This window comes from Pseudomonas syringae group sp. 26L6, assembly GCF_032587815.1.
Taxonomy (GTDB): domain Bacteria; phylum Pseudomonadota; class Gammaproteobacteria; order Pseudomonadales; family Pseudomonadaceae; genus Aquipseudomonas; species Aquipseudomonas amygdali.
In genome coordinates, this window is record NZ_JAWHPJ010000018.1 from 704,106 (window position 1) to 750,365 (window position 46,260).

At 59.1% G+C, this 46,260-nt stretch carries 39 protein-coding genes and 2 pseudogenes (1 of these 41 cut by a window edge); 29 read left to right on the forward strand and 12 right to left on the reverse strand.

Annotated features, from left to right (window positions below):
* Together RYA97_RS10735 and RYA97_RS10740 are read right to left on the reverse strand one after the other, a co-directional pair.
* Positions 1-695, reverse strand: partial view of a TIM barrel protein gene (locus tag RYA97_RS10735; protein WP_005746422.1) — the 5' portion only. The gene continues 94 nt to the left of window position 1, outside the view; the window shows 695 of its 789 coding nt (coding positions 1-695); the start codon lies at positions 693-695; the stop codon falls past the left edge of the window.
* Positions 692-1,714: a Gfo/Idh/MocA family oxidoreductase gene (locus RYA97_RS10740; protein ID WP_016980673.1), complete on the reverse strand. Its 1,023-nt coding sequence runs from the start codon at positions 1,712-1,714 to the stop codon at positions 692-694. The genes RYA97_RS10735 and RYA97_RS10740 overlap by 4 nt, the downstream gene beginning before the upstream one ends.
* 193 nt (positions 1,715-1,907) lie before the next feature.
* Here RYA97_RS10740 and RYA97_RS10745 point away from each other — a divergent pair, with 193 nt between their 5' ends.
* Complete coding sequence (locus RYA97_RS10745; protein WP_005777006.1) at positions 1,908-3,902, forward strand: sigma-54 interaction domain-containing protein; 1,995 nt, start codon at positions 1,908-1,910, stop codon at positions 3,900-3,902.
* A gap of 6 nt (positions 3,903-3,908) precedes the next feature.
* On the opposite strand, the pseudogene RYA97_RS10750 reads toward RYA97_RS10745, so the two are convergent.
* Positions 3,909-4,999 (reverse strand): annotated as a pseudogene (locus tag RYA97_RS10750) (LacI family DNA-binding transcriptional regulator).
* A gap of 121 nt (positions 5,000-5,120) precedes the next feature.
* Between RYA97_RS10750 and RYA97_RS10755 the strand changes: the two are divergent.
* From RYA97_RS10755 to RYA97_RS10805, 11 genes are all read left to right on the forward strand, one after another.
* Complete coding sequence (locus RYA97_RS10755; protein WP_117140749.1) at positions 5,121-6,212, forward strand: fatty acid desaturase family protein; 1,092 nt, start codon at positions 5,121-5,123, stop codon at positions 6,210-6,212.
* A gap of 36 nt (positions 6,213-6,248) precedes the next feature.
* Complete coding sequence (locus tag RYA97_RS10760) at positions 6,249-6,569, forward strand: MocE family 2Fe-2S type ferredoxin (RefSeq protein WP_003376651.1); 321 nt, start codon at positions 6,249-6,251, stop codon at positions 6,567-6,569.
* 18 nt (positions 6,570-6,587) lie between these two features.
* Complete coding sequence (locus RYA97_RS10765; protein WP_117140751.1) at positions 6,588-7,820, forward strand: NAD(P)/FAD-dependent oxidoreductase; 1,233 nt, start codon at positions 6,588-6,590, stop codon at positions 7,818-7,820.
* Between the two features lies 1 nt (position 7,821).
* Complete coding sequence (locus RYA97_RS10770; protein ID WP_117140753.1) at positions 7,822-8,658, forward strand: sugar phosphate isomerase/epimerase family protein; 837 nt, start codon at positions 7,822-7,824, stop codon at positions 8,656-8,658.
* Positions 8,659-9,089: 431 nt separating this feature from the next.
* Positions 9,090-9,758 (forward strand): DUF3313 domain-containing protein, encoded by a 669-nt coding sequence (locus RYA97_RS10775; protein WP_005746429.1) that lies wholly within the window; start codon positions 9,090-9,092, stop codon positions 9,756-9,758.
* A 533-nt stretch (positions 9,759-10,291) separates the two neighbouring features.
* Positions 10,292-12,742, forward strand: a complete 2,451-nt coding sequence (locus tag RYA97_RS10780; RefSeq protein ID WP_316892252.1) for a TonB-dependent receptor — start codon at positions 10,292-10,294, stop codon at positions 12,740-12,742.
* A 41-nt stretch (positions 12,743-12,783) separates the two neighbouring features.
* The gene (locus RYA97_RS10785) at positions 12,784-13,758 is read left to right on the forward strand and encodes an amino acid ABC transporter permease (protein WP_002553360.1); all 975 of its coding nucleotides are present in this window, start codon (positions 12,784-12,786) and stop codon (positions 13,756-13,758) included.
* Positions 13,751-14,536 (forward strand): amino acid ABC transporter ATP-binding protein, encoded by a 786-nt coding sequence (locus RYA97_RS10790; protein WP_004665212.1) that lies wholly within the window; start codon positions 13,751-13,753, stop codon positions 14,534-14,536. The genes RYA97_RS10785 and RYA97_RS10790 overlap by 8 nt, the downstream gene beginning before the upstream one ends.
* Before the next feature lie 28 nt (positions 14,537-14,564).
* On the forward strand, positions 14,565-15,494 hold the full coding sequence (locus RYA97_RS10795; protein ID WP_005733125.1) for an ABC transporter substrate-binding protein: 930 nt from the start codon (positions 14,565-14,567) through the stop codon (positions 15,492-15,494).
* Between the two features lie 22 nt (positions 15,495-15,516).
* Positions 15,517-17,100 (forward strand): flavin monoamine oxidase family protein, encoded by a 1,584-nt coding sequence (locus RYA97_RS10800; protein WP_005746432.1) that lies wholly within the window; start codon positions 15,517-15,519, stop codon positions 17,098-17,100.
* 40 nt (positions 17,101-17,140) lie between these two features.
* Entirely contained in the window at positions 17,141-17,575 is a 435-nt protein-coding gene (locus RYA97_RS10805) for a RidA family protein (protein WP_005733123.1), read from the forward strand.
* A 45-nt stretch (positions 17,576-17,620) separates the two neighbouring features.
* Here the strand turns inward: RYA97_RS10805 and RYA97_RS10810 are convergent, their stop codons facing one another.
* From RYA97_RS10810 to xylA, 6 genes are all read right to left on the reverse strand, one after another.
* Complete coding sequence (locus tag RYA97_RS10810; protein ID WP_234696685.1) at positions 17,621-18,760, reverse strand: type III effector; 1,140 nt, start codon at positions 18,758-18,760, stop codon at positions 17,621-17,623.
* A gap of 143 nt (positions 18,761-18,903) precedes the next feature.
* Positions 18,904-19,296, reverse strand: a complete 393-nt coding sequence (locus RYA97_RS10815; protein ID WP_225231678.1) for a CesT family type III secretion system chaperone — start codon at positions 19,294-19,296, stop codon at positions 18,904-18,906.
* A gap of 143 nt (positions 19,297-19,439) precedes the next feature.
* Entirely contained in the window at positions 19,440-20,576 is a 1,137-nt protein-coding gene (locus RYA97_RS10820; RefSeq protein WP_004667661.1) for a sugar ABC transporter permease, read from the reverse strand.
* Positions 20,577-22,133: a D-xylose ABC transporter ATP-binding protein gene (gene xylG, locus RYA97_RS10825; RefSeq protein ID WP_005777020.1), complete on the reverse strand. Its 1,557-nt coding sequence runs from the start codon at positions 22,131-22,133 to the stop codon at positions 20,577-20,579.
* A gap of 93 nt (positions 22,134-22,226) precedes the next feature.
* The gene (gene xylF / locus RYA97_RS10830) at positions 22,227-23,228 is read right to left on the reverse strand and encodes a D-xylose ABC transporter substrate-binding protein (protein WP_316892255.1); all 1,002 of its coding nucleotides are present in this window, start codon (positions 23,226-23,228) and stop codon (positions 22,227-22,229) included.
* A gap of 139 nt (positions 23,229-23,367) precedes the next feature.
* Entirely contained in the window at positions 23,368-24,684 is a 1,317-nt protein-coding gene (gene xylA / locus RYA97_RS10835) for a xylose isomerase (protein WP_005746438.1), read from the reverse strand.
* Positions 24,685-24,866: 182 nt separating this feature from the next.
* Here xylA and RYA97_RS10840 point away from each other — a divergent pair, with 182 nt between their 5' ends.
* Positions 24,867-26,066 (forward strand): XylR family transcriptional regulator, encoded by a 1,200-nt coding sequence (locus tag RYA97_RS10840; protein ID WP_316892257.1) that lies wholly within the window; start codon positions 24,867-24,869, stop codon positions 26,064-26,066.
* A 5-nt stretch (positions 26,067-26,071) separates the two neighbouring features.
* Here RYA97_RS10840 and RYA97_RS10845 read toward each other — a convergent pair whose 3' ends face one another.
* Positions 26,072-26,839, reverse strand: a complete 768-nt coding sequence (locus RYA97_RS10845) for a C1 family peptidase (protein WP_002553372.1) — start codon at positions 26,837-26,839, stop codon at positions 26,072-26,074.
* A gap of 401 nt (positions 26,840-27,240) precedes the next feature.
* Between RYA97_RS10845 and RYA97_RS10850 the strand changes: the two genes are divergently transcribed.
* Positions 27,241-27,693 (forward strand): DUF3237 family protein, encoded by a 453-nt coding sequence (locus RYA97_RS10850; protein WP_058402371.1) that lies wholly within the window; start codon positions 27,241-27,243, stop codon positions 27,691-27,693.
* A 321-nt stretch (positions 27,694-28,014) separates the two neighbouring features.
* On the opposite strand, the gene RYA97_RS10855 is transcribed toward RYA97_RS10850, so the two are convergent.
* Positions 28,015-28,446, reverse strand: a complete 432-nt coding sequence (locus RYA97_RS10855) for a VirK family protein (protein WP_005746443.1) — start codon at positions 28,444-28,446, stop codon at positions 28,015-28,017.
* 258 nt (positions 28,447-28,704) lie between these two features.
* Here RYA97_RS10855 and RYA97_RS26495 point away from each other — a divergent pair.
* From RYA97_RS26495 to RYA97_RS10880, 6 genes and pseudogenes are all read left to right on the forward strand, one after another.
* Positions 28,705-29,130: pseudogene (locus RYA97_RS26495) on the forward strand (MCP four helix bundle domain-containing protein); the annotation flags it as partial.
* Positions 29,113-30,282 carry a methyl-accepting chemotaxis protein gene (locus RYA97_RS10860; protein WP_371217801.1) on the forward strand — a complete coding sequence of 390 codons (1,170 nt, stop codon included), beginning with the start codon at positions 29,113-29,115 and terminating at the stop codon, positions 30,280-30,282. The pseudogene RYA97_RS26495 and the gene RYA97_RS10860, both read left to right, overlap by 18 nt.
* 216 nt (positions 30,283-30,498) lie before the next feature.
* Entirely contained in the window at positions 30,499-31,503 is a 1,005-nt protein-coding gene (locus RYA97_RS10865; RefSeq protein ID WP_005746445.1) for a sugar ABC transporter substrate-binding protein, read from the forward strand.
* A gap of 15 nt (positions 31,504-31,518) precedes the next feature.
* A complete protein-coding gene (locus RYA97_RS10870) occupies positions 31,519-33,090 on the forward strand; it encodes a sugar ABC transporter ATP-binding protein (protein WP_316892259.1) in 1,572 nt (523 codons plus the stop codon).
* Positions 33,077-34,081 carry an ABC transporter permease gene (locus RYA97_RS10875; RefSeq protein WP_044323252.1) on the forward strand — a complete coding sequence of 335 codons (1,005 nt, stop codon included), beginning with the start codon at positions 33,077-33,079 and terminating at the stop codon, positions 34,079-34,081. The genes RYA97_RS10870 and RYA97_RS10875 overlap by 14 nt, the downstream gene beginning before the upstream one ends.
* Entirely contained in the window at positions 34,078-35,064 is a 987-nt protein-coding gene (locus RYA97_RS10880; RefSeq protein ID WP_316892260.1) for an ABC transporter permease, read from the forward strand. Before RYA97_RS10875 ends, RYA97_RS10880 begins: the two co-directional genes overlap by 4 nt.
* A 9-nt stretch (positions 35,065-35,073) precedes the next feature.
* On the opposite strand, the gene RYA97_RS10885 is transcribed toward RYA97_RS10880, so the two are convergent.
* Positions 35,074-36,312 (reverse strand): acyl-CoA dehydrogenase family protein, encoded by a 1,239-nt coding sequence (locus RYA97_RS10885; RefSeq protein ID WP_005746449.1) that lies wholly within the window; start codon positions 36,310-36,312, stop codon positions 35,074-35,076.
* Between the two features lie 280 nt (positions 36,313-36,592).
* Here RYA97_RS10885 and RYA97_RS10890 point away from each other — a divergent pair, with 280 nt between their 5' ends.
* The 9 genes from RYA97_RS10890 to RYA97_RS10930 all read left to right on the forward strand — a co-directional run bounded on the left by RYA97_RS10890 (position 36,593) and on the right by RYA97_RS10930 (position 45,891).
* The gene (locus RYA97_RS10890; RefSeq protein WP_005746450.1) at positions 36,593-37,693 is read left to right on the forward strand and encodes an AMP-binding protein; all 1,101 of its coding nucleotides are present in this window, start codon (positions 36,593-36,595) and stop codon (positions 37,691-37,693) included.
* Positions 37,694-37,698: 5 nt separating this feature from the next.
* A complete protein-coding gene (locus RYA97_RS10895) occupies positions 37,699-38,493 on the forward strand; it encodes an ABC transporter ATP-binding protein (RefSeq protein ID WP_029240831.1) in 795 nt (264 codons plus the stop codon).
* 3 nt (positions 38,494-38,496) lie between these two features.
* On the forward strand, positions 38,497-39,378 hold the full coding sequence (locus tag RYA97_RS10900; RefSeq protein WP_005733105.1) for a branched-chain amino acid ABC transporter permease: 882 nt from the start codon (positions 38,497-38,499) through the stop codon (positions 39,376-39,378).
* A 21-nt stretch (positions 39,379-39,399) separates the two neighbouring features.
* Positions 39,400-40,467, forward strand: coding sequence for a branched-chain amino acid ABC transporter permease (locus RYA97_RS10905; RefSeq protein ID WP_004665249.1), 1,068 nt, complete (start codon positions 39,400-39,402; stop codon positions 40,465-40,467).
* 47 nt (positions 40,468-40,514) lie between these two features.
* Positions 40,515-41,846, forward strand: a complete 1,332-nt coding sequence (locus RYA97_RS10910) for an ABC transporter substrate-binding protein (RefSeq protein WP_005756204.1) — start codon at positions 40,515-40,517, stop codon at positions 41,844-41,846.
* Positions 41,847-41,851: 5 nt separating this feature from the next.
* On the forward strand, positions 41,852-42,631 hold the full coding sequence (locus RYA97_RS10915) for an ABC transporter ATP-binding protein (RefSeq protein ID WP_316892262.1): 780 nt from the start codon (positions 41,852-41,854) through the stop codon (positions 42,629-42,631).
* 184 nt (positions 42,632-42,815) lie between these two features.
* Positions 42,816-44,030, forward strand: coding sequence for an SfnB family sulfur acquisition oxidoreductase (locus RYA97_RS10920; RefSeq protein WP_162882921.1), 1,215 nt, complete (start codon positions 42,816-42,818; stop codon positions 44,028-44,030).
* A 15-nt stretch (positions 44,031-44,045) separates the two neighbouring features.
* On the forward strand, positions 44,046-44,486 hold the full coding sequence (locus tag RYA97_RS10925) for an acyl-CoA dehydrogenase family protein (protein ID WP_005733099.1): 441 nt from the start codon (positions 44,046-44,048) through the stop codon (positions 44,484-44,486).
* 4 nt (positions 44,487-44,490) lie between these two features.
* Positions 44,491-45,891, forward strand: coding sequence for an LLM class flavin-dependent oxidoreductase (locus RYA97_RS10930; RefSeq protein ID WP_004665253.1), 1,401 nt, complete (start codon positions 44,491-44,493; stop codon positions 45,889-45,891).
* Positions 45,892-46,260: the final 369 nt, after the last annotated feature.

Below are 46,260 nucleotides of genomic sequence, written 5' to 3' on the forward strand. Positions count from 1 at the left end.
ATATCGAACAACGCTCTGGCAATGGCGGGATAATGAATTTCACCCGTACCAGGCTCTTGGCGACCTGGGACGTCGGCGACCTGGATTTCTCCTATAGCGCTGCCTGAGCGCTGGACGAGTTCGATCAGGTTTCCTTCGCCGATTTGCGCGTGATAAAGGTCCAGGTTCATTTTCAGGTGCGGGCTGCCCACGGCTTCGATCAGGGCCAATGTGTCTTCAGCGCGAGCGAACGGGGTGCCGGGGTGGTCGACCTCGGTATTCAGGTTTTCCAGCAAGAATACCCGGCCTGCCTCTTCGCCAAGGCGAGCGAGTTTTTCCAGCGTTTTGCAGGCACTCAGCCACATGCGTCCATTGACATGAGCCACCGGATTGACGGGCAGACCTTTGTCGTCAAGGCCCGTGCCATGCAGGTTCAGGCTCGGGCAATTGAGCCGGGCGGCAACCGCGAGGGATTCGCGTGCGCTGTCCAGCAGGTGCTGGATTGCGTCGGCATCGGTCAGATTGCCGTGGGTGTAGCCGGTCATGGAGGTGAAATTCGCCCCTGTGGCAGCCAGTGCTGCGATGTCCTTATTGGCCCAGCTCCATATTTCGGCGCTGAAGCCCAGCTCGTGAATACGCCTGACACGCTCGGTGAAGGGTAAATCCAGGAACACCATCTCGGCGCTGACCGCTAATGTGAAAGGTATGGAGCTCATGCGTCGACTCCTCGTGACACTGCTACCGGTCGGCCTTGCTGGAACGACTCGATGCAGGCGCGGGCAATGGCCAGCGCCGCTCGGGCATCTTCGCCACTGGCCAGGGGGGTGGCCCCGGTACGCAGGCAGTCGGCAAAATGATTGAGTTCGGCGATGTAGGCGTCACGCAGCAGGTCGGTGTCCAATCGTTGGGAGTCGGCCTGTATGCCATTGGCCAGATAACGGGTCAGATCAGATTCACTGACGTTGCCCATAGTCAACATGCCGGCACTGCCGAAGACCTCGCCCCGGACGTCGTAACCGTAGACCGCCTGAAAGCTGGCTTCAGCGGTGGCAATGGCACCGTTGTCGAAACGGATCATCACCACCGCTGTGTCCAGAAACCCATTGTTCTTGTAATCCGGTGCAATCAGCGCATCAGCCATAACGAACACGCTGACTGCCTCGGCACCGGGGTTCAGGTAGCGCAGGGTATCGAAGTCATGAATCAGCGTTTCAAGAAAGATCACCCATTGCGGCGAGGCTGCCGGATTGTTCAGCGCAGGATCTCGGGTTAACGAGCGCAACAGTTGCGGTGTACCTATACGCCCCTCAACCACGTTCAGATGAGCCGTACGAAAGCTTTTGGCGAAGCGACGGTTGAAACCGACTTGCAAGGGCACGCCGGCATCGGCGGCCGCAGCGATAGCGCGGTCGGCTTCCTCGAGAGTGATCGCCATGGGTTTCTCGCAAAAAACGCCCTTGCCGGCCCGCGCCGCGCTGATGACCAATTCTGCGTGGCTGCGCGCGGGGGCAGCGATCAGCACGCCATCCAGGTCTGGGTCGTCCAGCAATTGCTGAGGGTCGGTGTAAACCCGATCTACCCCTAACTCTGCGGCCAGACGCGACGCCTGGCCCGGAGTGGGGTCGGCGATGGCTGCAAGGCAGGCACCGGGAATATGGTGGGCGGCGGTCTGGCCGTGGAAGCTGCCCATGCGACCGGCGCCAATCAGACCAAGGCGGAGAATTTTTTTGCTCATGAAATAACCCTTTTTAATTGTTGTTCGATTATTTTCCGGCCGTAAGCGCGCCGGGCAAAGGGGGGAGAGCAAAGGCCATGCCATAACTTAAGCTATTGATTTTAAACGTTTATTAAAAATTTCCAGTCAAAAGGTGTTCATTTTAATGACATGTCTATACTGACATGTTGAATATATGAACATGGATACATCAATGTCCTCACAGTCTGCGACCTTCAGCGTGCAAGACCTCGGATACCTCACCGCATTGGGGACTGTGGCACTCAACAGCGGTCCCATACCCGAACTGGAGCAGGCCTGGCGGGCGCGCCTGAGTGGCGTTGACGAGCGCCCGGCGACGGTCAGGAAGGTTATTTGGGATTCCTGGGGACGCAGCATCGCAGGCGGCGTGAACCCTGAAGACAGCGACTACCGGTTTGTCGACCCTCAACACCTTGCGGCTACTCTGGCGGCCAATCGGGTTTTGATTGCCGCAGCAGCTCAAGTGATGCGCGGCTTGCTTGCCTATAACCCGAGAGGCCATATCAACCTCACCGATGCTGAGGGCACCACACTGTATTTTTGCGGGCTGGATCTGACGCCGGTGGGTACGCGTTTGCTGGAGTCGGTGCAGGGCACCAACTGCACCGGGCTGGCCCTGGCTGAAGATTCCCTGGTGTATGTACTGGCAGAGGAAAACTTCGGTACAGGCCTTCGTCAGCGGCGAATGCATTGCGCTGCGGCGCCCATCCGCAATGCCCAAGGCAAGACCCTGGCGATGCTGACCCTGACCGCAGAACCTGGCTGGTTCCATTTTCATACGCTCGGCACTGTCCAGGCAGCGGCCGAGGCCGTCTCGCGGCAAATGGCCTTGCAGGCGCTGCTGGAAGAACAGCAAACCGTGCTCGAAGTGCTCAACGAAGGTTTGGTGGTACTGGACGAACGAGGCTGTATAAAAGCGCTCAATCGCTATGCCCGGCAGCTTTTTCGGGTCGGCCTGGATTTGCTGGGCAGCCCGTTCCAGCGTCTGGGACGCAGTGATTTGAACGGACAGATTCTGGCGCGTATCGGTGAAGGGCTGCGGGACCTGGACTGCACCTTTGAACTGCATGATTTCAGCCAGTTGTCCTGTCTGGTTTCGGTATGCCCACTGGAGCAGGGCGGGCGCGTGGTGTCGCTGCGAGAAAATCGGCGCATTCGGGAGATCACCCGGCGAATTATCGGCACTCAGGCCCGTTACACGTTCGAGACCATTCAGGGCCGTTCACGGGCGATTGCAGATGCCGTGCATTTCGGGCGGATCGCCAGTCGCAGCGATTCCACCACCTTGATTCTTGGCGAAAGCGGCACCGGCAAGGAGTTGTTCGCCCAGGCGATCCATAATGCGAGTGACCGCAATAGCGGGCCTTTTGTAGCGGTCAACTGTGGCGCGATTCCCCGGGACCTGGTGCAAAGCGAGCTGTTCGGCCATGTCGAGGGCGCATTCACGGGTTCGGCTAAAGGCGGGTCGGCGGGCAAGTTCGAACTGGCCGATGGCGGCACGATCTTTCTTGATGAGATCGGCGACATGTCCTTCGACGCGCAGGTCAGCCTGTTACGGGTGTTGCAAGAGGGCGAAGTAACCCGGGTCGGGGCGAAAAGCTCGCGACCAGTGGATGTACGCATCATTGCCGCCACTCACCGTAACTTGAGTCAGGCAGTGGCCGAAGGCGCCTTTCGTGAAGATCTGTATTACCGACTCAACGTGCTCAACCTGACCGTACCGCCGCTGCGTATGCGTCGGGAAGACATAGCCTTGCTGGCGCAACATTTTCTTGATCGTTGTGCCCGTTCATTGCGCAAGTCAGTGCTGGGGCTTTCTGCGCAAGCCCTGGAATTGCTGGTGGCTTATAGCTGGCCGGGCAACGTGCGAGAGCTGGAAAACAGCATTGAGCGCGCGACCAATCTGGCCACCGGTGAGCTCGTCCAGCCCGCCGATCTGCCCCTTGAAATCAGGCAGCGCAGCGGCCCCGCGGTGCCGGGCCGGCTGCCAGTGCCTTTGGCGGCCCATGACCTTGGCACCCACGAAATGCACGCGATTATTGCGGCGCTCGAAAGCACCCGAGGCAACATTCGCCTCGCGGCTCGACAGCTGAACGTTTCCCGCGGCGGGCTGTACAACAAAATGAGTCGATTCGGCTTGAACGCCGCCGATTTTCGAGGGCTCTGACGCCGGTCAGGCGTCGGTATTCTCCGAGGTCACGATCTGTAGCGGTACATACACCCGGTGCCTGAGCGGATCGAAGCTGTTGACGGTCTGCAACTCGATCAGCAGATTTACCAGTGCTTCGGCAATTTGAAGAGGCTGGGAGTCGATCACCACGTCAACCAGCCCGTTCGCGAGTGCGAGGCGCGACAGTTCGGTGGACTCCTGCAAAATGCAGCACAGCGCTGGACGTCTGGGCAGTTGCGCGAGGGCACTGATGATGCCGTCGCCACCACCGCCCACCACGCACAGCCCGCGCAGATCGTCATGATTGCCCAGCAATTCCAGGCTCGCCTCTTCGGTGATATCACAGTTGTCGAGGTTGATCAGCGGCACCAGAGGACGTAACCCCGGCGCATGCTCTGCCAAGTAACTGTGTAGCCCTTCAACCCGCGCCTGATGACCGAGAAAGCGATGGCCGCCGAGCAGAATGCCGATGCTGCCTTTGCGAGCACCGCAGGTACGTGCCAGCAGCCAGCCCATGGTGCGTCCGACCTGATAATTGTCCTGACCGACGTAAGGCTCATCGGCCTTCTCATGAATGTCTGAAAGCAGCGCTATCACCGGGACGCCAGCCTGGCGAATCTGTTCAAGAGCAGCGTTGATCAGCGGGTGGGCGAAGCTGACCACCGCCAGGCCGTCACATTGCACTGCCAGTTGTTCGAGTTGGGCAACGATGGCGGCCGGGCTGCGATCAGTCACGTATTCGAACTGGCAGGTCAGATTGGCCCCGATACGACGTTGCGCGGCCTGGCCAATGGCCTGAGCGAGGTTGGCATAGAACGCCTGGGCGGTGTTCAGCAACAGAATGCCGAAACGGTAAGTGGGACGTTGCTCGACAATGCGCTGCGCAATCAGCCGTGCAGCGAAATAACCCACTGCTTCCGCGGCCTTCAGCACCTGCTCGGCGGTAGCGGGGTTTACCGGAGCGCGGGCGTTGAGCACGCGATCGACAGTCGCGACACTCAAGCCTGCCTGCGCGGCGACAGTCGCGATGGTGGGGCGCTTATTGTTATTCATGACATGCCCTTGAAGCGGCTTGATAGAAAACTATCAAGCACCGCAGATGCTCGATGATAGCTTGATAGTGAATGTATTCAAGGCCTTGAGAGGGGGGTGGGTGCTCTCTATATTTTCTTACGCAAAGTTCCTGAAACTTCACACTTGCGGAGAATAATAACAATGCCTCAAGACACTGCAGCCTGTCAGCGCGACTATAGCCTGACCGGCCCCGAAGCTGCCCGTGCAGCGGAAAAAGGCCTGGTATCTGCCGAGTGGTACCAGTCGCCCATATCCCGTCAACGCATGAAACAATTGATGCAGCGCCGCGACGGCCCGGCCTTGCTCGACACTGCCATTTGGTTGCTGGCGCTGCTGGTCAGCGGTTTTGGCGGCTACTGGTTCTGGGGTTCCTGGGCATGTGTGCCGTTCTTCCTGGCTTATGGCGTTCTTTACGCCACAGCCTCCAACCCGCGCTGGCACGAGACTGGCCACGGCACCGCGTTCAAGACCCGGTGGATGAATGACGGGTTGTACCAGGTGGCCAGTTTCATGTGCATGTTCGAGCCACATGTATGGCGCTGGAGCCATGCGCGGCATCATACCGACACTATCGTGGTAGGTCGCGACCCGGAAATTGTCGAGCCACGGCCGCCGAGCCTTGTGATGATGTTCCTGAGCCTGTTTCAGATTCCCTTGCTGATCAAAACAATGGGCGGCGTGTGCCGACATGCTTTTGCGCACATGAGCGATCAAGAGAAGGATTTCATCCCGTTGTCCGAATGGCCCAGAGTGTTTCTGGCCGCGCGTATCTGGCTCGCCATTTATGCCGGAGTGGTTGCTGCGGCACTGTATCTGCAAAGCTGGTTACCCCTCATGTACGTCGGTTTGCCCATGCTTTATGGCGGCTGGCTGTCTTACCTGTTCGGCCTTACTCAACATGTGGGGCTGGCTGAAGACGTGCTCGATCATCGCAGCAACTGCCGCACTATCTACATGAACCGCGTGCTGCGCTTTCTGTACATGAACATGAACTACCACCTTGAGCACCATATGTACCCGATGGTGCCGTATCACGCGTTGGCGCAACTTCATGAAGAGATCCGCCACGACTGTCCGCCGCCTTATGCCAGCCTCGGCGAAGCCTTCAAGGAAATTATTCCAACCCTCCTGAGGCAGCGCCGCGACCCGACCTATTTCATCAAGCGCCAGGTGTCACATGCTTCAGCGCCTGCCACCGCCGCACGTCCCCAGCCTGAAGCGACCTCCGGCTGACACTTTCCGGTTGTTCCCGAACGAGAGAGAAAAACCATGAACAATCAATGGATTGATGTATGCGCCGTGGGCGAAATTGATGAAGAAGACGTCATTCGCTTCGATCACGGCCCGCATACCTATGCCGTATACCGTTCCGCCGACAACGAATTTTTCGCCACGGCGGGCCTGTGCACCCACGAAAAGATTCACCTCGCCGACGGGCTGGTAATAGATCACGTCATCGAATGCCCTAAACATAACGGCCGCTTCGACTATCGCAATGGCAAAGCCCTGGGAGCACCCGTGTGCGTCAATCTCAAGACCTTTGCCGTACGGGTCGAAGCCGGGCGGGTTTTGCTTGCGGTCAGTGACTGAAAATCAGGAGTGCATGCCATGAATGCTCCATTGATTATCGTTGGCGCGGGTCATGCAGGTGGCCGTGCAGCGCTGACCTTGCGCGATCAGGGTTACGCCGGCCGACTGATACTGATCGGCGCCGAGCCGCACGTGCCGTATGAGCGTCCACCTTTGTCCAAGGGCGTGCTGCGAGGCTCCGTGGACCTGGCCGGTTGCAGTCTGTGTGCGGACACGCGCCTCACTGAGCTGGGTATCGAGCATCTGACCGACAATCCGGTAAAGAGCCTCGACCCGCAGGGTCATCGCCTGCAGTTGGCTGACGGCGATGAGTTGCCTTACAGCCGATTGCTGTTGGCGACCGGGGGCAGGGCGCGTTGCCTGGCACAGATCCCCAGGCACCTGAGCAATGTTTTCTACCTGCGCACCCACGATGAAGCATTGGCGTTGCGGGGTGCCTTGATCCACGGTTCACGCCTGGTGATCATCGGTGCCGGGTTCATTGGCCTTGAAGTTGCGGCGACGGCGCGGGCTCTAGGCTGCCAGGTGACGTTGCTCGAAGCAGGCCCCCGTCTGGCCGGGCGCGTCTTGCCTGAAGAATTATCCCGGGCATTGCTGGATTTGCATCGGCAGCGCGGCGTCGATGTACAACTCAATGTCGTGCTTGAAGGCGTGCAAGGCAATGAGCGCGCCGAGTCAGTGCTGCTGGTCGACGGCCGGAGTGTGCCTTGTGACGCAGTGGTTGTCGGCGTTGGCATGCAGCCGAACATCGAGCTTGCAGTAGCGGCTGGCCTTGCCGTGGGGCAAGGGATTCGTGTCGACGATCGACTGCGCACCAGCGCCCCGGACATCTTCGCCGCCGGTGATGTGTGTGAGTATCGCCTGCACCCCGAGGGGGTGTACCAGCGGCAGGAGACCTGGCGCAACGCCGAAGCGCAGGGGCGCCACAGCGCATTGAATATGCTGGGGTACGATCTTCCGTTCCAGGACGTGCCCGGCTTCTGGTCCGATCAGTACGACTGGAGCGTGCAGACAGTCGGTGTAACCACGCAGCCCCTGCCTTCAGCCAGCCGCGCATTGGCCTGCGGTGGGCGGTTGCTGTTCTACCTGGATGCGCAACAACGACTGCAGGGTGCCTGTGGCCTGGCGCTGGGCAACAGCGTTGCCAAAGATATCAAGCTGTGTGAGCGCCTGATCGTTGCCCGAACGCCGCTGAGCGTCACCATGCTCAACGACCCCGAGTGTTCGCTCAAACAACTGCTGAGGCTCTGACATGGACACATTTCTGGTATTTCAGTCGCTATGGGCCATGCAGGACCATCGTGGCCAGTGTGACCTTCCCATCGAGGCGCAACTGGACAGAATTGCCGCTGCCGGCTTTGACGGGATCACCGACCATTACTGGCATGCCCCCGATGTCATGCGGCTGCATGCCGCCGCAGAGGCCCGTGGCTTACAGATTGAAGGTCAGCTATTCCCACAGACAGTGGCCGATCTGGACAGGGCGCTTGAAGTTGCTTGCCGCTACGGTTGTCATCACCTGACTCTGCAGGCCGATGCACGTCCGCGGACGCTGGCCCAGGCGATTACGTTGATCGAGGGTTGGCAGCGTCTGGCCGAGCAGGTGGACTTTCCGGTTCTGCTGGAAACTCACCGTTACCGCCTTACCAGTGATCTGTTATTTACCCTCGACGTGCTGGCGCAGATGCCGGACCTCAAACTGTTGGCTGATTTGTCCCACTACGTGGTAGGTCGGGAGTTGCCCGAGTCGGCGACGGCCGAGGACGACGAGCACATTCACAGCATCTTGCGCCATAGTTGGGGCTTTCACGGCCGTATAGCCAATAGTGAACAAGTGCAGGTGCCGTTGAGCTTTGCACAACACCGCCCCTGGCTTGAGCGGTTTTCAGCCTGGTGGCGTTACGGTATTGAAGATTGGCTGGCTCGACCGAATAAACCAGCCAGCCTGTCTTTCACGTGCGAGCTGGGCCCACCCCCGTATGCAATCACAGGGAGTGACGGGCGCGAAATTTCAGATCGCTGGAGCGAGGCACTGTTACTCAAGGATCTGATTCGCGGAATCTGGAATGATTGCCGTTCAAGGGGCTGACGGGTTCAGCCCGCTTGATGCGAATAGTAAACTCTTCAAAAGCATACCGATGTGTACATTTTAGGTTGACGACCCATCGCCAACGGTTTAAAACTATACACGTCGGTACAGTTTTGGTGGTCTCGTAGTTCATTGCAGACTGACACATATCCAGAACAGTCCGGCAGCGCCTCGCAGAGCAGTCTGATGATGATCGATTAAATGCCGTGCAACGCGGTACGTCGCGATCATGGATGGCCCTGCATCAGGCAAGAGAGTGCTCCGAGATACAGTGCCCTTGGAAAACGTGCTTCTGGATAAACAGTCCCGGGATATTACCAGTGCCCTTCAAAGGTACTGCCCGTGACGGTGCGTGCCTGATAGTAGTCGGGCTCGGGGATTGACGGTGAGTGCTTGAATTTCAATAACCTGATCACGCTGGAGAGTTCTGCATGCACTACGTTAAAAACATGAAGTTGGCCGGGCTGTTGTTATTGGTTTTTCTGGTCACGGGGTGTGCCAGTCACGAGCCGTCGCCTTATTCAGGAATCGAGTCATCACTTGAAATGCGGCCCAACAAACAGGACAGCTCGGGTCGTATTCCCTTCAAGTACTCGACGTCAGTCAACTGGAACCAATACGATAAAGTAATGCTTGAACCTGTGGTGATCTACTCGGGAGCGGATGCGCAATTTTCAGACCTGGAGCGCAACGAAAAGACCGTCCTGGCCAACGACATGACAGTCAGGTTCTCTGAAGCCCTGGGCAAGCATTTCCGGTTCACCGACACACCTTCACGCGGGACAATGCGCATTCGCCTCACCCTGACCGGGGCCGAGACCACTGTTACCGGGCTGTCTACATTCTCCCGATTCGATATCGGCATGGGGTCATATAACCTCGTTCAGGCCTCCAGAGACCGTGAAGGTACGTTTACCGGGTCCGTCAGCTACGCCGTCGAGATCTACGATGCGTCCACTTCGCAGCTTCTGGAGTCCTATGTCACTCGGCAATATCCAAAGGTTTATGACATAAGCTCGACCTTCGGGCGTTTGTCGGCGGCGCAGGCGGGTATTTCCAGAGGCGCGGATGAGCTGATTGAGTTGTTGCTCTCAAAGTAAAGCAGCCTTGGGAAGCCCGGCCTGATAATCGGGTCTTCCTGTCAGTCAGACACCTGAGAACTGAAAATGCTATTTGTGAATAATAAAATAAATATAAATCAAAAATAATAATATTAGCTTATGACCAAATAGAATTATATTTTCGAAATTGATTCCGTTATGTTTGGTTTCAACAGCCTACCCCTTACCTCGGATGGTACCAATCGTTATCAGGATTCTGCGCATCAGGCCGCCGTCGAGTGCGCCATGACCGAGGGATAAACCATTCCCCTCAAGCAGAATCGTTGGAAGGGAGTTCAACGTATGTTGCCTGTTCAATCCTGCCACTGGCTTTATTCCTCTCGCCCTGCTGTTGACAGGCGCTGCGCGACACTTCTGCCGCCAACCGGCTTCTCACCCCACCGCTAGCTCATCGCGCAGGTTTTACCTGCACAGCCTGAAACGTGCGTACCGCGCTGTCCCGACGACAGCAGGAGCGCCCGACTTTGCGATTTGCATGCATGGCTTCAATGACGGCCATGTCTGGAGTGGATATGAAGCAAGCCTTACACCGTGCCCGAGCGTTGTCTGTTGCGCCGGGTTTCTGCCCGCTGGCGTTGGCGATAGGGAGCGTGTTGCTGTCAGGGGCGATTCAGGCCGAGGAAAAAACCTCCGAGGATGAGCGTCGCACCTTGTCCACCGTAGTAGTCACCGGTAATCGCGGTGCCGAGCAGCGCACCGTGACCAGCAGCCCGGTGCCGATCGATGTGGTCAGTGCCAAACAATTACAGAGTACTGGCAAGCCCGGCCTGATGGAGGCATTGAGCGCGGTCATCCCATCTCTGACACTGCCGGAAAAAACCGGTTGGGACGCCAGCGGCATTGCCCGTGCGCCCAACTTGCGTGGTTTGAGTGCCGCCGAGGTGCTGGTGTTGGTCAATGGCAAACGCCGCCATACCAGCGCGACTCTTAATATCAACGGCATCAACACCGGCGCTGCGCCGGCAGACCTCGATCTGATCCCGATCAGCGCCATTGATCATGTAGAAGTGCTGCGTGACGGTGCCGCGGCTCAATATGGCTCCGATGCCATTGCCGGGGTGATTAACGTCATCCTCAAGGCCGACACCAGCGGCACCTCGGTGACCAACGCCGGGCTCGGTTATGACGGCAAGAAGCAGACCGTGCAGCAAAGCCTCAATAAAGGCTTCGAGATTGGCGACGGCGGTATCGTGCAACTGGCGCTGGATGCCCGCAGCCAGAATGACGACAACAAGGCCAGCGCCAATGGCTACAGCTACGAACAAGCCTACGACCTGGCGGGCAAGTCCACGTATGGCGGTTACGGCACGCCGAAAACCAATCTGCTGACCCTGGGTTACAACGCCGAGCTGCCGATCGATGACAGTTTCAGTCTGTATTCCTTCACCACCTATTCGCATCGCAAGGCCGAGCAGGGGCAGAATTTTCGCCTACCGACCATTACCAATACGATCACCACCGGGCCCAATGGTTATCCGGCGGGATACACACCGACCTGGTACATCGACGAAGACGATTTTCAGGCTGCGTTTGGTGGCAAAGGCACGCTTGGTGAATGGGACTGGGATCTGTCCAGCACGTACGGGCGCAACGAGGCGGAGCAGGGCACCACGCATAACCAGAACCCGTCGCTGGGTGAGGCCACGCCCAACAGCTTCACATCAGGAACGTGGATTTCCACCGAGCTGACCACCAACCTGGATTTCAAGCGCGGCTTTGACATCGGCCTGCAAAAGCCCCTCGACGTGTCCTACGGCCTTGAACATCGACGCGACACGTATGAGGTGCAGGCGGGCGACTATGAATCCTATGCCAACGGCGGTTACTGCATTGCACCGGGCAACTGTGCATCGTCAGGTGCGCAGGTCACCAACGGCATTTCGCCGGATGAAGAAAGCAGCGCCTCGCGCAACAGTGTCGCCAGTTATGTCGACGTAGGCTTCAACCCTGTGCCTGACTGGTATGTCGGCAGCGCACTGCGCTATGAACATTACAACCAAGGTGTGGGCGCGACCCGCAGCGGCAAGCTGACCACACGCTACGACTTCACCCCGCAGTTCGCCGTTCGCGCCACCGTCAGCAATGGCTTTCGTGCGCCATCCCTGGCCAACAGTCTGTTCAGTGCACGTTCGACCACTTACGGCGTGGTGGACGGCGTGTATCAGTCGATCAATTACGGCGTATTGCCGACCGGCTCGGGTGCCGCCAGAGCGTTGGGTGCCGAGGACCTCAAGCCGGAGCGCTCCACCAATTTCAGCCTCGGTTTCACCCTGACGCCTACCGATCAGTTGACCCTGACCGCCGATGCCTACGTGATCAATCTGCGTGACCGCATCACTCTGACCGGCACCCTGCTGGGTGATGAGGTCACTCAGGTGCTGCTCAACAACGGCATCGATTCGACGTCGGGCGGCCAGTATTTCATCAACGGTGCCGACACCCGCACCAAGGGGCTGGATCTGGTCAGCAACTACCGTCAGGACCTTGGGCAGTACGGGTCAGTGAAGTGGACAGCGGCGTTCAACTGGAACCAGACAAAGATCCTTAGCTACAAGGAATCCACCTCTATCCTCGGTACGTCCTATGAGCTGATGGACCGCGAGGCCCGCAATCTGATTACTGGCGTGCAGCCGCGTACCAAACTGATTCTGGGCGGCGACTGGAGCATCGAGCGCTTCAACCTGAACCTGGCGCTGACCCGGTACGGTTCCTACAAAGAGGTCAATTCCTCAGCCAATCGCGATCTGGATCGGGTGTACAGCGCCAAGTGGATCACCGATCTGGACCTCGGCTACAACCTCAGCAAAAACCTCAACGTTGCCATCGGCGCAAAGAACCTGTTCGACATCTATCCAAAGAAACAGGGGGTTCCCAGCAGCACCATGGTCAGCAGTTACGGCACCTATTCGCCCTACGGTTTTACCGGCGGTTACTACTACACCCGGCTGACTTACGCCTTTTAAGGCCAGCACCTGAAAACCCCCATTGAGTGCGAGGAACAAGCATGCCCACTGTCGCCAAACCCTATGACTTCATCGACGAGACCAGCCGTTACCCGCTGCGCCAGAGCCGGGTAGCACAACCACCGATCAAGGCGTTGCAAGTAGTACCCGCCCGGCATCCCGGTCGCTGGGTGGGGTCGATATTCGCTGCACTGGTGCTGGTCGCCATCGTGCATTCGCTGGCGACCAATCCGCGCTGGGAGTGGGGCGTGTTCGGGCAATGGTTCTTCTCGCCGTCAGTGCTGCGCGGCCTGGCCCAGACGTTGCTACTGACACTGCTCAGCACCGTGTTCAGCATCATTCTCGGCACGGCGCTGGCGCTGGCACGCCTGTCGGGCTCACCGCTGCTGGCGGCGCTGGCCTGGGGCTACATCTGGTTTTTTCGCTCGATGCCGGCGCTGCTGGTGTTGATAATTCTCTACAACTTCGCCTACCTGTACGACCACATCGTACTGGGTGTGCCGTTTACCGATCTGGTCTTCGCCGAATGGTCAACGGTCGACGTGCTCAGTCAATTCACCGTGGCGGTCCTGGGCTTGAGCCTGATGCAGGCGGCGTATACCGCAGAAATCATTCGTGGCGGGCTGATCGGTGTCGATGCTGGCCAGCATGAAGCCGCCGCAGCCCTGGGCTTGCCGGCTTCGCGTCGGGTTTTCCGCATCATTCTGCCCCAGGCACTGCGCTCGATCCTGCCTTCGGGCTTCAACGAAATCATCGGCCTGGTCAAAGGCACTTCCATTGTTTACGTGCTGGCCTTGCCAGAGCTGTTTTACACCGTGCAGGTCATCTACAACCGTACCCAGGCGGTGATTCCGCTGCTGATTGTTGCCACCGTCTGGTACCTGATCATCACCACGCTGTTGACCAGCGCGCAGTACTACGTCGAGCGACACTTTGCTCGTGGCACGGCGCGTGTTTTGCCGCCCACGCCCTTGCAGCGAGTGCGCGGCTGGTTGAAGGAGAAGCATCATGAGTGAAGCCTCTGCACCCGTGCGCGCAGGGCGCATTCAGATCCAGGGCGTGGGCAAACGCTTTGGCAGCCAGCAGGTGCTCAAGGACATTGACCTGAGCATTGAACCGGGCAAGGTCACGGTGATTCTCGGGCCGTCCGGCTCGGGCAAGTCCACGCTGTTGCGCACCATCAACCACCTGGAAAAGATCGACAGCGGTTACATCACCATCGACGGCGACTACGTTGGTTATCGGCGCAAGGGTGATCTGCTCTATGAGCTCAAGGAGCGTGAAATCCTCAAGCGGCGCATCGAGGTCGGCTTCGTGTTTCAGAATTTCAACCTGTTCCCGCACCTCACCGCCTGGGAAAACATTGCTGAAGCACCGTTGGCCCATAAACGCTGGAGCAAGGCCGAGGCGCAGGCAAGAGCAGGTGAACTGCTGGCCAGGGTTGGCCTGGCAGACAAGGTGGACGCTTACCCACGCCAGCTTTCCGGGGGCCAGCAACAGCGCGTCGCCATTGCCCGTGCGTTGGCGCTGGACCCCAAGGTGCTGCTGTTTGATGAACCTACCTCAGCCCTCGACCCCGAGCTGGTCGGCGAGGTGCTGGATGTCATCAAAGGGCTCACGCAACTGGGTGTCACGCTGGTGGTAGTGACCCACGAGATCGGTTTTGCCCGGGAAGTGGCGGATCACGTGGTGTTTCTGTGCGATGGCCAGTTGATTGAGCAAGGGCCGCCGGAACAGGTTTTCCACCATCCCCGACACCCTCGCACCGCTGCCTTTCTCGGCAAGGTGCTGTGAATTTCCCGCTTTCAAGGAGTGATTGCTGATGCTAGTGAATACCGCCCGCGTAGCCCTGCTGACGATAGCCGTCAGCGTGGCGCAAAGTGCTTTTGCTTCCACCGCGCAACCGGTCGACCTCAGTCCTGACCGACAACGCATTCATGTACCGCGTAACGAAGCGGCCATTGCGCAGATCCCGGCGGGCTTCAAGTTTGCCCAGCCAGGCAAGTTCACCGTGGCCGTCTCCGGTGTGGCGGGGCCGCCCCTGGCGCTGCTGGCCAATGATGACAAGACCACCATCGGCAGCGAGGCCGACACCGCGCAACTGGTGGCGGACAGCCTGGGCCTGCAATTGAACGTGGTGCAGACCAGTTGGGAGGACTGGCCACTGGGCGTCAGTTCGGGCAAATACGACGCAGTCATCAGTAACGTCACCGTGACCGAAGCGCGCAAGAAACGCTTCGATTTCGCCACCTACCGCCAGGATGTCCTGGGCTTCTATGTCAAGACCAACAGCAAAATCAGCGAGATAAAACAGGCGTCGGACATCGCGGGGCTGAAGATCATCGTCGGCTCCGGCACCAATCAGGAAAAGGTTCTGTTGGCGTGGAACGAGGCTAACGAAAAGGCTGGTATCAAGCCTGCGCTGTTGCAGTATTTCGATGATCAGGCGGCTGCGCAGCTTGCCATTCAGTCGGGGCGCAGTGATGCGCTGTTCGGGCCCAATTCGGTGTATGCCTACTCGGCCGCCATCACCGGAGGCATCAAGCGGGTCGGCACGGTTAACGGCGGCTGGCCATTGCAGGCTGATATCGCAGTGACCACGCGCAAGGACAACGGTCTGGTCAAACCGATTCATACCGCCCTTGAAGGCGCGATTGCCGGCGGGCAGTACGAGCAAGTGTTGCAGCGCTGGGGCCTGGATGTGGAGCGCGTCGACAAGTCGCTGATCAACCCGCCCGGCTTACCGGATTGAGGACTTCAAGGGAGCAAATGATATGGGACTGACACGACGTGAAGCACTTTCCAGCATTGCTGCGGTAGGTGGCGAAAAAGCCGTCAAGGACGCGCTTGCGGTACTGGGGCTGGGGCCTTCATCACACCGGCGGCCAAAACCTCTGAAACTCGGAAACGGGCTGGGGCAGGGCACTCGCGTACTGGTGCTGGGTGCCGGAATCGCCGGGCTGGTGACTGCGCTGGAATTGACGCGGGCAGGGTTTACTGTGCAAGTGCTGGAGGCCCGTGATCGAGTGGGCGGCCGCAACTGGACGTTGCGCAGCGGCGATCAGGTGGACTACAAGGACGGTCGCACGCAGACCGTGGGCTTTGATCCCGGGCTGTATTTCAATGCCGGGCCAGCGCGGATTCCCAGCCAGCACCGCACGCTGCTCGACTATTGCAGCGAGCTGGGGGTGCCGCTTGAAGTGCTGGTCAACAGCAGCCATGGCGCTCAGGTCCGCCCGGACCTGCAACAGCCCGCGTTCACTGTCGGCCAGGCTATCAACGACGCCCGCGGCCACCTCTCGGGTCTACTGGCCACGGCGGTGCAGCGCGATGCTCTGGACGATGTGTTGAGCGGCGAAGAGCGTCAGCGCCTGTTGGCGTTTTTGCAGGTGTATGGCGACCTCTCGCAGGAACTGGCTTATGAGGGCAGCCTGCGTTCTGGACATCAGGAGTCGCTCTCGCATCCGGGGGCATTGCCGACCAGTGCTCAGCCGGTAGGGCTGGAGCGCCTGCTGCATCCCGAGCTGTGGGGCGCGCTGCTGCACACTGAGTTTCCCGAGTTCTCGGCGACCATGTTTCAGCCGGTCGGCGGTATGGACCGCATCACCGACGCCTTTTACCAGCGCCTCACTGAACAGGTGCAACTGGGCGCGCAGGTGCGCCAGATTCGTCAACTGGAAGACGGTGTGGCGGTCACCTATCACGACAGACACAGCGGCCGCGAACAGGTAGTACGCGCCGATTATCTGGTGTCGACCCTGCCGTTGCCGTTGCTGGCCAGGCTGGATACCGACTTCAGTAATCCGGTAAAGGCCGCTTTGCTGAGCACCCGCAACGATCAGGCGACCAAGGTGGCGTGGCAATCCCCGCGCTTCTGGGAAACCGATTACCGCACCTATGGCGGGTTGTCCTGGATCGACCATCCGGCGCGCCTGCTGTGGTACCCGAGCAATGACTTGAACACCCGCGATGGCCTGCTCGTCGCCGGTTACGTGACCGGGGAGGGTGCCGACGTGTTCGGCGCGAAACCGTTCGAGGCGCAATACGCAGCCTCCAGAGAGGCGGTCGAACTGCTGCATCCCGGTTACTCGCATCACTTGCGTAACCCGTTGGCCGTGTCCTGGGAGCAGATTCCTTACAGCGAAGGCCCGTGGCTGCAACGCGAACATTTCCCGGCCGACGCCAGCGCCTTGCTGGATGAACCTCATGGCCGGGTTTACTTCGCTGGCGACGGGCTGGTGCAGAGCGGCGTGGGTATCTGGCAGGAATCAGCCGCCAATTCGGCGCGCCATGTGGTCGGGCAACTGGCCGAGCGGGTCATCCAGCAACGACAGACGGCGGCCCTCACGGCGTCCTGAGCCTTTATTGCAGCATCAACATCCATTGAGGAGTGACACCATGAGCGACAGCATTCAACGTACCAGCGTCGGCGATTTTCCAATCTCGCAAACCGTGACCGTGCCTGCCTCGGCCAGCCTGGTGTTCATCAGCGGCACTTTGCCCGACCTTGCCGACCCACACGCTCCGGCGGGTACGCCTGCCGCCTATGGCAACACTGAAGTGCAGAGCGTTTCGGTGTTCAACAAACTGCGCAATATCCTCCGGCAACAGGACCTTGATCTGGGCGATATCGTGCAGTTGCGGGTGTTTCTGGTGGGGGCCGAGGAAACCGGCGGCAAGCTTGACTTTGCAGGCCTGCAGGCCGGTTACACGCAGTTTTTCGGCACCCCCGAGCAACCCTTGAAACCCGCGCGCACCGCTTTGCAGGTAGTGGCGCTGCCGTTGCCCGGTGCGCTGATCGAAGTGGAAGCGGTAGCGGCCAGGCAGGCTTGAGCACCTTTCCTTCCCGGTAGCCTTTAAAGCGAGGGCTTCGATGGATCAGCCTTTATCGGGCACAACGTTTTCCCAGTGCATCAGTAGATCTTCGCGCAGCATGCCCAATGCCTGTCGTTGGGTCTTCAGGTCTGGTGAGAAAAATGCCGCATCAAATATGATGCCCATTCGCTCCTGGCTCTGCTCTGCTTGCAATTGCGCCTTTTTCGCCTGCTCGGGTTGCATGTCCGAGAAACTGAACACCGGGAGCATATTGCGTGACCAGCTCTCGGGCAAAGGCTGGCCGCTGGCGAGCAAGGCACCGGCATAACACTCAGCCAATTGCTGCGAGCCGCGCATCATTCCGGCTCTGTACAACTCCTGCTCGGTGCGGCTTGACGCAAGCCGGGGATAGATCTGGGCAGCGGCTTTGGCGACTTCACTGATGGCGTCATCGTCGCCGCCGAAGAACGCTTTCAGCAGCGTATCTTCGCCGACAGCACCTTCAATACGTTTCGCCGCAGCGGGCCATGAGTCTCCTGTGGCCAGTTTGAAACCGTGATAGGGGTCTTTGGCCAGAGGGATAGGCAAGAGGCGTTTCGGCGTGGGTAGTTTTTCCGTCAGATGAGTGGTCAGGCCTTCGTTCAAGGCTTTCCAGTGCCGATGATCAATGTGACGACCCCTGAACTCCGGGTGGGTGTAACAGTGTATGAACTCGTGCCCTGCGACCTCGGCCGGGTGACTTTCAAGCGCAATGTTGGGGTTCAGCTTCACCTGACGGGTTTTAACGTTCCACTGACCTGCGACGCCAGGGGGAATGTCGTGAGTGACGTCTGCCTTTGCTTTGAAACAGTTACTGTCTTTGGGAATGTAGGCGCCGTAACGCTCCAGAACCGTTCTGTTTCCCTGATCCAGATCGTTCTGAGAAGAGCGATGCTTTAAACTCATGGCCGCCCATATACTGCCTCCAGGATCTTTTGCAAAATCATCCGGATGCCTTGTCAATCGACATCCTGTCGAGAGCGCAAGGGTTCCTACCATCAGTTTCACAAAAAGCCTGACTGGATCAATCCCCGGCTCTCGCCGAGCGCGTGCGGCTCCATTGTTGTCTGCAGCCGCGCTGCCTGAGTTTTCCTGAGCCGCCTGCGGTTCTCCACCTGACGATGTGCCGGACGCTCGTAGGCGTAGCGACGATGGCGCGTCCATCGGTGGCAGTGATCGCTGACCTTGCGCTGCATCCAGTCGCATTGGCGTGGGGCTTGTGGGGCCCTCGACGGCATGGGAAGCAGCGGCTTGTGCGGTAGGGGAAATCTCGTTCAACGTCGGCTTGTTCAACATGGGCTCTGTCCTCAGCGGTAACGCAGGCGCTGCGCGGTGTTACGCAACTCCTGCGTTGTTTCGGCAAAGTTAGCCAGCAGATTTTCGAATCGGGTCTTGTCCAGTGCGAGAAAGTCATGCTCGTAGGAATACACCAACGTGTTCTCGCCCGGGTTGATGGTCAACGCGCCGCGTCGTAGCCGCAGGCCCGGAAAAGCATGGGCAAGCAGCTTGCGCAAGAGGATGTCGTCCTGAGGGTCGGCACGCAGATCGATGGTCTCTGCCAACATCGTGAGGCTATCGCCGTTTACATGCAGCGTGAGGTTCATTCCTTCCTGCCACTGTACGGCCTGTGTCGCAGAATTTCCGTTGGCCGCCTGACCACGCCTATCAAGCAGCTTTTGTAGAGTGGAGGATGAGTTCATTGCCAGTATCCGTAGAAAACCATATCGACGGTGAGCGGCCGGAACGCACGCTGTGGTTCCCGGTATCTCGATTAACCTGTGGGACCTGTCGAGACCGGAAACTCCAGAATAAAGTGTTCAGCACAACCTCTGACTTCTGCGAATCACCGCCGTCCGGCCCGTGTGCTCACGTCCACCCACACCGCCAGCACGAGGATGCCGCCCTTGACGATCATCTGCCAGTAACTGTCGACGTCGAGCATGGACATGCCGTTATCGAGACTGGTGATGACCAGCGCGCCAAGCAGGGCACCGTAGACAGTGCCCGAGCCACCGCGCATGGAGGTGCCGCCGATAAAGCAGGCGGCAATGGCGTCCAGTTCGCCCATGTTGCCGGCCGAGGGCGAGCCTGCAGCAAGGCGTGCGGTATTGACCAGCCCGGCGAAGGCACACATGACGCCCATGATGCCGAAGATCCACAGTTTTACGGCCTGTACGTTGATGCCGGATAACCGCGTGGCTTCCATGTTGCTGCCCACCGCATAGACGCGCCGTCCGAAAACCGTCTGGCTGGTGACATAACTGAACACACCGAGCAGGACCAGCAACAGCAATACCGGAACGGGGATTCCGTCGTAGCTGTTGAGCACATAGACAAACCCGCCCAACACAGCGCCGATCAATACTACGCGTAACACATCACGGATCATCGAATGTGCCGCCAGCCCGTGCAGGGCTCTGTTGCGCCGTTGTTTCCAGGTCAGGAACAGCGTCAGGGCCAGCAATAGTACGCCAAGCGCTGTACCGACAGAGTGCGGCAAATATCCCTGGCCGACGTAGACCAGCGAAGGCGATACCGGGGCGATGGTCGTGCCGCCGGTAATCCCCAGAAGAATGCCGCGAAAGGCCAGCATACCGCCCAGCCCGACAATGAAGGAGGGAATGCGCAGGTAGGCCGTCATGTAGCCGTTGGCCAGGCCAATCATCAGCCCACATAGCGCAACCACGCTCAGGTTTGCCAGCAGCGGCACGTGGTAAACCACATCCAGAATCGCCGCCAGCCCCCCGAGCAGGCCCAGCAATGACCCCACCGACAGGTCGATCTCGCCACTGATGATCACCAATACCATGCCGCAAGCCAGAATGCCGGTGATGGACATCTGCCGCAGCAGGTTGGAAAGGTTGCGCGGGGTCAGAAACCCTCCATCGGTCTGCCAACTGAAGAACAGCCAGATCACTGCGATGGCAATCACCAGCGCAAGCATTTTGTAGCGGGTGAAGAACTGTTTGACCTGGTTCATCTATGCGGTCTTCCGGGCATTATTGTCAGGGGCATCGGGGTGGCTGAGCGCAGCGGCGAGCACCTGCTCCTGAGTGAGTTCATGGTTGATGAAGTCGCCGCGCAACTGGCCTTCGCCAATCACCAGCACACGGTCGGAGACTCCCAGTACTTCGGCCAGCTCCGAAGAGACCATGATGATTGACACACCTTCGGCCGCCAGCGCGCCCATCAGCTTGTAAATCTCGTACTTGGCACCCACATCGACGCCGCGGGTCGGTTCGTCGAGAATCAGAACGCGCGGGCGGGTCAGCAGCATCTTCGCCAGCACGGCTTTCTGCTGGTTGCCACCGGACAGGCTGGTGATCGGCAGGAACGGGCTGGACGTCTTGAGGTGCATGCGCGAGATTTCCCGGTCGATGCTGCCCAGCTCGGCTTCGGCATCGATGCGGGTCATTTTCGAGTAGGTATCGAGAACCGCGAGGGTGATGTTCTGACCAACGCCCAGGTCCGGAATAATGCCCTGACGCTTACGGTCTTCCGGGACCATGCACAGGCCGGCGCGGATTGATTTGAGCGGCGTGCGCGTGTCGACAGGTTGGCCGTCCAGCCACACTTCACCGGTATATCGGCCCGGGTAGGCACCGAACAGAGCGGACACCAGTTCGGTGCGACCCGCGCCTACCAGCCCGGCAATGCCGAGAATTTCCCCGCGCTTGAGAGCAAACGAAATGTCGTCGACCCGTTTGCGTCCGGGGTTATCGACGTCGTAACAGGTAATGTTTCGCGCCTCGAAAATCACCTCGCCGATCTCATGGGGTTCGGTGGGGTAAAGGTTGCTCATTTCGCGACCGACCATCTGGGTGATGATCTTCGGGATGTCCATGCCCGACATGGCGGTGGTGGCGATGTGCTTACCATCGCGGATCACCGAAATGGTGTCGCACACGGCCGCCACTTCATCGAGTTTGTGCGAAATGTACACGCACGCCACGCCCTTGGCTTTCAGATCACGAATGATGTCCAGCAGCACCTCGATTTCCGAGCGGGTCAGGGCAGAGGACGGCTCGTCGAGGATCAACAGACGAGCTTTCTTGTTCAGTGCCTTGGCGATTTCCACCAGTTGCTGGTAACCGCCGCCGTACTGGGAAACCGGCAGTGCCACGTTCATGTCTGGCACTTTGAGCTCACGCATCAACACTTCGGCGCGATGGATCATGGCCGGGTAGTTCATGCGCCCACCCGGGAGCGTCAGTTCATGACCCATGAAGATGTTTTCGGCCACCGACAGGTCAGGCACCAGCGTGAGTTCCTGATGAATGATGACGATACCGGCTGCTTCCGTTTCGCTGATTGACTGCGCCTTGAGGGGGTTACCATCCCAGAGGATCTCGCCGTCCCAGGTGCCGTAGGGGTAAACCGCTGACAGCACCTTCATCAGCGTGGACTTGCCCGCGCCGTTTTCGCCGCACAGGCCGACGCATTCACCGGGCCGGACCTTTATGTCAATGCCGTTCAGGGCTTTGACGCCGTCAAAGGTTTTGACGATGCCGTTCATTTGCAACAGATAGTCGGACATGGCACAGGCTCACACGGGGATCCAAGGGCGTGCCTGAGCCTGCGCAGCCGTTCTGCACAGGCCCAGGCTTTCTATCGACTGATTATCGATAGCTCACTGGCCGCCCATCTGCGCCTTGGTGTAGAACCCGTCTTTCTCCAGCAGGTCGATGTTGTCCTTGGTCAACGGTGTCGGGGTCAGCAGGATGGTGTCGACTTTCTTGCTGCCATTGTCGTACTGCGCGGTAAAGGCAGGCTTCTCGTTGCGCACCAGTTGCACCGACAGTTTGGCGGCTTCGCTGGCAATCAGCTTCAGCGGCTTGTAGACGGTCATGGTCTGGGTGCCATCAATGACCCGCTTGACCGCCGCCAGGTCCGCATCCTGCCCCGAGATAGGCACTTTGCCGGCCAGTTTCTGTGCGGCCAGCGCCTGAATCGCGCCCCCGGCGGTGGCGTCGTTGGAAGCAACGATGCCATCTATCTTGTTGTTATTTCGGGTCAGGGCATTTTCAACAATGCTCAGGGCTTCAGTGGGGTTCCATTCCTTCACCCACTGTTGGCCGACGATTTTGATATCGCCCTTGTCGATGGCTGGCTGCAGCACCTTCAGCTGACCTTCGCGCAAAATCTTGGCGTTGTTGTCAGTGGGGGCTCCGCCTAGCAAAAAGTAGTTGCCCTTGGGCGCTGCTTTCAGTACGCCGCCGGCCTGCATTTCGCCGACCTTTTCGTTATCGAAGGAGATGTAAGCATCGATGTCGGCGTTGAGGATCAGTCGGTCATAAGACACCACTTTGATCCCGGCCTTCTTGGCTTCGGCAACGGCGTTGGTCAGCACGGTGGCGTTGAACGGCACGATGACAAGCACATCGACGCCGCGAGAGATGAGGTTTTCGATCTGCGATATCTGTTTCTGCTCGTTGGCATCCGCCGACTGTACGTAGACCTTGGCGTCCAGTTTCTCCGCTGCCGCAACGAAGTAATCACGGTCGCGTGACCAGCGTTCCAGACGCAGGTCATCAATGGAAAAACCGATTTTCGGGTGGGCGGAGTCGGCCATGACCGGCAGGGACAGCAAGGCCAGAGCGCTGGCAAGCAGCGTGCGTTTCAGGGTGTTCATAGGGTGCGTCCTTTTATTGTTGTTCGAAAGACACTTCATGATGTGCAGCGTAATGCCGGTGCAACTGTAAAACGCTGTCGGACGCCGCGGGCACAGATTTGTCGTGAGAATGTCACTGCGGCGTCCGTTCAGCCTTGCTTCAGGAGTAGATAAAACGATTGACCACTCCTTCAAGCAATTCCTGCCGACCGCTGACGGCTTGTGGGTTGAGGTCGTTGGCGAACGCATGCTCGGCCAGCGAAGCGAGACTGAAACCTCCGCTCAGTACGGATTGGCCAAACGGCTGCTGCCAGCCTGCGTAGCGCTGGTCCTTGAACTGCTGAAGCTTATCGTTCTGCACCATGGCCGCTGCGCGCTCCAGCGCCAGGGCGAGCACATCCATGGCGGCAACGTGGCCGTGGAACAGGTCGACTTCGTCGAGGCTCTGACGACGGACCTTGGAATCGAAATTGTAGCCGCCATTGGTGAAACCACCGGCCTTGAGAATCTCGTAGGTGGCGAGGGTCATCTCCTCGACGCTGTTGGGGAACTGGTCAGTGTCCCAGCCGTTCTGCGGGTCGCCGCGGTTGGCATCGATGCTGCCAAAGATCCCCAGCGAGACTGCTGTGGCAATTTCGTGGTGGAAGCTGTGTCCGGCCAGGGTCGCGTGGTTGGCTTCGATGTTGACCTTGATCTCTTTTTCCAGACCGTACTGCTGCAGAAAACCGAATACCGTGGCGCTGTCATAATCGTACTGATGCTTGGTGGGCTCCTGCGGCTTGGGCTCGATCAGCAAGTCGCCTTTGAAGCCAATCTTGTGTTTGTGCTCGACCACCATACGCATGAAGCGGCCCAACTGTTCGCGCTCCTGCCTGAGGTCCGTATTGAGCAGGGTTTCGTAGCCTTCACGACCGCCCCACAGGACGTAGTTGGCCCCTTTGAGTCGCTGGGTGGCGTTCATGGCACTGAACACCTGAGTCGCGGCGTAGGCAAATACTTCAGGGTCCGGATTGCTGGCGGCCCCTGCGGCAAAGCGCGGGTTGCTGAAACAGTTAGCGGTGCCCCACAGCAGCTTGATCCCGGTTTGCTCCTGATGACGTTCCAGCTGATCAATCATCTGCGCGAAGTTGTTGCGATACTCCCTGAGCGAGCTGCCTTCCGGTGCCACGTCGGTGTCATGGAAGCTGTAGTAGTCGATGCCGAGTTTGGAGAAAAACTCGAAAGCTGCTTCAGCCTTGCCGATAGCCAGCTCCAGCGGGTCCCCGGAACCTTGCCATGGACGCTTGAAAGTGCCGACACCAAACATGTCGGCGCCCGGCCAGACGAACGTGTGCCAGTAGCAGGCCGCCATGCGCAAATGCTCGCGCATGGGTTTGCCGAGAATCAGTTTGTCGGCATCGTAGTGACGAAAGGCAAGGGGCGAGTCGCTGTCAGGGCCTTCGTAGCGAACCTTGTCGACGGCGGGGAAGTACGGCATCTGCGTTTTCCTTATTGTTCTTGGCGATGCCTCGATACTAGCAACGGCCCCAGGCCTGCTGATTATGAAAATCGTCAACGCGCAGTGCGATTTTGAGTATTGAGATTGGTCCTTTGCGGGCCTAGTCTGTGTAGAGCGACGTAGTGCTTATCGAATCGATATAAAAATCCGGCATAAAAATAATGAAAACCGTACCCCCCGTTCACCGTATCGCACTGTTGTTCAACGGCAGCAAGATCTATGACCGCGGCATCATCAGCGGCATCGGCAACTACCTAAGCAGTACCCGGGTGTCCTGGGATCTGTTTCTGGAGGAAGATTTTCTCTGTCGCCTGAAAGGCATCGAGCGTTGGCAGGGTGACGGGATCATTGCCGACTTCGACGACCCGCTGATTGGCGAGGCGTTGGCTGGCATCAGGCTGCCGGTGGTGGCGGTAGGCGGTTCCTACCAGGATGAGCGCGCCTACCCGAAGGGCATTCCCTATGTCGCGACCGACAACCACGCCTTGATCAAGGCCGCCTACGAGCATTTGATAGTGGCTGGGCTGACCCGCTTTGCCTGCTTCAGTCTGCCTGAGGCTCAGGCCAATCGCTGGGCGCAGGAGCGCGAGCAGGCCTTTCGTCGACTGCTGCAGCGCGATGGCCTGCACGCCGAGGTTTATCGCGGCCTGGGCACCAGTGCACCGCTCTGGGACAGCGCTGTGGAACAGCAGATTGCCTGGCTGCAAAGCCTGCCCAAGCCTATCGGCATCATTGCCGTGACAGATGCCCGCGCCCGTCAGTTGTTGCAGGCCTGCCTGACTGCCGGAATTGCCGTGCCTGAACAAGTGGCGCTGATCGGCATCGACAACGATCCGTTGACCAGAACCCTCACGCGTGTACCGCTGAGCTCGGTGGTTCAAGGCACCGACACAATGGGCCGAACCGCCGCGCGCCTGCTGCACCAGATGTTGCATGGCATGCCGTCTTCCGGCACCCACATTCTGATACCGCCGGACGCTGTCAACGTACAGGCTTCGAGTCTGCACCAACCGTTGGGGGACCCGTATGTCATGCAGGCGTTGCTGTTTATCCGGCAGTACGCGTGCCAAGGCATCAAGACCGCACAGGTAGCCGCGTACGTGGGTGTTTCGCGCTCGTCGCTGGAAGCGCATTTTCGCCGGGTGCGGGGCTGTAGCGTGCATGACGAGATCCTGCGTTTCAAACTGGCCGCTGCCGCACACGGGCTGCAAAACACTGACTGCGCAATTGCCGACATCGCACGCGATTGTGGTTTCCGGTCGGCGCAATACCTGCATACGGTCTTTCGCCGGGAATTTGGTTGCACGCCGCGAGAGTACCTGCAAGGTGTCAATGCGGCAGTGCAATGCCCAGGTGCCTGAGAAGGTCAGGCAGCCACGACCCTTATCGTCCAGAAGTCGGTGGACAGATTTTCATCCAGCAGATAGCTGTAGGGCAGGGTGAAGTAGCCTTCCATGCCCCAGCCAGTGCCCCATGAGTTGCGCAGGATGAAATGCTGGTGGGCATCGTTGTAGCCCACTGCCAACACGCAGTGCCCTCCGAGCATTTTTTCGTGAGGGCCCGGCATCGGGGCATGCCCGGTCTGGGCGACTTTCTTGCTTTCAAAGCTCTCGTAGACGGAAAAACCAATGACAAATGGATAGCCTGCCGCCAGGCAGCCTTTCATCTGGTTGAGGTTTTGCGCAACCTTCTGGTAAGACACTGCTTTGTATTTTCTAGCGTCCTTGTAGCAGGCAGCCGGAGGTTTGACAGCGAACTTTTCAATGTCATAAGGCCACTCTTTTTCAGGGCAATCACCTTGCTCCGCTACACTTTTGATTCCGTGGCGGATCATCGCGCCGCTGTCCGAATCGACGGTATGCTCAATGACCCGTTCGTTGTAGTAGATAAACAACCGCGAGGGCTCGAATGCTGGCGTCAGCTTTTGCTTCATGCGATCAAACTGAATCGCTCCGGCAATACCGTTCGCGGTACAACTGCCCAGTTGGCCCTGGTCGTATACGGGCGGGCAATGGGGGCGCAGATCAACCATGTGTGGGAGCGCCGCCAGCGCCGTTGTGGGGGCCGCATAAAGATGATCGCGATGATCAGGCAGATCGCGAATCCATCCATACTGTTTCACGGTATAGGTCATTTCGTATCTCCTTGTAAGACACTGTCGGAAAAGTTGACAGTCCTCATGTAAACAGGTTTTTGGCAGGCGCGGATTAAACTTCATTTAGTAAGTAGTGAGCTATGAGTTGGCCGAGTGGGCTAATTTGGCCAGTACTGTTAGTTGAGTAATAGGCCATGTGAATCAATTTTTAAATGAACTTGCGGAATAGAATTTCCGCTTTTTTCTGCGCTGGGTGCGAGCCACAGAGATTTATCGAAAGTGGCAAAACGATACTGCTTTACAGACGCTTATCCTAAGCCTCATAAGCGTACCATCTGGTACATTTAAATTGACAGCATGCGATGTCCGGGCTAAAAGATACACCTCGGTACAGTTATGGGCAGGCGCGAGCCACCGCATGCAAGATGAGGGGTAGAGGGATGGAGACGATGCAACTGCATGAAATACTGGCTGCTCACCTGCGTATCGATAAGCCGCAAGCGCTTTGTAACCCTCAACGAGGGCAACGCAGCAGCGGTGAGATACTGGGAGGAGAATTTAACGGCGATCGATTGCAGGGGCAGGTTCTTCCGGGAGGTAGCCTTTTTCTCGTGCCCCAGGATGACAGCCTTGCACGATTCAGCCTGTACTACACCTTGCTGACTGACGACGGAACAAAGATAGATGTCGTCGGAGAAGGGCTCGTGGCCTTCGATGAAACGGACCGCGCGCCATTCGCCGAATCGCGCTGTCGGTGCACATGCAGCAAACAGTTCAGCGTTCCTTCCGGCGCTCATGATTACCTGCAGAGAAACCTGTACGTCGGCAGATTAAATATAAAAGCCGGGGATGACCGCCTGCGTGTCAGTATTTATCAGGTTAACGAGATATAGAGAGCCTTCAAAGAAGCGCGTGGGTGTGAAAGCAAGTGTCAAGTGTGTTATCAAGGTATAAACCTTGTCGCTGACACTTGGCGGGTCGGAGTAATGGCGTTTAAATCATTTTTGCTGGTTATGTATATAACCAGAGACTGGTCAGTCTGACAAGGCGGCTTGCGTGCAGGCTGGGTTCAACCATTCTCAGTTTATCAGTCGGCTTTGAAGTGCTCGAAATTGTCCACCAATAAGCAATTCAAGCGTTACTTTCAAGGGCGTGAGGACGGTCTGTCGCCCACGCCGGATATATGTCTGGTTCATTTGGTTGTGGCGTGACCGTTACTGGCTGGCAAAAAAGCTTAGTCCTTTGCCGATCGCGCATTCATAACTCACCGGATTGCCGACCTGCTGGTAGCCGGGAACACTCAGCGTCGTCATGCTGAATACGGCACTGCCATTAGAGCGTATCTGGTAGCGAATGAACTGCTCGATGGGCTTGTTATCGCGATCGAGGGTGAAGTGGCTGTCCGAGAACGCGAGGGTGCCGTCGGGAGTGATGCGGTAGGCATCGATGCGTTTGCCGCCTTTGGTTTTGGACGGCTCGGCACCCGCGACCGAAGACTTGCATTGCCCAAGATCAATCGCCACAGCGACCGACTCTCCGGTGTTCAACGCCTGGATGATAGCGGGGTAGCTGACCAGCGCGTCGCCAGCGTGAGCAGCACCGGGTAGTGCAAGGGCAAGTAATGCGGCAGCGTAATAATGTTTCATGGCAACTCCAGTAAGTCAGTCTGAAGGTTGAAAAGACCGTCATCTCGTGGTTATCGAGCGTCGCGAAACCTACCATAAGGTTTCCTTGAAGTGGGCCCTGAATAGCAGTGGCACGGCTCTGATTCGACGTTCTTCATTCTTTTTCTCGATCAGCCGATAGAAATGACGGTGCTAATTTATTCGTCAGCCACGGGAAGGGGATTGAACATGCTGAGACAGCTGAAAATAGCCGCGCGGACCTCCGCCTGCTTTGCGTTGATGGTGGTGCTGGTGTTCGGGCTTGGTATTTTTAGCATTCAGCAATTGCACGGTATTCGTGAGCAATCGCTTGAAATCGAAAACGACGCGCTTCCAGGGATTGCGCTGGGTGACGATATTGCCCTTGCGGTCGAGAAAACCCGCACCACCGTGGCCAAAATGCTTGCCACGCATGATCTTGCGCAGGTAGCTCAGGCTCACAACGAGTTCCTTGAAAGAAAGGCTGGTTTTCAAAAGGCCGTAGAGGCCTACGACCCGCTGATCACCGATGATGAAGAGCGCGCGCTCGTAGAGGGTCTGAAGAGCACTTATCAGGGCTACATCGAGCGTGGCGAAAAGGTCTATACACTGATCAACGAGAATCAGGCAGAGGCCGGAAGGGCGCTCGTCTGGGGCGAGATGAAGGCCATGGCGGAAAGTATCGAAGCCGCCCTTGGCAAGCTGGAAAAGATCAATGATGACTCCGAAGCCGAATCCAGCGCTGCAGCGACGTCGGTTTATGAAAACGCCCTGATCGTCACTCAGGGGGTTATGTTTCTGACGGTGTTGCTGACCGTATTGCTCGCCTGGCGCCTGACCAAAAGTCTGGCAGTGCCGATCAGTCAGGCGCTGCACAGCTCGGAAACCATTGCTGCGGGCGACCTGCGCCCCAGCGCAATCAACCGTGAGGGCACTGATGAAGCGGCCCTTTTGCTGCAATCGATGGAGCGCATGCGCGGCAATCTGAGCCAGACCCTGACCCAGGTCGGCGATGCCGCTCACCAATTGGCCTCGGCCACAGAGCAAATGAGTGTGCTGATGGTCAACAGCAACGCTGACCTTGTGGTGCAGAACAGCGAGATAGAAATGGCCGCCACCGCCGTTACCGAGATGAGCCAGGCGGTCGACGAAGTAGCGCGAAATGCGGTGGCCACCTCGGAAGAATCCAAAGCCTCTTCGGTGTCGGCCCGCGAAGGTCAGGAAGAGCTCAATCAAACCGTTCAGTCGATCCTTGAACTGACCCGCAATGTCGGCACCGCGTCGGTCGAGGCGCAGGCGCTGGCAACCCGCACGCTGGATATCACCAAGGTCCTGGATGTTATTCGCGCAGTCTCCGAGCAAACTAACCTGCTGGCCCTCAATGCCGCCATCGAGGCGGCACGGGCTGGCGATGCCGGGCGGGGTTTTGCCGTAGTTGCGGACGAAGTTCGCGCGCTGGCTCATCGCACCAGCGAGTCGACCCGTGAGATCGAGACCATGATCGGGCACATCCAGCAGGGCACCAAAAGCACGCTGGTGGCGCTTGAAGTCAGTACCGAGCAGGCCCAACGTACCAAACAGCAGGCCGAGTCGGCCAACGCCGTGCTGGCCAGTATCGCCAGTTCGGTCATGGTCATCGATGAGCGAAATACGGTGATCGCCAGCGCTTCTGAGGAGCAGGCGCTGGTCGCGCGCGAAGTGGATCGCAACCTGGTACGAATCCGTGACTTGTCGGCGCAGTCGGCAGTGCGCACCGGCCAGACCGGCAGCGCCAGCCAGTCGCTGGCCGAGCTGGCGAATGATCTGACCACCACCCTGAGGCAGTTCAAGCTTAGCTAAGCAGTCAGGCATGACCTTGCTGTTGCCCGGACAACAGCGAATCGACAATGTGTTCGCCGCCTTGGGCCTGAAGCGTCAGCTATCAGCCTAGACGCAATTCGGCGCAATAGCCTGCAAGCCAGGCTCTGCGCCGTTGCCAGCGTAACCGCAGGGCTTTGGGCATGACCTGTGCACTGCTGATCAGGATTGTTTTCCTGAGCCAGCGGAGCCACCCGAATGCCTGATGCCGTCCCGATTTATAAGCCAACCCGCCTGCGTGCAATAGGGCGCGCCATGGCGCTGACCGTGTTGGCCACCAGCCTTGTCGCGACAGCACATGCCGATGACAGCGATGTACCTTCGCTGGCGGGCAAGCGCATCGCGATCAGCATGACCGGTACCAGTCACTACTTCGATATCAAGACGTTTCAGGCGCAGGTGGATGAGGTCAAGCGCCTGGGCGGCACGCCTATAACGCTTGATGCAGGTCGCAACGACAAGAACCTGGTCAATCAACTGCAGACCGTGGTTACGCAAAAACCCGACGCGGTGATTCAGACCCTGGGCACACTCAGCGTTATCGACCCCTGGCTCAAGCGCATCAGCAAGGCGGGGATTCCACTATTCACCATCGATGCACCTTCGCAATACAGCCTCAACAACACCACCTCGGACAATATTGCCACCGGCAAGGCACTGGCCGGGCAACTGATCAAAGACGCGGGTGGCAAGGGCAACGTGCTGGTATTCAACGGCTTTTATGGTGTGCCGGTGTGTGCCATTCGTTACGACCAGCTCAAGTTGGCGCTCAAGGATCATCCGGAACTGAAAATCATCGAGCCGGAGTTGCGTGACGTCATTCCCAACACGGTTCAAGACGCTTACTCGCAAGTCTCGGCACTGCTTAACAAGTACCCCAAAGGCAGTGTTTCGGCGATCTGGGCGGCCTGGGACATTCCCCAGCTGGGTGCCAGCAAGGCACTGATCGACGCCGGAAGAACTGAAATCAAGACCTATGGTGTCGACGGCACCCCGGAAGTGCTTGAACTGATGCGCCGTGAGAACTCGCCGATTGGTGCGGTGGTTGCGCAGCAGCCGGCCCTGATCGGCAAGACCGCGGTGCAGAACGTCGCTCGCTACCTGGCCGGGCAACGCGACCTGCCCAAAGAGACTCAGGTGCCGACCCTGCTGACCACGGCCGCCAACCTGCCCCAAGTGCAAGAACTCAGGGGTGATAACTGACGCAGGAGATCGACCATGAGAGCAGCGATTGCAGACGTTACGAGGGCAACGGCGGCCTTGCACTTGCAGGGCATCAGTAAGCGCTTTGGTGCCACTCAGGCACTGGATGGGGTCAACCTGCGGGTCGAGGCCGGAACGATTCATGGGCTGGTTGGCGAAAACGGCGCAGGCAAGTCAACCCTGATCAAGGTCCTCGCCGGTATTCATCGCGCCGATGCGGGCAGCTTGAGTATTCATGGCCAGCAGTTCGACAGCTTTACTCCGCGCCAGATTGAAGCCGCGGGCGTGCATTTCATTCATCAGGAGCGCTTGCTGCCGGGCAGCTTCAGCGTCGGCGAGGCGTTGTTTTTCGGGCAGGAAATCAAGCGCGGTCTGTTCGTCGATCGACGCGCTCAGGAGCGCGAAGCGGCCCGGTTGCTGGATGATTATTTTGCCATGCGCCTGCCAAGCGGGGCGCTGGTACGCGATCTGGACAGCGCGCAGCGACAGATATTGCAGATCACTCGCGCACTGCTGGCCAGGCCGCAGGTGCTGGTTTTCGACGAGCCGAGTGTGTCACTGGTCAAACAGGAGGTGGACCGGTTGTTGGCGATTGTCCGGCGCTTGCGCGATGACGGTCTGACCATTGTGTACATCTCCCACTACCTGCAGGAAATCGAATCGTTGTGTGATCAGGTCACCGTGCTGCGCAATGGACGCGATGTGGCGGTGGTTGATCCCGCGCTTGTCAGCACCGCGCAGATCGCCCGGCTGATGGTCAATCGTGACGTGGGTGAGCAATATTTCCGGGCGCAGACGCAGCCCGGCCCGCCAGTGCTTCAATTGAACGAGCTGGGGGCAGGGCGCTTTTACAACGGCGTTGACCTGAGCGTGCGAAGTGGCGAAGTGGTGGGCCTGACCGGGCTGGTCGGCTCGGGTGCCAAGGAACTGCTCAAGAGCCTGTTCGGGCTGCTCAAGCCGGATCGTGGCGACGTGCTGTTGAATGGTCAGCCGTTGCGCCTGAAATCCCCTCGTGATGCGGTGCGCAACGGTATCGCGCTGGTCCCCGAAGAGCGCCGCACGCATGGCGTAGCGCCAGCGCTTTCGGTGCTGGAGAACATTACCCTGGCCAGCCTCGGGCGCTTCAGCCGCTGGGGATTGCTCGACGGTGCTGCGCAGTCAAGGGAAAGTCAGCGCCTGATCGGTGAACTGGCGATCAAGACCTCAGGCCATGATGCGGCGGTTCAATTGCTCAGCGGTGGCAACCAGCAAAAAGTCGCCCTGGCCAAGTGGCTGAGTCGACACTCGACGTTGTACCTGCTGGATGAGCCCAGTGTGGGTGTCGACATTGGTGCCAAGGTGGAAATCTACCGGCTGATTGCCCGGCTGGCTGAAGGCGGTGCAGCAGTGCTGGTGCTGTCGTCGGACCTGCCGGAACTGATCGGCATCACCCAGCGCATTGTGGTGCTGCACAGGGGGCGTATTGCGGGCGAATTCGATTCGTCGAGCACCGACAGTGACCAGTTGCTGGCCTGCGCCACCGGTGCCAGCGAAAGCCGTCATGACGGTAAAAATACTCTCCAGGAGACCCGCCATGTCCACGCTTGAAACATCAGTCATTCAGGTCGGCGATCCCTCGCAACGCTGGCTGGTGCGGCTGGCACAGCGCGGTTCGTTGCTGGTATTTCTGGCGATACTGCTGGGCTTTGCGGTCAGCGCGCCCAACTTTCTCAGCATCGGTAACATCAGCAACGTGTTCGCCCAGTCAGCCGTGCTGGGCATATTGGCGCTGGGCCTGACATGTGTGGTCATCGGCGGTGGCTCCAACGTTGTCAGCGGCGGGCTGGACCTCTCGCTGGCGGCCAATCTCGGTCTGTGCGCAGCCGTTTACAGCAGTCTGAACAACGCCGGTTTCGAAGCCTGGCAAGCGATTGGTTTGACGCTCGCCTGTGGTCTGCTGGTTGGCGCGCTCAATGGTCTGGCAGTGGTGTTTTTACGCTTGCCGCCGTTGCTGGCGACACTTGCGAGCATGAATTTGATTGCAGGTCTGGAGCTGGTGCTGACCCAGAACACCGTACTGGCTACCGATTCCGCGCTGCTGGACAGTCTGGCTTCCGGCGTCTGGCTGGGCATTCCGGCGCTGGCGTGGGTGTTGCTGAGTGTTGCAGCGCTGTTGTGGCTGCTGATTCAGCACAGCGCGTTTGGCCTGCGCCTGTATGCCATCGGTGAATACCCGCAAGCGGCAACTGCTGCCGGCCTGAATCTGCAGGGCCATGTGTTCGCCAGCTACCTGATTGCCGGTGGCTGCGCCGCCATTGCGGCGTTCTGCTCTGCTGCATTTTTCAGTGGCAGCACCACCGGCTCCGGCGACATGCTGCTGTCAGTGGTGGCGATTGCCTTTCTCGGTGTGGTGTTCTCGCGGCGCCTGACCGCCAACATTCCTGGCACCTTGCTGGCGACGTTGCTGCTGGGTTTTCTGATCAATGGCTTTCAATTGCTGAACATCTCCAATTTCTGGGTCAATGGCGTTCAAGGCGTGCTGATCCTGCTGGTGGTGGCATTTTCCGGGGCGCTGGGCCGCCGGGAGGGTGAACAATGAATACGCTGACCCTGAACACTTCTTCAACACTGGTGAAATTCCTGCCGCGCCTTTTGCCTGCGGTCCTGCCGCTGTTGGTGCTGATCATCCTGCTGTTTTTCGCCATCAATGCACCGGGATTTCTGAGCTGGGGCAACCTGTCGAGCCTGGTGCTGAATAATTTTGTGTTGCTGGCCATTGTGGCCGTCGGTATGACCTGGGCAGTTGCTGCCGGCGGCATCGATCTGTCGGTGGGAACAGCGCTGGACTTTGCCAGCCTCGGCTTTGTCGTCACGCTCAATGGCGGCCACGGTCTGGGTGCGGCCATCGCGGTGGCCTTGTTGGCAGGCGGCGCGGCGGGCGCGTTCAATGCGACGCTGATCGCCGGGCTGCGTATTTCGCCGTTTCTGGCGACGCTGGGCACCTTGTTTATCGGCACCAGCGTGCAGCAGCTGTTATCCGACGGTGGTCAACCTATCTACATCGCTCAGGGCGCGTTGCCGGGCATCAGCGGTGTACTGATTCTGGGCGTGCCAGTGCCTCTGGTGGTGGTCGGGGTACTGGCAGGGTTTTACGGGCTGGTGCTGGCGCGTGGTCGTTTGGGGCGGGAAATGCTTGCGCTGGGGACGCAGCCGCAGTTGGCGTATTACTCGGGGCTTTCTACCCGGCGCATTGCCGTACAGGTGTTTGTCGCCAGCGCTCTGGCCTGCGCGGTCGCCGGTATCCTGCTCAGCTCCACGGTCAACGCCTATGTGCCGATGTCGGGCAATGCCTACCTGATCAACGCCATTGGCGCGGTGTTCATCGGCACGACGCTGAGTCGCCATGGGCGTGCCAACATTGTCGGGACGTTATTGGGCGTGCTGTTCATCAACGTCATCGCCAATGGTTTGTTGTTGATCGGCTGGAACTTCTATTGGCAGCAGGTGGCGACCGGGGTGCTGATCTTTCTGGTGCTGGCGTTCAGCTTTGCCAGTCGCCACCTGTTGCGTAACGCGGCGTAACCTTACGCCTCAGGCTTTGCCGGTACCGCTGCCGATCTGCCAGACAAAAGGCGGCTCGGTACCATTGATGCGCCAGTCACCGACAATGCGCGCCTTGTAGATCAGCGGATTGTGCGATGCCGCTGTGCGAGCATTACGCCAGTGGCGATCCAGCGCCTTGTTGACGCTGACGCCTGACGCGCCCAGCGCATTGAACAGCTCGGTGGCAGCGCGCAGCACCAGTTCAGACACAATGACCTGCGCCTTGGCCGTCTCGATTTCCGCGGCAATGTTGGCGTCTTTTTCCTGCTGTGGATTATTGCCGAAGCGTGCCACATAAGCGCGTTGCAAAGGCTCGGCAGAACGCAGGGTGGCCGCTTCGGCGGCGTAGACCTGAGAGGAGATCTGCCCGACCACTTGCTGCACCTGTGAGTCCTGGCTGACGCTGCCCGCATTGCCGTGGCTGAAGATGCGCTTGCGGTCGCGCACTTCATGCGCGATGTCGCGTTCGACGGCTCGGCCAATACCTGCCAGCACCGCCAGCAGCACCAGCTGATAGAACGCCGTCTGGTATTTGAAACGCTGCTCGAACGGAATGACATGTGTGGCAGGCAGCGGCACATTGTCGTACACCGAGGTGCCACTGCCGGTGGTGCGCTGGCCAAACCCGTCCCAGTCGTCACTGTGCCGCACGCCTGCGTGCCTGGCATCCACCACCGCAATCACATCGGCTCCAGTGTCGGCGCGCTGGGCGTAGACGTCGATCCAGTCGGCGAAAATGCTGCCGGTGCTGTAAAACTTGGTGCCGTTAAGCACGAAGCCATCGCCTTGAGGGCTGACTTTGGTTATCACATCGCCGATTTTCACTGCCCCTACCTCGGTCCAGCCGTTGCCGACCAGATCCCCAGCCACGAAGCGTGCAAACCATGTGTCACGGTCGGCGCCGGGTGGTGCATTCAAACGGTCTTCGACAAAGGCGAAATGCGCTCGCAAGGCTTGCGGAATGTTCGAGTCGGCTTCGGCCAGTTCTATCAGCAGTTGAAACAGCTGGCTCACCGAAGCACCCGCACCGCCGTATTCGACGGGTACCCGCACAGCGCCGAAACCGGCTTTCTTCAACCAGGCAATCGGTTCATAGGGCAGGGCGCGGGCTTTTTCGCGTTCGACGTTGCCAGCGCCGATCTCGCGGAAGATCGGCCGGAACCGGTTGGCCAGGGTTTCGTAATCGGTGCCCAGCGAGAGAGGGTTTGAGCCGGTTGATTGAGTCATGCGGTACTCCTGAACGCGAAGAGATCGGCACATGGGCCGGGTGGGTTCGTGCAGATCTCTGCATGCTTTATGCCTGAATATAACTATCTGATTTTTATAGATTTTATTTTAATTGGCGGATTCATCTGTTGTCCGGGCAACAGCCGCGCAACAGCTTGTCTGCAAACCGCACAGTGATAAAACTCATTCAGGCGTTGTAACCTGTTGATATTAATAAGGTTGTTAGACTGGCACGCTCGCTGCTATGGCTTCATCGATTCTTTATCGACGGAAGCGCAACATGTGCGACTCATTGCCCCAGGCGCTGCTACAGCAGGCTCAAAGCCGCCCTGAACAGACGGCCTTGCGTTACAAGCAATTCGGTATCTGGCAGAAACGTAGCTGGGGCGAGCTGGCCATTGACGTCAGAAGCTTGGCCGCTGCCTTGGAGGGCGTCGGGTTCGGCCCGGCCGACAGGCTGTTCATTATCAGCGAGGCGCGAGCCGAAGCGTTGTTGTTGACGCTGGCGGCGCACTGGCTTGGGGGCAGCGTCAGCCTGCTCGACCCGGCGCTGGATAACCGCGCATGGCTGGCAGGCCAGTCCCCGGAGTTTGCAGTGGTCGACGGGCTGGAAGCGCTTCTCCAGGTACGCGTCGCCTCACCGGGCATCGTCGTGTTGCTGGACAAGCGCGGCCTGACTGAGGCTGATGACAGCGGGGTGATCGACTATGCCCGACTGCTGAACGGATCGGCTGGCGACGTTGCCGATCCGCGCCAGAGCCGGGCTGCGGCCTTTGTCTTTCCCGCTGTCGACTGGCAGCCGGACCTGCAGTTGAGTCATGCAGTTCTGCTTTCGGACGCAAGGCAATTGGCGCAAAGGCATGCGCTTTCCAGCCAGGATCAGGCATTGGCCGCCAGAGTGTTTGCCGCCAGCGGGCAGGCGCGCTATCTGTTGGCACCCTGGCTGGTTGCCGGGTTTTGCCTGAATTTTCCCGAGGCCCTTGGCACTCGCGACAACGACCGTCGCGAACTGGGGCCCACCCTGGTGCTGGGCACTCGCGAGTCCTACGCACGTCTGGAACTCTGGGTCAGGGAGCGCTTGCCGCTACCAGCCAGCATCAGCCACCGGCTTTATCAATGGGCGATGGCTCCTGCTCCGGGTGCCGTGCGGCGCTGGCTGGGTTATTGGTTGATTCGCCGCCCGCTGCTGGACGTGTTGGGCATGAGTCGGCTGGCTAAACCATTGCTGGCAGGCGATGCGCTGACGCCACAGAGCGAAGCGTTTTTTACGGCTCTGGGTATCAGGCCAATCAGGTTGGGGGCTGCGAGCCAAACCAGTCAGCCACAAGAACCGGCAGATGATATGCCGCATGCGCCAGCACTACTGGGTGTGCCGTCTTGAATGCGCTGGCGCCTGTGGCGCTATTGGAACTTGAAGATATTTCCTTATCTTTCAAAGGGGTTAAAGCTGTTACCTCAATCAGTTTCTCGGTGGCTACAGGCGAGATCTGCGCATTGATAGGCCCCAATGGTGCGGGCAAGAGTTCGCTGCTCAACGTCATCAATGGCGTGTATCAGGCGCAAAGCGGCTCCATCACTTATGCCGGCCAGACGCGCCGCCGGATGCGTCCGCACCAGGCGGCCGAGGGCGGTATCGCCCGTACTTTTCAGAATATCGCCTTGTTCAAGGGCATGAGTGTGCTGGACAACGTGTTGACCGGGCGCAATCTCAAACGGCGCAGTACCTGGCTTGAGCAGATGCTGCGCATCGGCCGGGCACCTGCCGAAGACGACGAACAACGCCGGCATGCCGAGCGGGTGATTGAGTTTCTGCGCATCCACCCGTGGCGCCATGCATTGGTGGGCAAACTTTCCTATGGCCTGCAAAAACGTGTCGAACTGGCCCGCGCCCTGGCGGCGGAACCGCGTCTGCTGTTGCTGGACGAGCCGATGGCCGGAATGAATGCCGAAGAGAAGCACGAGATGAGTCAGTTCATCCGCGATATCAATCGTGAGCTGGGCGTCACTGTGGTGCTGATCGAGCACGACATCGGTGTGGTGATGGGCCTCAGCGACCATGTGGTGGTGCTGGATTACGGTCGCAAGATCGGGGACGGCACACCCGCGCAGGTTCGCGCCAACCCTCAGGTAATCGCTGCGTATCTCGGCACGCGTCGTTCGTCTTCGGTCGGGAAACCATAAACCATGGAATTCTTCTTTGAAGTGCTGATCGGCGGGCTGTTGGCAGGTGTCATGTACTCGCTGGTGGCGATTGGGTTTGTGCTGATCTACAAGGCGTCGGGGGTGTTCAACTTCGCTCAGGGCGCGATGGTGCTGTTCGCGGCGCTGACGTTTGTCAGCCTGCTGGAGCGGGGTGTGCCATTTTTCTGGGCGTTTCTGGCAACGCTGGCCAGCATGGTGGTGCTGGCGCTGTTGATCGAAAGAATGGTTCTGCGCCCACTGGTCAATCGTCCACCGATCATTCTGTTCATGGCCACCCTTGGCCTGTCGTACATGATCGAAGGACTGGCCCAGGCGCTGTGGGGGGCGCAGGTTCACGGCCTTGAGCTGGGCATCCCTGACGAGCCACTGGAAATTCGCGGCATGTTGCTCTCGCAGTTCGACCTGTTCGCGGCGGGCACGGCTGCGGCGCTGGTGATTGCCCTGTCGTTGCTGTTCAACCGTACTCGTATCGGTCTGTCGTTGCGTGCAGTGGCGGACGACCCATTGGCCTCGCTGGCCGTGGGTATCCGTTTGCCACGCATCTGGGCGGTGGTCTGGGCCGTGGCCGGGTTTGTCGGACTGGTGGCCGGGCTGCTCTGGGGGGCGCGGCTGGGGGTGCAGTTTTCCCTGTCACTGGTGGTGCTTAAGGCGCTGCCGGTGTTGATCATTGGCGGTTTTTCCTCGATTGGCGGCGCGATTGTCGGCGGTCTGATCATCGGCGCAGCCGAGAAGCTGGCCGAGATTTACCTGGGGCCGATCATCGGCAGCGGTATCGAAAACTGGGTGCCGTATGTGCTGGCGCTGTTGTTTCTGCTGGTTCGTCCTGCCGGCCTGTTCGGCGAGCGGGCGATAGAGCGCGTCTGACTTTCATCAAGGATCAATGCCATGCTTTATCGAGAAACCGGACAACTGGCGAGTAGCTACGCGGATGAACGCCGGGTGTTTCGTCTGCGCCAGGACCGCATCGGGCTGTGGAGTCTGTTGGTATTCGCTTTTATCGCAGTGCCGTTGCTGGGTAACGATTACTGGTTCAGCGCGATCCTGATTCCGTTTCTGGTGCTGTCGCTGGCGGGGCTGGGACTGAACCTGTTGACCGGTTACGCCGGGCAATTATCGCTGGGCTCGGCTGCGTTCATGGCGGTGGGTGCTTTCGCTGCCTATAACCTGCAACTGCGGGTGCCGGGCATGCCATTGCTGCTCGGTTTTGCGCTGGGCGGGCTGGTGTCTGCGCTGGTGGCGTTGCTGTTCGGGCTGCCGAGCCTGCGGATCAAGGGCTTCTACCTGCTGGTCTCGACACTCGCCGCACAGTTTGTGGTCGAGTGGGTGTTGACCCGCTTCAGCTGGTTCACCAACGACAATGCCTCGGGCGTGATCACCTCGCCGCCACTGATCATCGCCGGGGTGAATTTCAGCTCGCCGCAAGGCCGCTACCTGTTAACGCTTGGGCTGGTAGTGCTGCTTTTCTGGCTGGCGAGAAATCTGCTTCGCGGGGAGCTGGGCCGCAACTGGATGGCCGTGCGCGATATGGACACCGCCGCTGCGGTAATCGGCATTCGCCTGTTCAAGGCCAAACTTCTGGCATTCGCCATCAGCGGTTTCTATCTGGGTGTCGCTGGCTCGCTGTGGGCGTTCGCTTATCTGGGCACGGTCGAGCCGCATGGTTTTGACCTGAACCGGTCATTCCAGATTCTGTTCATCATCATTATCGGCGGGCTGGGCAGTGTGCAAGGCAACTTCCTTGGCGCAGCGTTCATCGTGCTGTTCCCGATTCTGCTCGGCAACCTCAGCGCCTTGTTGCCGGTCGGCCTGATCGACTCCGGGCAACTGGAAAACATTCAGAAAATGCTTTTCGGCGCCTTGATCATCGCTTTTCTGATCAAGGAGCCCGAAGGGCTGGCGCGTCTCTGGCTGCGCTTTCGTCAGCGCGCACGCGTCTGGCCGCTGCGCTATTGACTGGTTACTCACCCACAAAAACCTCGTGTACCTCAAGGAATGCGCCTATGAAACACCGAAAATCCCTGTTGCGTCTGGCCCTCGGTATGGCCCTGCTGGGGTGTGGTCTGGTTACCACGGCACAGGCTGCCAACGAGCAGTATTTCCCGCTGCAGAGCTACCGGGTAGGCCCTTATGCTGCGGGCGGCACCGGGTTTTTCGGTGGTTTCATCGACTACCTGCAATACGTCAATGCCAACGGTGGGGTCAATGGCGTCAAGTTGACCTGGTCGGAGTGCGAAACCGAATACGTGGTGGAGAAGGGCGTCGAGTGCTACGAGCGTCTCAAGGGCGGGCTCAACGGTGCGCCGGCTGCGGCGACCAATCCGCTTTCCGTCGGCATCGCCTACGCCACGCTGGAGCGCTCTACTGCCGACAAACTTCCGCTGATCACCATCAACCACGGACGCACGGATTCCACAGACGGCAGTGTCTTTCCCTATGTGTTTCCGCTGCAGTTGAACCCGTACTCCGAAGTGTCGGCCATCGTCAATTACATCGGTCAGCGTGAAGGCGGCCTGGCGTCGCTCAAGAGCAAGAAAATCGCGGTGCTGTATCACGGCTCGCCTTATGGCAAGGAAACCAATGGTGTACTGGAAACCCTGGCAAAAAATTACGGCTTCGAGCTGACCACGCTGGAAGTGCCGCACCCCGGTAACGAACAGCAATCGCAATGGCTGAACATTCGTCGCCTCAAGCCCGACTGGGTGATCCTGCGTGGTTGGGGGGTGATGAATCCGGTGGCGCTGAAGTCGGCGCAGAAGGTTGGCTTTCCGGTGGATCACATCATTGGCAACATCTGGAGCAATTCCGAGGAGGACGTGATTCCCGCCGGTGCAGCCGCCAAGGGCTTCATTTCAATCACCACGCACCCCTCAGGCACTGACTTCCCGGTACTGCAAGGCATCAAGACGGCGGTGCTCGACAAGGGGCAGGGCAACCTGGCCGACCCCAAACGTTTTGGCACCGTGTATTACAACCTGGGTGTGGTGAACGGCATCCTCAATGTCGAAGCGCTGCGCATTGCACAGGCCCGATTCGGCAATAAGCCACTGACTGGCGAGCAGGTGCGCTGGGGGTTCGAGCATTTGAACCTTGACGACGCACGCTTGCAGGCGCTGGGTGCCAAAGGGCTGGTACAGCCATTGAAGCTGTCGTGCGCTGACCACGAAGGCGGTGGTGCGGTGCGCTTTCAGCAATGGGACGGCCAGCGCTGGAACCTGATCAGCGACTGGATACAGGCTGATCGTGCCTTGTTGCGGCCCATCATCGAGGCATCGGCTGCGCAGTACGCCAAGGAAAAAGGCATTACCCCGCGCGATTGCAGCAAGGAGCAGTAAACCCGATGAGCCTGATCCCGCATGCTGCGCCCGCTGCCGAAACCATTCTGTCGGTGGAGCAGGTCGAGGTGTTCTACGAGCAATCCATCCTCGCGTTGCGCGGGATCAGTCTGCAGGTTCGGCAGGGCCAGATCGTGGCCTTGCTGGGGGCCAATGGTGCGGGCAAAAGCACCACGCTTAAGGCCATTTCCAGATTGGTGAGTGCCGAGCGGGGCGAGGTGGTCAGTGGCCGGATTCACTACCAGGGCCTGCCAATCACCCATTCCGATCCTTCGGCACTGGTCAAAAACGGTCTGGCGCAGGTGCTGGAAGGTCGACACTGCTTCACCCACTTGAGTGTCGAGCAGAACCTGCTGATCGGCGCTTTTGTGTCGCGACCATCACAGGCCGAAATCAAGGCCAGGCTGGAGAGGGTCTACAGCTACTTCCCCAGGCTGCGCCTGCTGCGTAAACGGCTGACCGGCTATACCTCGGGCGGTGAACAGCAGATGGTCGCCATCGGCCGGGCATTGATGTCCCAGCCTCGTTTACTGCTGCTCGACGAGCCTTCCATGGGACTGGCTCCGCAGGTAGTCGAGGAAATTTTTGACACGCTGGCGCGGCTCAATCGCGAGGCGGGGCTGAGCCTGCTGGTGGCCGAGCAGAATATCAATCTGACCCTGGAATACGCGCACTTCGGTTATGTGCTGGAGAACGGCCGGGTGGTGGGCTCAGGGACTGCGCAGGAACTGGCCGGGAGTGACGATATCCAGAACTTCTATCTGGGCACAGCGACTCAAGCGTGAATCCCCGCTGTTCGCCCAGCAACAGTGTTCGGACATTTTGTTCTGCGGGGCACCGCCGAGAATCTTAAATCTAATGCAAGCGACTGTTTTAAAAGAAAAATAATTTACGGCACGGGCTGTGCACTGTTCAAGGTCAAGCGTGTTGAGTGTTTTCAACCTGTCGCCAACGAGCAGGAGCCAGTCCATGAGTAACCCACTCTCAATTCCACCTGCAGCACCGCCCAGAGCACATGTCATCGCTTCCGATGCCGAAGCCATCGAAGTCGCCACAGCACTGGCCAACCGGTTTGCCGAGGAAGCGTCGCTGCGTGATCGCGAACGCCGTCTGCCGGTCGCCGAGCTGGATGAGTTTTCCGCCAGCGGACTGTGGGCCATTACCGTGCCCAAAGCCTATGGCGGTGCAGGCGTTTCCTACGTCACTGTTGCGCAAGTGATCAAGATCATTTCTGCCGCCGATTCTTCGCTCGGGCAGATCCCGCAGAACCATCTGGGCGTGCTCGATATCCTGCTGCAGACCGGTACCGAGGAGCAGAAGCGCCACTATTTCGGCAAGGCACTGGCCGGTTACCGCTTCGGCAATGCGTTCTCCGAGTCGAAAAGCAAGAACGCCGGAGCCTTCCAGACCCGTATCCGCTTCGATGGCGAGCACGCGGTGCTGGACGGTGAAAAGTTTTACTGCACCGGCGCGCTATTCGCGCACATCGTGCCAGTGGCGGGGGTCAACGAGAAGAATCAGGCCTTTATCGCGTTCGTCGAGCGCGACAATCCGGGCCTGACGATCATCGACAACTGGGACGGTTTCGGCCAGCGCACCACCGCCAGCGGCGGGGCAGTCCTGAACGCTGTCCGCGTGCCGTCGAGCGCGGTGATCCCTGCGCACCGGGCATTCGATGAGCCGACTGCCGACGGGCCGATTTCGCAGATCATTCAGGCGGCGGTGGACACCGGCATCGCCCACGGCGCCTTCGAGGAAACCCTCAAGCACGCACGACTGGCGCGGCCATGGATCGACAGCAAGCAGGATTTCGGCTGGCAGGACCCGTTCAGCATCGCCACCATCGGCGACTTGCAGTGGCGGCTGCATGGCACCGACGCGATTCTCGCCAAGGCCGGCCAAGCCATTGACCATGCGTTGGCCGAACCCAGTGAGGCCAGCGTCGCGCAAGCATCGGTGATCGTCGCGCAGGCCAAGGTGCTGTCGGCACAGATTGCCTTGCTCGCCAGCAGCCAGCTGTTCGAACTGGCTGGCACCCGTTCGGTGCTGGGCAAACTCAATCTGGACCGTTACTGGCGCAATGCGCGCACCCACACCCTGCATGACCCGGCACGCTGGAAATATCACCTGATCGGTAATCAGGTGCTCAACGGCATTGCACCGCCACGCCATGCCTGGAACTGATCAAGGAGTACGCCCATGACGCATCCCGCTATTACCGCACAACTGAAGGTCGCCGCTGAAGACCTTGGTCAGGCGCGCGAAGGCTTGCAAGACACCCTCGATTACCTGCGTGAGCACGCTCAGCCATGGCCGCTCAGTGACCTACAGCGCATTGTCGATGACCCCTATGTGATCAGCAAAGTCGGAGATCTGCAGATTCGTCTGGAGGTTGCCGCCGCGCTGCTGGAGCGTGCCCGGAGGCTGGATGGCTCGCCCGAGCAGCGCCTTGTCGCCAGCAGCGAGGCGGTCATCGCCAGTGCCGATGCATTGCAGGCGGTGGGCAATATTCAGTACGAATTGACCGGCCAACGTTCGTCATTGCCTGCCCCGACCGGTCGTGAACCGCTGCGCTGGCACTATCAGGTTATCGGCAATCAACGCCTCAATGGCGTGGTTCCGCCGCAGCTTCAGGAGTAAGTGTATGTCTCGTCAGATTCGCCTCAATGCGTTCGACATGAACTGCGTCGGTCATCAATCGCCTGGCCTCTGGGCTCATCCTCGTGATCGCTCCTGGCAATACAAGGACCTGGAATACTGGACCGATCTGGCCAGAATTCTTGAGCGCGGCAAGTTCGATGGGTTGTTCATTGCCGACGTGCTGGGCATTTACGATGTTTATCGCGGTAACGGTGAGGCGGCCATTCGCCAGGCCACGCAGGTGCCGGTCAACGACCCGTTGCAGCTCATCCCGCCCATGGCGCTGGTGACCGAACATTTGGGCTTCGGCCTGACCGCGTCACTGTCGTTCGAACATCCTTATCCGTTTGCCCGACGTCTGTCGACGCTCGATCACCTGACCAAGGGCCGCGCAGGCTGGAATATTGTCACGTCGTATCTGGAGAGCGGCGCGAAGAACCTGGGGCAGAAAACCCTTACCGAGCACGATGCGCGCTATGACTATGCCGAGGAGTATCTGGAGGTTTGTTACAAACTCTGGGAAGGCAGTTGGGAGGAGGGCGCGATTCTGCGTGATCGCGAGCGTCGGGTATTCAGTGACCCCGGTAAGATCCACGAGATTCGTCATGTTGGCAAACACTTCCAGGTGCCGGGTATCCACCTGTGCGAGCCCTCGCCGCAACGTACGCCGGTGCTCTATCAGGCTGGGGCTTCAAGCCGCGGCAAGCAGTTCGCCGCCGAGCACGCCGAATGCGTTTTTGTGGCCGCACCCTCCAAGGTTCTACTGAAAAAGACCGTGGCCGATATCCGTCGCCGCACCGCCGAGGCCGGTCGTGACCCCTCCAGTGTGCTGATTTTCAACTTGCAGACGGTGATCCTTGGTGAAACGGACGCCAAGGCCAAGGCCAAGTTTGAAGAATACAAAAGCTGGGTCAGTTATGAAGGCGCGATGGCGTTGATTTCCGGCTGGACCGGCATCGACTTCAGCCAGTTCAAGCCTGATGAGCCGCTTCGGCATGTACACACCAACGCCATTCAGTCGGCAGTCGAGACCTTTTCCACTGCTGACCCGAATACGGTGTGGACGCCGCAGGCGCTGGCCGACTGGGTCGGTATCGGCGGTTTCGGCCCGCTGTTTGTCGGCAGCCCGGAAACCGTGGCCGACCTGCTCCAGGAGTGGGTTGAAGAAACCGACGTGGACGGCTTCAACCTGGCCTACGCGTTGACCCATGAAACGTTCATCGATGCGGTGGACCTGCTGGTGCCGGAACTTCAGAAACGCGGCGTCTACAAGACCGAATATGCCAAAGGCACCCTGCGCGAAAAGCTGTTCGGCGAAGGACCGCGCCTGGAAGCGGGGCACCCGGGCGCTGCCTTTCGCGACCTCGCTGCACTAAATCGCGCTCGCCAAACGGAGAGTGCCTAAACGTTTGACGACTGTCGTTGCCCAGGTGGCGCGGCGCAAATCTGTGACGCGGAGCGTCACGAACGGCATTCCCACGCTGGAGCGTGCGGAACGATAATCCCGACTATCGTGCGGCGCTCCGCGTCGCATGCAGTTCTGGACGCTCTGCGTCCGGTCTTGAGGTTGCGGCGCGGCGCAAATCTGTGACGCGGAGCATCACGAACGGCATTCCCACGCTGGAGCGTGCGGAACGATAATCCCGACTATCGTGCGTCGCTCTGCGTCGCATGCCGTTCTGGACGCTCTGCGTCCGGTCTTGAGGTTGCGGCGCGGCGCAGATCTGTGACGCGGAGCGTCACGAACGGCATTCCCACGCTGGAGCGTGCGGAC

Bases quoted from the DNA above. Each gene is read 5' to 3' on its own strand.
- RYA97_RS10740 (WP_016980673.1), bottom strand. From the start codon at position 1,714: ATGAGCAAAAAAATTCTCCGCCTTGGTCTGATTGGCGCCGGTCGCATG.
- RYA97_RS10745 (WP_005777006.1), top strand. From the start codon at position 1,908: ATGTCCTCACAGTCTGCGACCTTCAGCGTGCAAGACCTCGGATACCTC.
- RYA97_RS10755 (WP_117140749.1), top strand. From the start codon at position 5,121: ATGCCTCAAGACACTGCAGCCTGTCAGCGCGACTATAGCCTGACCGGC.
- RYA97_RS10760 (WP_003376651.1), top strand. From the start codon at position 6,249: ATGAACAATCAATGGATTGATGTATGCGCCGTGGGCGAAATTGATGAA.
- RYA97_RS10765 (WP_117140751.1), top strand. From the start codon at position 6,588: ATGAATGCTCCATTGATTATCGTTGGCGCGGGTCATGCAGGTGGCCGT.
- RYA97_RS10770 (WP_117140753.1), top strand. From the start codon at position 7,822: ATGGACACATTTCTGGTATTTCAGTCGCTATGGGCCATGCAGGACCAT.
- RYA97_RS10775 (WP_005746429.1), top strand. From the start codon at position 9,090: ATGCACTACGTTAAAAACATGAAGTTGGCCGGGCTGTTGTTATTGGTT.
- RYA97_RS10780 (WP_316892252.1), top strand. From the start codon at position 10,292: ATGAAGCAAGCCTTACACCGTGCCCGAGCGTTGTCTGTTGCGCCGGGT.
- RYA97_RS10785 (WP_002553360.1), top strand. From the start codon at position 12,784: ATGCCCACTGTCGCCAAACCCTATGACTTCATCGACGAGACCAGCCGT.
- RYA97_RS10790 (WP_004665212.1), top strand. From the start codon at position 13,751: ATGAGTGAAGCCTCTGCACCCGTGCGCGCAGGGCGCATTCAGATCCAG.
- RYA97_RS10795 (WP_005733125.1), top strand. From the start codon at position 14,565: ATGCTAGTGAATACCGCCCGCGTAGCCCTGCTGACGATAGCCGTCAGC.
- RYA97_RS10800 (WP_005746432.1), top strand. From the start codon at position 15,517: ATGGGACTGACACGACGTGAAGCACTTTCCAGCATTGCTGCGGTAGGT.
- RYA97_RS10805 (WP_005733123.1), top strand. From the start codon at position 17,141: ATGAGCGACAGCATTCAACGTACCAGCGTCGGCGATTTTCCAATCTCG.
- RYA97_RS10810 (WP_234696685.1), bottom strand. From the start codon at position 18,760: ATGGACGCGCCATCGTCGCTACGCCTACGAGCGTCCGGCACATCGTCA.
- RYA97_RS10815 (WP_225231678.1), bottom strand. From the start codon at position 19,296: ATGAACTCATCCTCCACTCTACAAAAGCTGCTTGATAGGCGTGGTCAG.
- RYA97_RS10820 (WP_004667661.1), bottom strand. From the start codon at position 20,576: ATGAACCAGGTCAAACAGTTCTTCACCCGCTACAAAATGCTTGCGCTG.
- xylG (WP_005777020.1), bottom strand. From the start codon at position 22,133: ATGTCCGACTATCTGTTGCAAATGAACGGCATCGTCAAAACCTTTGAC.
- xylF (WP_316892255.1), bottom strand. From the start codon at position 23,228: ATGAACACCCTGAAACGCACGCTGCTTGCCAGCGCTCTGGCCTTGCTG.
- xylA (WP_005746438.1), bottom strand. From the start codon at position 24,684: ATGCCGTACTTCCCCGCCGTCGACAAGGTTCGCTACGAAGGCCCTGAC.
- RYA97_RS10840 (WP_316892257.1), top strand. From the start codon at position 24,867: ATGAAAACCGTACCCCCCGTTCACCGTATCGCACTGTTGTTCAACGGC.
- RYA97_RS10845 (WP_002553372.1), bottom strand. From the start codon at position 26,839: ATGACCTATACCGTGAAACAGTATGGATGGATTCGCGATCTGCCTGAT.
- RYA97_RS10850 (WP_058402371.1), top strand. From the start codon at position 27,241: ATGGAGACGATGCAACTGCATGAAATACTGGCTGCTCACCTGCGTATC.
- RYA97_RS10855 (WP_005746443.1), bottom strand. From the start codon at position 28,446: ATGAAACATTATTACGCTGCCGCATTACTTGCCCTTGCACTACCCGGT.
- RYA97_RS10860 (WP_371217801.1), top strand. From the start codon at position 29,113: ATGGCGGAAAGTATCGAAGCCGCCCTTGGCAAGCTGGAAAAGATCAAT.
- RYA97_RS10865 (WP_005746445.1), top strand. From the start codon at position 30,499: ATGCCTGATGCCGTCCCGATTTATAAGCCAACCCGCCTGCGTGCAATA.
- RYA97_RS10870 (WP_316892259.1), top strand. From the start codon at position 31,519: ATGAGAGCAGCGATTGCAGACGTTACGAGGGCAACGGCGGCCTTGCAC.
- RYA97_RS10875 (WP_044323252.1), top strand. From the start codon at position 33,077: ATGTCCACGCTTGAAACATCAGTCATTCAGGTCGGCGATCCCTCGCAA.
- RYA97_RS10880 (WP_316892260.1), top strand. From the start codon at position 34,078: ATGAATACGCTGACCCTGAACACTTCTTCAACACTGGTGAAATTCCTG.
- RYA97_RS10885 (WP_005746449.1), bottom strand. From the start codon at position 36,312: ATGACTCAATCAACCGGCTCAAACCCTCTCTCGCTGGGCACCGATTAC.
- RYA97_RS10890 (WP_005746450.1), top strand. From the start codon at position 36,593: ATGTGCGACTCATTGCCCCAGGCGCTGCTACAGCAGGCTCAAAGCCGC.
- RYA97_RS10900 (WP_005733105.1), top strand. From the start codon at position 38,497: ATGGAATTCTTCTTTGAAGTGCTGATCGGCGGGCTGTTGGCAGGTGTC.
- RYA97_RS10905 (WP_004665249.1), top strand. From the start codon at position 39,400: ATGCTTTATCGAGAAACCGGACAACTGGCGAGTAGCTACGCGGATGAA.
- RYA97_RS10910 (WP_005756204.1), top strand. From the start codon at position 40,515: ATGAAACACCGAAAATCCCTGTTGCGTCTGGCCCTCGGTATGGCCCTG.
- RYA97_RS10915 (WP_316892262.1), top strand. From the start codon at position 41,852: ATGAGCCTGATCCCGCATGCTGCGCCCGCTGCCGAAACCATTCTGTCG.
- RYA97_RS10920 (WP_162882921.1), top strand. From the start codon at position 42,816: ATGAGTAACCCACTCTCAATTCCACCTGCAGCACCGCCCAGAGCACAT.
- RYA97_RS10925 (WP_005733099.1), top strand. From the start codon at position 44,046: ATGACGCATCCCGCTATTACCGCACAACTGAAGGTCGCCGCTGAAGAC.
- RYA97_RS10930 (WP_004665253.1), top strand. From the start codon at position 44,491: ATGTCTCGTCAGATTCGCCTCAATGCGTTCGACATGAACTGCGTCGGT.